Annotated in this window: 53 protein-coding genes and 4 pseudogenes; 11 read left to right on the top strand and 46 right to left on the bottom strand. The window is 37.1% G+C overall.

All coding sequences use genetic code 11. The features are described 5' to 3' along the window. Positions 1 to 71 precede the first annotated feature (71 nt). The 8 genes and pseudogenes from V7024_RS08570 to rpmG form a co-directional block, all read right to left on the bottom strand. On the bottom strand, positions 72 to 236 hold the full coding sequence (locus V7024_RS08570) for a hypothetical protein (RefSeq protein ID WP_438824453.1): 165 nt from the start codon (positions 234 to 236) through the stop codon (positions 72 to 74). 577 nt (positions 237 to 813) lie between these two features. Continuing rightward, on the bottom strand, positions 814 to 1,026 hold the full coding sequence (locus tag V7024_RS08565; RefSeq protein WP_335518306.1) for a hypothetical protein: 213 nt from the start codon (positions 1,024 to 1,026) through the stop codon (positions 814 to 816). A 98-nt stretch (positions 1,027 to 1,124) separates the two neighbouring features. Further along, a pseudogene (locus tag V7024_RS08560) lies at positions 1,125 to 1,217 on the bottom strand (HNH endonuclease); the annotation flags it as partial. 244 nt (positions 1,218 to 1,461) lie between these two features. After that, positions 1,462 to 1,563 (bottom strand): annotated as a pseudogene (locus V7024_RS08555) (ArpU family phage packaging/lysis transcriptional regulator); the annotation flags it as partial. Positions 1,564 to 2,651: 1,088 nt separating this feature from the next. After that, positions 2,652 to 2,729 (bottom strand): annotated as a pseudogene (locus V7024_RS08550) (sporulation sigma factor-processing peptidase); the annotation flags it as partial. Positions 2,730 to 2,872: 143 nt separating this feature from the next. Then, complete coding sequence (sigK, locus tag V7024_RS08545) at positions 2,873 to 3,586, bottom strand: RNA polymerase sporulation sigma factor SigK (protein ID WP_098915032.1); 714 nt, start codon at positions 3,584 to 3,586, stop codon at positions 2,873 to 2,875. 118 nt (positions 3,587 to 3,704) lie between these two features. Continuing rightward, positions 3,705 to 5,186 carry a YcdB/YcdC domain-containing protein gene (locus V7024_RS08540; protein ID WP_335518304.1) on the bottom strand — a complete coding sequence of 494 codons (1,482 nt, stop codon included), beginning with the start codon at positions 5,184 to 5,186 and terminating at the stop codon, positions 3,705 to 3,707. 160 nt (positions 5,187 to 5,346) lie between these two features. Beyond that, entirely contained in the window at positions 5,347 to 5,496 is a 150-nt protein-coding gene (gene rpmG / locus V7024_RS08535) for a 50S ribosomal protein L33 (protein WP_001265619.1), read from the bottom strand. A gap of 438 nt (positions 5,497 to 5,934) precedes the next feature. Here rpmG and V7024_RS08530 point away from each other — a divergent pair, with 438 nt between their 5' ends. Continuing rightward, a complete protein-coding gene (locus V7024_RS08530) occupies positions 5,935 to 6,585 on the top strand; it encodes a GTP pyrophosphokinase (protein WP_335518301.1) in 651 nt (216 codons plus the stop codon). 79 nt (positions 6,586 to 6,664) lie between these two features. Here V7024_RS08530 and V7024_RS08525 read toward each other — a convergent pair whose 3' ends face one another. Then, a complete protein-coding gene (locus V7024_RS08525) occupies positions 6,665 to 7,144 on the bottom strand; it encodes a hypothetical protein (RefSeq protein ID WP_335518299.1) in 480 nt (159 codons plus the stop codon). Between the two features lie 62 nt (positions 7,145 to 7,206). Then, a complete protein-coding gene (locus tag V7024_RS08520) occupies positions 7,207 to 8,592 on the bottom strand; it encodes an alkaline phosphatase (protein WP_335518296.1) in 1,386 nt (461 codons plus the stop codon). Positions 8,593 to 8,828: 236 nt separating this feature from the next. Between V7024_RS08520 and V7024_RS08515 the strand changes: the two genes are divergently transcribed. The 3 genes from V7024_RS08515 to V7024_RS08505 all read left to right on the top strand — a co-directional run bounded on the left by V7024_RS08515 (position 8,829) and on the right by V7024_RS08505 (position 11,074). Next, positions 8,829 to 9,668 carry a GNAT family N-acetyltransferase gene (locus tag V7024_RS08515; protein WP_335518293.1) on the top strand — a complete coding sequence of 280 codons (840 nt, stop codon included), beginning with the start codon at positions 8,829 to 8,831 and terminating at the stop codon, positions 9,666 to 9,668. 15 nt (positions 9,669 to 9,683) lie between these two features. Next, complete coding sequence (locus V7024_RS08510; protein WP_335518290.1) at positions 9,684 to 10,562, top strand: alpha/beta fold hydrolase; 879 nt, start codon at positions 9,684 to 9,686, stop codon at positions 10,560 to 10,562. A gap of 65 nt (positions 10,563 to 10,627) precedes the next feature. After that, positions 10,628 to 11,074, top strand: a complete 447-nt coding sequence (locus V7024_RS08505; protein ID WP_335518287.1) for a hypothetical protein — start codon at positions 10,628 to 10,630, stop codon at positions 11,072 to 11,074. 40 nt (positions 11,075 to 11,114) lie between these two features. Here V7024_RS08505 and V7024_RS08500 read toward each other — a convergent pair whose 3' ends face one another. After that, positions 11,115 to 11,690 (bottom strand): histidine phosphatase family protein, encoded by a 576-nt coding sequence (locus V7024_RS08500; RefSeq protein ID WP_335518285.1) that lies wholly within the window; start codon positions 11,688 to 11,690, stop codon positions 11,115 to 11,117. Between the two features lie 215 nt (positions 11,691 to 11,905). On the opposite strand from V7024_RS08500, the gene V7024_RS08495 reads away from it, so the two are divergent. Then, positions 11,906 to 12,400: a GNAT family N-acetyltransferase gene (locus V7024_RS08495; RefSeq protein ID WP_335518282.1), complete on the top strand. Its 495-nt coding sequence runs from the start codon at positions 11,906 to 11,908 to the stop codon at positions 12,398 to 12,400. Between the two features lie 56 nt (positions 12,401 to 12,456). Here the strand turns inward: V7024_RS08495 and V7024_RS08490 are convergent. Beyond that, a pseudogene (locus tag V7024_RS08490) lies at positions 12,457 to 12,849 on the bottom strand (translocation protein TolB); the annotation flags it as partial. 194 nt (positions 12,850 to 13,043) lie between these two features. Here V7024_RS08490 and V7024_RS08485 point away from each other — a divergent pair. Beyond that, a complete protein-coding gene (locus tag V7024_RS08485) occupies positions 13,044 to 14,786 on the top strand; it encodes an aromatic amino acid hydroxylase (protein ID WP_335518276.1) in 1,743 nt (580 codons plus the stop codon). Next, the gene (locus tag V7024_RS08480; RefSeq protein WP_272186996.1) at positions 14,767 to 15,078 is read left to right on the top strand and encodes a 4a-hydroxytetrahydrobiopterin dehydratase; all 312 of its coding nucleotides are present in this window, start codon (positions 14,767 to 14,769) and stop codon (positions 15,076 to 15,078) included. Before V7024_RS08485 ends, V7024_RS08480 begins: the two co-directional genes overlap by 20 nt. A gap of 520 nt (positions 15,079 to 15,598) precedes the next feature. Here V7024_RS08480 and V7024_RS08475 read toward each other — a convergent pair. Continuing rightward, a complete protein-coding gene (locus V7024_RS08475; protein WP_335518273.1) occupies positions 15,599 to 16,003 on the bottom strand; it encodes a DoxX family protein in 405 nt (134 codons plus the stop codon). A gap of 155 nt (positions 16,004 to 16,158) precedes the next feature. Here V7024_RS08475 and V7024_RS08470 point away from each other — a divergent pair, with 155 nt between their 5' ends. Beyond that, the gene (locus V7024_RS08470) at positions 16,159 to 16,704 is read left to right on the top strand and encodes a helix-turn-helix domain-containing protein (RefSeq protein ID WP_335518269.1); all 546 of its coding nucleotides are present in this window, start codon (positions 16,159 to 16,161) and stop codon (positions 16,702 to 16,704) included. Between the two features lie 66 nt (positions 16,705 to 16,770). Here V7024_RS08470 and V7024_RS08465 read toward each other — a convergent pair whose 3' ends face one another. Both V7024_RS08465 and V7024_RS08460 read right to left on the bottom strand, forming a co-directional pair. Continuing rightward, positions 16,771 to 17,280 carry a GNAT family N-acetyltransferase gene (locus V7024_RS08465; RefSeq protein WP_335518267.1) on the bottom strand — a complete coding sequence of 170 codons (510 nt, stop codon included), beginning with the start codon at positions 17,278 to 17,280 and terminating at the stop codon, positions 16,771 to 16,773. Further along, entirely contained in the window at positions 17,249 to 18,304 is a 1,056-nt protein-coding gene (locus V7024_RS08460) for a LacI family DNA-binding transcriptional regulator (RefSeq protein ID WP_335518264.1), read from the bottom strand. Before V7024_RS08460 ends, V7024_RS08465 begins: the two co-directional genes overlap by 32 nt. A gap of 59 nt (positions 18,305 to 18,363) precedes the next feature. On the opposite strand from V7024_RS08460, the gene V7024_RS08455 reads away from it, so the two are divergent. Continuing rightward, positions 18,364 to 19,119, top strand: coding sequence for an HAD family hydrolase (locus V7024_RS08455; protein WP_335518261.1), 756 nt, complete (start codon positions 18,364 to 18,366; stop codon positions 19,117 to 19,119). A 219-nt stretch (positions 19,120 to 19,338) separates the two neighbouring features. Here V7024_RS08455 and V7024_RS08450 read toward each other — a convergent pair whose 3' ends face one another. The 11 genes from V7024_RS08450 to V7024_RS08400 form a co-directional block, all read right to left on the bottom strand. After that, positions 19,339 to 19,662 carry an antibiotic biosynthesis monooxygenase gene (locus V7024_RS08450; protein ID WP_335518258.1) on the bottom strand — a complete coding sequence of 108 codons (324 nt, stop codon included), beginning with the start codon at positions 19,660 to 19,662 and terminating at the stop codon, positions 19,339 to 19,341. A gap of 26 nt (positions 19,663 to 19,688) precedes the next feature. Beyond that, positions 19,689 to 20,087: an ankyrin repeat domain-containing protein gene (locus tag V7024_RS08445; RefSeq protein ID WP_335518255.1), complete on the bottom strand. Its 399-nt coding sequence runs from the start codon at positions 20,085 to 20,087 to the stop codon at positions 19,689 to 19,691. Continuing rightward, on the bottom strand, positions 20,054 to 20,872 hold the full coding sequence (locus V7024_RS08440) for an ABC transporter ATP-binding protein (RefSeq protein WP_335518249.1): 819 nt from the start codon (positions 20,870 to 20,872) through the stop codon (positions 20,054 to 20,056). The genes V7024_RS08445 and V7024_RS08440 overlap by 34 nt, the downstream gene beginning before the upstream one ends. Continuing rightward, positions 20,859 to 21,887 carry a FecCD family ABC transporter permease gene (locus V7024_RS08435; RefSeq protein ID WP_335518311.1) on the bottom strand — a complete coding sequence of 343 codons (1,029 nt, stop codon included), beginning with the start codon at positions 21,885 to 21,887 and terminating at the stop codon, positions 20,859 to 20,861. The genes V7024_RS08440 and V7024_RS08435 overlap by 14 nt, the downstream gene beginning before the upstream one ends. 5 nt (positions 21,888 to 21,892) lie before the next feature. Beyond that, positions 21,893 to 22,834: an ABC transporter substrate-binding protein gene (locus tag V7024_RS08430; protein WP_335518246.1), complete on the bottom strand. Its 942-nt coding sequence runs from the start codon at positions 22,832 to 22,834 to the stop codon at positions 21,893 to 21,895. A gap of 141 nt (positions 22,835 to 22,975) precedes the next feature. Next, entirely contained in the window at positions 22,976 to 23,212 is a 237-nt protein-coding gene (locus tag V7024_RS08425; protein ID WP_098915072.1) for a YrhC family protein, read from the bottom strand. A gap of 301 nt (positions 23,213 to 23,513) precedes the next feature. Beyond that, a complete protein-coding gene (gene adhE, locus V7024_RS08420; RefSeq protein ID WP_335518241.1) occupies positions 23,514 to 26,117 on the bottom strand; it encodes a bifunctional acetaldehyde-CoA/alcohol dehydrogenase in 2,604 nt (867 codons plus the stop codon). A gap of 455 nt (positions 26,118 to 26,572) precedes the next feature. Further along, positions 26,573 to 27,706, bottom strand: coding sequence for a bifunctional cystathionine gamma-lyase/homocysteine desulfhydrase (locus V7024_RS08415; RefSeq protein WP_335518238.1), 1,134 nt, complete (start codon positions 27,704 to 27,706; stop codon positions 26,573 to 26,575). A 1-nt stretch (position 27,707) separates the two neighbouring features. Beyond that, complete coding sequence (locus V7024_RS08410; RefSeq protein WP_335518234.1) at positions 27,708 to 28,631, bottom strand: O-acetylserine dependent cystathionine beta-synthase; 924 nt, start codon at positions 28,629 to 28,631, stop codon at positions 27,708 to 27,710. An 85-nt stretch (positions 28,632 to 28,716) separates the two neighbouring features. Next, a complete protein-coding gene (gene mtnN, locus V7024_RS08405) occupies positions 28,717 to 29,412 on the bottom strand; it encodes a 5'-methylthioadenosine/S-adenosylhomocysteine nucleosidase (RefSeq protein ID WP_020060866.1) in 696 nt (231 codons plus the stop codon). Between the two features lie 14 nt (positions 29,413 to 29,426). Next, positions 29,427 to 30,065 carry a class I SAM-dependent DNA methyltransferase gene (locus V7024_RS08400; protein WP_335518229.1) on the bottom strand — a complete coding sequence of 213 codons (639 nt, stop codon included), beginning with the start codon at positions 30,063 to 30,065 and terminating at the stop codon, positions 29,427 to 29,429. A gap of 137 nt (positions 30,066 to 30,202) precedes the next feature. On the opposite strand from V7024_RS08400, the gene V7024_RS08395 reads away from it, so the two are divergent. Beyond that, positions 30,203 to 30,418 (top strand): YrzA family protein, encoded by a 216-nt coding sequence (locus V7024_RS08395; protein WP_335518226.1) that lies wholly within the window; start codon positions 30,203 to 30,205, stop codon positions 30,416 to 30,418. A 32-nt stretch (positions 30,419 to 30,450) separates the two neighbouring features. Here V7024_RS08395 and V7024_RS08390 read toward each other — a convergent pair whose 3' ends face one another. The 13 genes from V7024_RS08390 to V7024_RS08330 all read right to left on the bottom strand — a co-directional run bounded on the left by V7024_RS08390 (position 30,451) and on the right by V7024_RS08330 (position 44,156). Next, on the bottom strand, positions 30,451 to 31,095 hold the full coding sequence (locus V7024_RS08390; RefSeq protein WP_335518223.1) for a YrrS family protein: 645 nt from the start codon (positions 31,093 to 31,095) through the stop codon (positions 30,451 to 30,453). Positions 31,096 to 31,198: 103 nt separating this feature from the next. Then, positions 31,199 to 32,953, bottom strand: a complete 1,755-nt coding sequence (locus V7024_RS08385) for a peptidoglycan D,D-transpeptidase FtsI family protein (protein WP_335518220.1) — start codon at positions 32,951 to 32,953, stop codon at positions 31,199 to 31,201. A 269-nt stretch (positions 32,954 to 33,222) separates the two neighbouring features. Next, entirely contained in the window at positions 33,223 to 33,699 is a 477-nt protein-coding gene (greA, locus tag V7024_RS08380; RefSeq protein ID WP_335518217.1) for a transcription elongation factor GreA, read from the bottom strand. Positions 33,700 to 33,980: 281 nt separating this feature from the next. Then, the gene (gene udk, locus V7024_RS08375; RefSeq protein WP_335518214.1) at positions 33,981 to 34,619 is read right to left on the bottom strand and encodes a uridine kinase; all 639 of its coding nucleotides are present in this window, start codon (positions 34,617 to 34,619) and stop codon (positions 33,981 to 33,983) included. Between the two features lie 17 nt (positions 34,620 to 34,636). Continuing rightward, the gene (locus V7024_RS08370; RefSeq protein WP_335518212.1) at positions 34,637 to 35,917 is read right to left on the bottom strand and encodes a peptidase U32 family protein; all 1,281 of its coding nucleotides are present in this window, start codon (positions 35,915 to 35,917) and stop codon (positions 34,637 to 34,639) included. A 17-nt stretch (positions 35,918 to 35,934) separates the two neighbouring features. Beyond that, complete coding sequence (locus V7024_RS08365; protein ID WP_335518209.1) at positions 35,935 to 36,864, bottom strand: peptidase U32 family protein; 930 nt, start codon at positions 36,862 to 36,864, stop codon at positions 35,935 to 35,937. Between the two features lie 6 nt (positions 36,865 to 36,870). Then, positions 36,871 to 37,518 (bottom strand): O-methyltransferase, encoded by a 648-nt coding sequence (locus V7024_RS08360; RefSeq protein ID WP_020060857.1) that lies wholly within the window; start codon positions 37,516 to 37,518, stop codon positions 36,871 to 36,873. A gap of 197 nt (positions 37,519 to 37,715) precedes the next feature. Further along, complete coding sequence (gene mltG, locus V7024_RS08355) at positions 37,716 to 38,786, bottom strand: endolytic transglycosylase MltG (RefSeq protein WP_335518206.1); 1,071 nt, start codon at positions 38,784 to 38,786, stop codon at positions 37,716 to 37,718. Positions 38,787 to 39,015: 229 nt separating this feature from the next. Further along, entirely contained in the window at positions 39,016 to 39,300 is a 285-nt protein-coding gene (locus V7024_RS08350; protein ID WP_335518203.1) for a DUF1292 domain-containing protein, read from the bottom strand. A 12-nt stretch (positions 39,301 to 39,312) separates the two neighbouring features. Beyond that, a complete protein-coding gene (ruvX, locus tag V7024_RS08345) occupies positions 39,313 to 39,726 on the bottom strand; it encodes a Holliday junction resolvase RuvX (protein WP_098915104.1) in 414 nt (137 codons plus the stop codon). Positions 39,727 to 39,729: 3 nt separating this feature from the next. Continuing rightward, positions 39,730 to 39,996: an IreB family regulatory phosphoprotein gene (locus tag V7024_RS08340; RefSeq protein WP_035434175.1), complete on the bottom strand. Its 267-nt coding sequence runs from the start codon at positions 39,994 to 39,996 to the stop codon at positions 39,730 to 39,732. A 73-nt stretch (positions 39,997 to 40,069) separates the two neighbouring features. Then, positions 40,070 to 42,712, bottom strand: a complete 2,643-nt coding sequence (alaS, locus tag V7024_RS08335; protein WP_335518198.1) for an alanine--tRNA ligase — start codon at positions 42,710 to 42,712, stop codon at positions 40,070 to 40,072. A 367-nt stretch (positions 42,713 to 43,079) separates the two neighbouring features. Next, positions 43,080 to 44,156 carry an AI-2E family transporter gene (locus V7024_RS08330; RefSeq protein WP_335518309.1) on the bottom strand — a complete coding sequence of 359 codons (1,077 nt, stop codon included), beginning with the start codon at positions 44,154 to 44,156 and terminating at the stop codon, positions 43,080 to 43,082. Between the two features lie 191 nt (positions 44,157 to 44,347). On the opposite strand from V7024_RS08330, the gene V7024_RS08325 reads away from it, so the two are divergent. After that, positions 44,348 to 44,563 (top strand): hypothetical protein, encoded by a 216-nt coding sequence (locus V7024_RS08325; RefSeq protein ID WP_335518195.1) that lies wholly within the window; start codon positions 44,348 to 44,350, stop codon positions 44,561 to 44,563. A gap of 103 nt (positions 44,564 to 44,666) precedes the next feature. Here the strand turns inward: V7024_RS08325 and V7024_RS08320 are convergent, their stop codons facing one another. The 7 genes from V7024_RS08320 to cymR form a co-directional block, all read right to left on the bottom strand. Beyond that, a complete protein-coding gene (locus tag V7024_RS08320; RefSeq protein WP_335518192.1) occupies positions 44,667 to 44,795 on the bottom strand; it encodes a YrzQ family protein in 129 nt (42 codons plus the stop codon). A gap of 17 nt (positions 44,796 to 44,812) precedes the next feature. Continuing rightward, complete coding sequence (locus V7024_RS08315; RefSeq protein WP_020060848.1) at positions 44,813 to 45,001, bottom strand: hypothetical protein; 189 nt, start codon at positions 44,999 to 45,001, stop codon at positions 44,813 to 44,815. A 108-nt stretch (positions 45,002 to 45,109) separates the two neighbouring features. Further along, entirely contained in the window at positions 45,110 to 47,440 is a 2,331-nt protein-coding gene (recD2, locus tag V7024_RS08310) for an SF1B family DNA helicase RecD2 (RefSeq protein WP_335518189.1), read from the bottom strand. Positions 47,441 to 47,458: 18 nt separating this feature from the next. Further along, on the bottom strand, positions 47,459 to 48,115 hold the full coding sequence (locus V7024_RS08305; RefSeq protein ID WP_335518186.1) for a tetratricopeptide repeat protein: 657 nt from the start codon (positions 48,113 to 48,115) through the stop codon (positions 47,459 to 47,461). Positions 48,116 to 48,230: 115 nt separating this feature from the next. Continuing rightward, positions 48,231 to 49,346, bottom strand: coding sequence for a tRNA 2-thiouridine(34) synthase MnmA (gene mnmA / locus V7024_RS08300; protein WP_335518183.1), 1,116 nt, complete (start codon positions 49,344 to 49,346; stop codon positions 48,231 to 48,233). Between the two features lie 4 nt (positions 49,347 to 49,350). Next, positions 49,351 to 50,508, bottom strand: coding sequence for a cysteine desulfurase family protein (locus V7024_RS08295; RefSeq protein ID WP_335518178.1), 1,158 nt, complete (start codon positions 50,506 to 50,508; stop codon positions 49,351 to 49,353). 35 nt (positions 50,509 to 50,543) lie between these two features. Then, positions 50,544 to 50,960 (bottom strand): cysteine metabolism transcriptional regulator CymR, encoded by a 417-nt coding sequence (gene cymR, locus V7024_RS08290; RefSeq protein ID WP_090916825.1) that lies wholly within the window; start codon positions 50,958 to 50,960, stop codon positions 50,544 to 50,546. Positions 50,961 to 51,221 lie beyond the last annotated feature (261 nt).

Genomic DNA, 51,221 nt, shown 5'->3' with positions numbered 1-51,221 from the left:
AGGGCTTTTTGTTAGTTATCTAAGTCAACTTACATAAGACTCATCAAAATACATCCAATCTTCAACGCCTTCTACATAACCTCTTGTTGCGTTGTCAGCATAATACATAAATCACATGCATATACAGTTTTTTTACCATAACGAGTAATCCAAAAGAAATCAGCTTTTACATTTTGCAATCCATAACAATTGTACATACGATGAGATACATAAAAACCTAGTTTTCCAGCATTCACTCACTCTTACCCCCTTCCAACTTATGAACAAAGTAGAGGTCCTTCCCTACATAACGTTGTGTTGTCGTTATGATGTTCAGTACTATGACCTTCTCCGACTCCCTCTTTGCAGTCCACCATTTCGTATTTGCTTATACGTTTCCTCTTTCCTTTCTTCAAAGAAAGGGCAAAGGAGGGTCTCCCCAGTTCCAGACACTGCTTTCTCAACATACCGTCCTCCTTATCCCGAGGGATTCTTCGATGCTGCGTTTCCAAGTTCTTCGCATCTTCCATGGTCTTCGCCTATTATCTCCGGGCTCGACTTCCCTTTGTCCTATTGCTAGGGTGCTCTTGACGAGGCGGCAAGGTTCACTTTATGTTACGGTCTGTTGATTCGCTCGCACTTCTATTAGAAGTTACTTTGTCACAGGGCTTCAACCTTAGGATTTCTTCACCAGCTGCCTGTCAGCTACTAGGCGACTTGGTTCTTACCTAGACCGGACTTTCACCGGTAAGCAGTGCCCAGCTTAGCTGGGCACGCAAATAAAAAATCCTTACTTTTTAGTAGACTTTGGTTTCAACTTCTCATTTTCTTCTCTTAATTTTTGGGTTTTCTACTTCTAACTCGATTACGCGAACCAAATAAATGTTTTTCTCTTATCTGGCTGCGTTTAGTTGTTCTTTCACAACTTTTGCGTACATTTCTGCGTTTGCTGTTATTTTCATTAATAATTACCTTTTCTATTTGATTTAACCTAGCAGCTGTTTTAATTGCATATTCTTTTAATGCAACCATGTTAATAGAAGTCATACCATACAACGCTCTTTGTTTGTTAGTTGATTTGGTGCAACATCTGCTATTACACCGTAATGAACTTCTATATCATTTGTGGTTGGTAATTCTTCGTTTTCTTTACAATTTGCACTCTCGCTGTACTCATTGGTATCAGTGTGAACATGACCATTACGTTTACACTCTTGGCATTCATAATTGTCACGCTTCTATTCTTTTATTTTGTATTCCTTCATCAATTACTACAACCACCTCACAATAAACTCTTGAATATACTCTTCATATATTGTATTATATAAATGTTAATATTTATTAAGCTGGTAAGTTATTACCAATCCTTTTTTTACATCTTTTCAACAAATCTTTTCCTTTGAACCTAGCTTCCCTAGGTTCTTTTTTTATGCAAAATAAAAAGAAGAGCACCTGTTTTCGCAAGCACTCCTCTTTGGGATTTGGATTACCAACTGTATATGTAGGTCCATGCTCGTGAACTTCATAAGACGGAGTGACTTTCATTTCTTTACGAATCATTCCAAATTGTCTATATACGTATACTTTCAGAGAACAGTTAGCTTTTTCTAGCTACTCTTTTTCACTTACATAAATTTACCAATATTATTTTCCAATATTTTATGTTAAATTAGATGGCGTGACTTTATCCATGTCACCATTGCAAATTTTTGCCCCATTAATATATGGGGTCTTTTTTTATTAAAGTTAAATTTTTTATTAATACCTTCTAATTTCTTTCTCAATAACCAAAATGGGATTTAATTACTATTTTGGCAATATAAAGATAACCCTAACGTTTCCATATTTTTCATTAGGACCTGTAGCACATTGCAGGTCCTAATTATTTCCTATTAAAGTAGCATTTTGGTTTAGTTTACAAATACATCATCATCTTTGCTTACTCAACCATATTTCCAACCGGCTTTCTCAATTGTTGTTCGTACAATCAATGTATCTTCGTTCCAACTACATTCGTTCTATACAATGAAGTCTTATCTGATTTTATCCCTATACCACTTCATTTTACTATCACAAGAAATGATTTTAAATTTCTTACTCATAATCTCATTCATCTCAACACCTCCTTCTTCTCTAAAAAAAGCACTTATAAAACGATGCTCCTCTTAATGCAAATTCATAATCCAATAATGTTTTTATAATCCACTTGTTCAATAAATTGTAAAATCCGTCTATAAAGTTAAAACAGGAATATATGTTAAAATTCTTTATAAAAAACACTTATCTATTCAAAATGTACCCTCTAAAAAGCTCTAGCTGTATGAAAGCTAGGGGTTTTCCCTGTTTGCTCTCCAAATACAACTTTCTATTCAAATAGCGCTTTTATATGAAATCCGTACACACTTTTGACACATCCGCTACCGTTATATCCTGAAAATTCGTGATAATATTAATTTGTTGAATATGCCAATTTTCGACATTGCACGACAATAATATCTCCCTTAGTGAATCCCTGTCCCCCAGGGGTTTTTCCTTTTATTCATTACTTTTTATTTCACTAAATTTTCATCCTGAACAACATTGTTATCAAAGTAACTGTGTTTTCCGCTCATCAACACGAGTTACTTTTCCATTTTAACTTTAGCTCTCTTAATATTAAATTCTCGATATCAAAGATTGTTAACTGCTTTGGCTGCTGCAATGCCTTCCTCAGCTTGTTTGATATAGTTCATCAACTGCAAATTAACATCTTAAGTCCATAAAAGTCCTTATTAATATCATAATTTATGCTGGTGTTTGAACTTATAGTTACTTTCGCATCTAAAATTATAAACTTGTAAAATATATAACAAAAAACACAGCTGTGAATCTACCACAGCCGTGCTGCTTATTCTTAATATTTCCCCTTCTTCTCCTTCTCCGCACGAACAAATTCATGAAACATCTTCATTAACGCCCGCTTCTCAATACGTGATACGTAGCTTCTTGATATACCAAGCGCCTTCGCAATCTCACGCTGCGTTTTCTCTTTCTCCATGCCAAGACCAAATCGATTCACAATCACTTCTTTTTCCCGTTCATCTAATATATCGATGTATTCTTTAATTTTCTCAAGCTCCATACTCAATTGAATCGTATCGATTACATCTTCTGACTCTGACTTTAAAATATCGATTAAGGAAATCTCATTCCCTTCCTTGTCCTGCCCAATCGGGTCATGAAGAGAAACATCCTTTTTCGTTTTCTTTAATACACGCAAATGCATTAAGATTTCATTTTCAATGCAACGAGCCGCATATGTTGCTAGTTTCGTTCCTTTTCCTTGCGAATAGCTTTCAATTGCCTTAATTAAGCCAATCGTGCCAATGGAAATTAAATCTTCAGCATCTTCTCCTGTATTTTCAAATTTCTTCACAATATGTGCCACAAGACGTAGATTATGCTCGATGAGGATATTTCTTGCGTGCGCATCACCTTGCTCCATAAGCTCTAAGTATTTCCTTTCCTCATCAGGCGACAACGGCTGTGGAAATGCATTATTTTTGACATACGATACGAAAACAAACATTTCACGAATCATATATCCAATTGCGGCGAACAGACTCAACCTCTTCACCCCCGCAAAAATAGTGGTCTTTACTATATGTATGTGGGCGAGTGGTTGTTTGTGTCTGTACAGCTTTATGGACAAAACGAAAAACATTCATTATTTAAATGCATTCGTTTCAAGCTTTCCACCAAATTGCTTTTCCCGTACTCGCATCTATATAGCGAATTTCTCGTCTATTGCTATAATCCCCATTATATTCTTTATTGTTTTCTGCCGTTGTTTGACTATAGATAAGTCGATACTGTGGAGGCTCTTGTTCACTTTCCTCAAACCACCTTAATTCTGCTCGAAGCGATTGACAATACCGCTCTAACGCTTGCTTTTCACTCACTTTCACTTCCTTGTCATAAGTGAGCAGCTTTTGAATAAGACTTTGCGGCGTACCACTATACGTTCTTATGTGGCCGGTTTCCCCATCTACAACGACGCGCACCAACTCACTTTCTATTCGAACACCATTTACATATACGTAAAAATGAAAGTGTCCTGGATCTTCTTCATCAGGATTATCTTGATTACTCCAAACGCGGAGATATTGTTCGTAATTTGGAAATACCTTTCCTAGAAATTGTAGCGCCTTTTCAAAACATTGTTCACGAGTTAATACAGGGTTTCCTCCGTGGTTTCCTCGTTCATAATATCCAAGCAACTCATTTGTTTCTTTATCCATTTTCACGATAATCGACGTTTCATACTGAAACATATGAAACTGTTTCTTCCAGTACGCATCGAAAGATTTGTCATTTTCTTCTGCATCCTCTTGTTTATCTGGTAACATCGCCCAAACAATTTTCTTCTCTGTTTCCCCTTCTTCTTCACGTACTTTCGTCATGACATTCTTATCAATATTCAATAACCGATTAATATTTTCTTCTAGTTGCGGTTTCTCACTTAAAGCTGGCAATTCTTTTGTTTCAATTACATAATGATTACGATCATGCCAGTCTTCTCCAGTATGTACATCAATAAAAGCGTGTGCAGGAATCGGTTCATATACAAGATAATAACCTTCTTCTATTTCGCCATCCTCCCATTCAAACAACGAATTCGAAAGCTGGATAAAAACAGGCTCCATACTCTGCCTTTGCTTCAACTGCTTTGTCACAACTTCTTTCTCTACAATAGAACTAGGCCACAGTGGTTTTTCTTTTATTCCATCATTTCTAAATTTCATAACATTCCCATCTACATCAACTACTACTACACAACCTGTTCGAGGCAACAAATACCCACTTACCTCCTGCTTATATTCAATAAAAAGACTCTCTTTTCTTTCACTTATATAAGTAGCGGTACATTCTTTATATGTATGCGGTGCATACTGCTGCAAGAATGCATCCGCAATGATTTTTCCTTGCTCTTTACTTATACTTAGCTGCCTTGAGGCACATTCTTTATGTATGGATAATTCTATTAACTCTCCTGTTTCTTTTCGGAAACAAACTTGAATGTATTCTTCAGGATTCTCCTGTTTCTCCCACCATAATAAATGAACATCTTCATTTACGTTTTCATCATCAACAACAAGTGTATAATCATGTGGAATTGCAACGATATGTGCTACTTGTTGCACTCTTTTCCTATCTACTTGATTCATCATATTCCCCCTATGGTAAAAAATACATCTATATCATATCACACAAAATTACCTTTATTTTGTATAAATAGGGTTCGTAGGAATTTATGAAATTGTGGCTGATTCTCTAAAAAGATCGTAATCCCTATCCAACAAAAAAACGACTAGAATCCCTAGTCGTTTACTTCGTTTCACGATGCAATGTTACTCGCTTTAATCGCGGACAATATTTTTTTAGTTCAATACGTTCTGGGTTATTTCGCTTGTTTTTCTTTGTAATATAATTGCGGTCACCGCATTCAGTGCAAGCTAATGTGATATTTACACGCATAAGTATGTGCCTCCTAAAAAATTCATTCTTCAACTTAAAACGTAATCATTACGATTTAAATCATAAACTATATCCTACACTTTGTCAATTCTATTAAAAAAACGAATTCTTTATTTCTTAAATGTTTTCTATATACTTGAATTGTAGTTTTATCACTTTTCCTAATTAGAGAGTAAAAGTACCTCAAAATCAAAGCGTATTGAAAATAATACAAAAAAGACAAAAAACTGAAACAATTAGTTCATACGAAATTCACATCAATCGATTAGTATAAGGAATATACAGAGTTTACATACAATAAATTCCATAAGAAAGGAGGGACATGTAATGAAAACACGTTATCGCTTTATGATCTCATCATTCGCAGCATGTGCGTATATGATTTGGTATTTAGTTTAAACAACCTTATTTTCCAAATAAGAAAAAGGTGTGTAGAAAATGGAGTATAACCAAACAACAGTTAATTACTGGAAAGCATTTGTATTACCTTATACATTTGCTCTTGAAGAACTGAAAACAAAATTCGAAATTATGAACCGGGAAGCTCAGTTTCTAGAAGACTACAACCCGTTTGAACATATAAAAACACGATTAAAACAACCAAAAAGTATTATTAAAAAGCTAGAACGAAAAAACTTAGCACCAACTGTCGAAAACGCCCAACATCAGTTATTCGATATTATCGGTATTCGAATTACATGTTGTTTCGTGGAGGATATTTATTATTTAAAAAAATTGATAGAAAAACGAACAGATATGGAAATCGTAGAAGTTAAAGATTATATTGAAACGCCAAAACCAAACGGCTATAAAAGTCTCCATATGATTATTAAGTATCCATTAGCATTAAATTCAGGAACACAAGATGTTTTTGCAGAAATTCAATTACGTACGTTAGCAATGGATTTCTGGGCAAGTTTAGAACATAAAATGTATTATAAATATGAAGGGAATATCCCTGAGTATTTAAAAAACGAATTACACGATGCTGCCATGAAAGCTGAAGAACTTGACAATAAGATGGCATCAATCCGTCAAGATATCGATGAAATTGAAGCGTGTTCTGAGCGCATTTTATTACCTGTGTAAAAGAAGTTCTCTATTTTAGAGAACTTCTTTTTATCCCTCTATTCATGGGCAGTCCCCCCCCACTGATGGAAGTTTCACTTTATCCCTCCCCAATCACACGCACGTCTTCTATCTTCCATACATCATTTTCTTTCCCTACGGTGTAACGCACTTTCTTTTGAACAGATTCTTCTTTCTCTTTTGTTTCTACAACAGCATACTCTCCTTCAAAATTTTTCACACTAAAATTCAATAGGTCGATTTTTTTATTCTTATTTTGAAATTCTGCTTCCTTTTGAACTTTTGTATCCTCTAATCCTAATGATTTCGTTGAAAATAGTGCCATATGTCCCGCAAAATCTTTCTCATTTATTGTTTGAATATAGGAATCTATTAACTTTTTAATTACTTGTTCTTCTTTCTCCGGTATAGGCTTTGTCATCTTTTTATTTTTCTCTTCTTTATAAACCGTTTCTTCCTTTTTCTTTGTATCTTTTTGCACTTGTTCTTGTGAGCTGCATCCGCATAATTGAAGACTTATGATTCCTACAATCCCCACCGTCTTTAGTATTCGTTTCATATCTCTCTCCTCCAAAATGAAAAAGAAAAAGCAAGGCAAAGAAGCCCCGCTTTTTCTCCATATTAGCGTCTACCTTTATTTGGGTCACCGCCGCCAATAATATCAAATACACGTTTTGCTAAGTTTGTATTTTCTTGAACGCCAGCAAATAAATATTTTCCTGGTCCAAATGCATATACACCAACATCTTCACCAGTGTGACCACCAGTTGTCCAACCTGTGTAAGTGCGTGTATTAAAGATCGCTTCAATTGCATTATCAATTTTTGTCACATCTTTTGACGGTGCAACATCATTTACCGACTTAATTTCTTCTGGTGTTAATTCTAAATCAATATACTTTTTCAATGTTTCTTCAACATTTTCCCCTTTAGCGATTTCAGCCGCCATAAAGTCAGGTGTACGTTTTGCTGCTTTAATTGGCTTTACATCAAAGTTGTACTCCCCTTTTGCTCCAAGAGAGAAACCGCCAGTAGAATGGTCAGCAGTTGCTACAACTAATGTATGTTTATCTTTTTTCGCAAACTCAATTGCTGCCTTAAACGCTCTTTCAAAGTCTTCCATTTCACTCATCGCTGCGACAACGTCATTATCATGACCAGCCCAGTCAATTTGGCTACCTTCTACCATTAAGAAGAAACCATTTTTGTTTTTATTTAAACGATCAATTGCTGCATTTGTCATTTCTTCTAAAGAAGGCGTTTTATCATTACGATCAATCATTTTATCGAAACCGCCTGGTGCAAATAAACCAAGAATTTGGTCACTCTTATCATTTAATAATTGCTGACGATCTGTTACATAGCTATAACCATCTTTTTTAAATTCTTCTGTAAGATTGCGATCTTTTCTTACAAAGTTATTTACACCGCCGCCAAGAAGAACGTCTACTTTATGCTTACCATTAATTTTTTCATCGAAGTAATCATTTCCAATTGCATCCATATTTTTTCGGCTAACATCATGTGCACCGAAAGCTGCTGGCGTTGCATGCGTAATTTCAGAAGTTGCAACTAAACCTGTAGATTTCCCTCGTTCTTTTGCTTGCTCTAGTACTGTCTTCACGTTTGTTTTATCATTATCCACCGCTATAGCTGCATTATATGTTTTAACCCCTGCTGACATTGCAGTAGCTGCAGAAGCTGAGTCTGTAATATTTTGATGCTCATCTTCTGGATATGTAACCTGTGTTCCTACAAGGTGTTTATCAAATTCCGTTTGTTCCATTTCAAATGTTTTTGGATTATCCTTCATATAACGATGCGCTGTCATATAAGAAGGTCCCATTCCATCTCCAATTAAGACAATGACATTTTTAATCTTTGCATCATTCTCTTTTTCATCCGCCTTAATAACATCTGAACGCGTCATATTCCATGTAACAACGGAAGTAAGTGCTAACGATGAAACAACTGCAAATGGCCATGCTTTCTTCATAAATTTTTTCACTTTATAAGTCCCCCTAAATTGTTAATTCAATTCCCTTTACCCAATGTAATGGAAAACTGTTAAGGTAAAATTAGAAAAATGTAAATGTTTTGTTAATTATTGGTGATTATCGTTACAATGTGCATTTCTTTGTCGCTTTATTTATTGAGCTAGCATTATTTTTTCATGTGAAACGGAATGTTTTGAATTCATATGCTAAAATGGATTAGCATATGGAAATTTAAGGGGGATAATATATGAAAGTAAGAATATTAAATAAATCTGATATTTCACAGCTATTATCTCTTTTTGATGCTGTAGGATGGTTACACGATATTTCGTTTATGAAGGAGCAATTCGAGACATTCCTTTCCGTCGGTACTTTATTTGGGCATGATAACGAAGGTCAGCTCGTCTCTTGTATTGCTGTTTTTCCATATAAAACAGGATTTACGTCTATTGGTATGCTTATTGTTCATCCAGATTTTCAGCGAAAAGGATTAGGACGCTCTTTACTAGACATTTGTATAAAAAATGCTCCGCCATTACAACCCGTTACACTCATTGCAACGGATGCTGGTAGGCCTTTATATCATGCATATGGGTTTAACACAGTGTCTTCTATTCATCGATTGGAACGAAATAGAACAACAACAAAACCAGGTTCCTTTGCTACTCGTACAATCACAAGTCAGGATCTTAACACGCTCATTCAATTCGATTACATAGCAAGCGGTGCTCATCGCCCTAACCTGGATTCAATTCTGTTACATAGAGCACACCTTACATTAAAAATAGAAAAAAATGATAGACTTGAAGCTTTCGCGTTATGTATTCGAAAAGGAGATACCCTATGTGTTACTCCCCTTATTGCTAACAATGAAGAGGATGCTTTGCATTTACTGCTATCCATATGTAACCAATGGAACGGAACTGTTCGTATTGATGTTCCACATACACAAAAAAGCTTTAGAGATAAACTGTTATCATTTGAGTTTGAAGAAACGCTGCTTTCTCCTTTCATGATCAAAAACGGAGAAAACCTCCCTGGTAAGCGCAATTTTATATTTGCTATGATGGATGCAGCACTATGCTAGAAAGGGGAAAACACTTTGAAACGATGGAAGCTTTACATGCTCAGCTGCTTTGTTCTCACAACATTAACGAGCTGCAGTACAATTGAAAAACAAACAAAACAAGCAACACAAGTAAAAGAAACAATTGAAACAAAACTAGAAACGAAAGAAAAAATGATTGAAATTGATGGACAAACTATTTACTTCAAACAAATCGGTAAAAATAAACCACCTCTACTTATGCTTCATGGATTTGGAGGTTCATCAAATGGATTTAGTGATATTTATCCCGATCTAGCAAAAAACCATACCGTTATCGCTGTCGATATTTTAGGTTTCGGCCATTCTTCAAAGCCGATGGATTTTCGTTATTCCTTTCCAAACCAAGCAAACTTATATTATAAATTAATGAAAAAATTAGGCTATGATACATTCGCTATATTAGGACACTCTATGGGCGGAGAAATTTCTTTAAATTTAACATACTTATACCCAGATGCAGTAACCCACCTTATTTTAACGGATGCAATAGGAGCAGAAACTTTACAACACGGGAAAGGATCTCCAAAACCAAAATTATCAAATGATTTAAGTACAGTCTCTACTCCGAAAGAATTTCGCGAAGAAGAGGTAAAGAATAATCGGGACGATACAGCACATCATGACGAGTTAGGCAAAATGTGGCCGCGTCGTTTACGCATTAACGTTGATGAAATCCAATTACCAACGTTACTTATTTGGGGAAGACATGATCAAAGCGTTGCCTGGCAAAAAGGCGAAACGTATCACCAATTCTTAAAAAACAGTACATTTCATATTATCGAAGAAGGCGAACATGCACCGTTTCGTCAACAGCCGAAAGAGTTTATGCAGTATGTTGATGAGTTTTTCAAGAAGTATCCTACTAAGCCATAATCTTTACAAAAAATTCCTAACGAAAGAAAGCTTATGATACAATCGGAAAGAAAGGAGGAGATGTATTGCTCAGAGCCAATAAAGATAATTCATATCAAAATGGATTGTATTTAAGCATTTATAACTTATGCTATATGCTTGGATCAGGTGCTCTATTAATTGGACTTGTTTGGATATTTAGTTTCATTGAAATAAAAGGTAGTTTCACTCTTCTATTTGGTCCGATTGTAATACTCTTCTTATTCCTATCAGGGATGGGTTACTTTATATTATGGATTCGATTATTAAGGAAATACCGCCAATATGTTACACAAAAACCAATTTGGAACATGTTTATTATCGGTTTAATTGGCGTAATTCCAAACCTCTTTTTTTTCGGCTACTTTATGAGTCTTCCAAACGATGACTCTTGTTTCGGTGCAGCCTTTTTAGGAACCTCCATTTTCTTTCTATCAGCAATTACAATGGTCATTCTTAGTTTATTTATAGCAAAATCACCACAAACTCGTTAGAAAGGGGTATCTCATGATGAGATACTCTTTTTATTTCCTACTATAATTGAATTTCATACACCCCTGTTTCCTCTAAAAAGTCTTCCCTCGTTAATACTTGTTTCATCACATATTGCCTATATGCCGTAATCGTTCCATCATGAGAAACAATTGTCACACGTGATATTTCTAACGTTTTACACCATTCTATGAAGCTACTAGCAGCTTTACAAAATGCAGACTCTGCAATCGTATTAATCCCATTTCTCCATAACTCTTCATTCCGTTCTTCTGCTAATAAAAATTGCGGAAATAATTGCTGAATGTTCTTTTGACTTAGCATTTTGTCACAAAGCAACGTTCTTGCGTCTTCTCGATATGGAAAAATACGAGGGGAAATATACGGATGAACAACTCTCCTACAAGTAACTTGCGCACTCCATAGCGCAGCTGTCTGTAATGTTCGGACCGTGGGACTTGCAATCAATATATCACTCTCACATAGAGGCAGTTTTTCTCGCAGCGCTAATGCCTGCTCTCTCCCTTTATCCGTAAGGGATGGATGCTCCATTTGCAAACTATCTGACAGATTGTTTGTATGCTCTCCTTCTCCGTGTCTGACAAAAATAAGCTTCATATAAAAACCCTTTCTATTTCATATTAAAATGAACGCTCTTCTTCACTTTATCCTTCTCCTCTTTACAAAAAAATCCTCTCTTTATGTAAAAGAGAGGATCAACGTATATATAAATTTAAGGGGGAAACATAGTAAGATAGTTCCATCCTTACAGGAGTTAAACATCTATACAACGAATGTAATACGTTACATAAAAATAGAAATGAGTGATAACAATGATTCGCGAAATTACAGAAGCAGATGCAGCTCCTTTTTTGAAACTATGTCAAACCATTGATCAAGAAACAGATTTTATGTTATTTGAGCCTAATGAGCGGAACTTTACGATTGAAAAGCAAAAATCTATGATTCAATCTCTTCTCTCTCCTCATAATTCAACACTTCTAGTAGCAGAGAAAGATGAGCAACTTGTTGGATATATAATTGCTCGCGGCGGAGCAGTAAAGCGAAAGCAACATGCTGCATATTTAGTCATTGGCGTACTTCAGCAATATGGCAGTCAAGGAATCGGTAAACAATTACTTCATGAAATTGAACAGTGGGCCCACACACAACAATTACTGCGTCTAGAATTAACAGTCATGTCTCATAATGAAAGAGCGATTGCGTTATATAAAAAGATGGGATTTGTTATGGAAGGTGAAGCAGTACATGGTGTAATTGTTGATGGGCAGCCGAGAAATGAATATTATATGGCGAAAATCTTATAAAAGACTTAGGTGACCTAAAATGAACTCTTTTTTACCGATACAACATGTTCCCAATCTCATTTCTCATAATAGTTTGCTACTTCGTCTATATTGTGAATCCATTTTCTCGCTTGTGAACTGTTTGTATCGGCAATCCACATATCAGCAGAGCATATCCATAGGAATTGATGTGTGTGCATTATAAAGTACGGATAATAATCTCCGTATCCTTTTGATGGGGTTGTTATTTGACGTTGCTTTGGATCATTGGACCACTTTGCTTCCTTTGCTCTGAAAATTGTAATCAAAGTATTATTATTCCAAATAAAATCCCAATCAACATAACCTTTTGGAGTGAAAGTAGTTTGCTTAAAAGTAGGAAGTTCTTTTAAGTTTAAATGTTTATTTTCGACGATAAAACGCCCTTCTCCTTCTATGTATGCAAGAATATTTTTTGACGGGACCCATTTCCCAAGAAACAGTATTACAATTTTTATCATCCCTATCGGATTTCCGATAAGGATTTTTTCTGTTTATGCCAAAAGAAATATTAAACAATTCGGAATCTTATGATAAAATTAAAAGCGCTTACATTATTTTGAAAGGAGTAACGCGTATACAATATGTAACATCTTATTTTTTCATTTAAAAGGAGGATGTATATATGACAAAAAAAACAGAAATTCCATCACATTTAAAACCGTATGTATCAAAGCAGCATTACGATCAATACACACCAGTTGATCATGCTGTATGGCGCTACATTATGAGACAAAATCATAACTTTTTAAAAGACGTTGCACATCCAGCTTATGTAAATGGATTGCAATCTTCCGGGATTAACATAGATGCCATTCCAAAGGTAGAAGAAATGAATGATTGTTTAGCACCGAGCGGTTGGGGCGCTGTGACAATTGACGGATTGATTCCTGGTGTAGCATTCTTTGATTTCCAAGGGCACGGGCTTCTGCCCATTGCGACAGATATTCGCAAAGTGGAAAATATTGAGTATACACCGGCTCCGGATATCGTTCACGAAGCAGCTGGTCACGCCCCTATTTTACTCGACCCTACATATGCAAAGTACGTGAAATTGTTTGGGAAGATTGGAGCAAAAGCTTTCTCTACAAAAGAAGAACACGAATTATTTGAAGCAATTCGCCAATTAACAATTGTAAAAGAAAGCCGCACATCTACACCAGAAGAGATTATGGCAGTGGAAAAAGAAGTAGCAGAAAAACAAAAACATATTTCCGGTCTCTCAGAAGCAGAACAAATTTCACGTCTATTCTGGTGGACAGTAGAATATGGGCTAATTGGCGATCTACAAAATCCGAAAATTTACGGTGCTGGTCTCCTTTCCTCTGTTGGTGAAAGTAAGCATTGTTTAACTGACGCAGTCAAAAAAGTACCTTTCTCTATTGAAGCATGTATTCAAACTACTTACGATGTAACGAAAATGCAGCCACAACTCTTTGTTTGTCAGTCGTTTGAAGAGCTTATTGATTCACTTGAAGCATTCTCAGAAACGATGGCATTCAAACTAGGCGGTACAAAGAGTTTAGATAAAGCGCTCCGCTCTGAAAACACAGCAACAGTCGAGCTAAACAGCGGATTGCAAATTACAGGAACGCTCGCTAAAATCGTAAAAGATGAAAACGGCGAAGCAATTTATATGAAAACAAATAGCCAAACGGCATTAGCAATTCACAATACACAGTTGCAAAATCATTCTACATCTGTACATCAAGACGGCTTCGGTACACCAATTGGCTTATTACAAAATGATATCGCATTAGAATCTTGTACGGATGAAGAATTACGTGCATTAGGAATCGTTATTGGTAATAAGGCTGAGCTTGTGTTTAAAAGTGGTGTACATGTATCTGGAGTAGTAAGCGATATAATTAGAAATAAGGAAAAAGTCGCTGTTATTTCGTTTACAAATTGTACAGTAACGCTGAAAGACCGCTTATTATTCGATACATCATGGGGTACATTTGACATGGCAGTTGGTTCGGCTATTATTTCTGTATTCCCCGGGGCAGCAGATCCAGCAGCATTCTTCCGGGTGGATGACGAAGAAGAAGCAACACCTGCACCGCGTATTCAGTCAGAATTAGAAAACATGTACGAAACAGTTCGTAACATTCGGGGTGACGGTTCACATACAGAACAGCTTGTCGCGATTTATCACGTACTAGAACGATTTTATAAACAAGAGTGGTTACTGCGCCTTGAGATTTTAGAGTTGTTAGTTGAACATAAAGCGGAGATTCCAGAACGTGCAACATTGTTCCAACAACTTTCTTCCTTTACAGATAATGAAGCCGTGCAGCGTTTAATCAATAATGGACTTACATTACTTCCAATAAAGGATGTGAAAAATAATGCAAAGACTAACTAATGAAGAAGTACAAGAAGAGTTAATGAAGTTAGATAAATGGACAATAAAAGACGAAAAATGGATTGAACGCAAATACATGTTCTCCGACTACTTAAAAGGTGTCGAATTTGTTTCTGAAGCGGCCAAACTATCAGAAGAACGCAATCACCATCCATTTATCCTGATCCAGTATAAAGCGGTTATTATTACATTGTCATCATGGAATGCAAAAGGATTAACAACACTCGATTTTGAAATGGCAAAGCAGTTTGATGAGATGTTTTTACAGAACGAAAAAGCGATAGTACGATAATTTACAGTGAACCAGACAGAAACTTTTCTGCTGGTTCCTTTTATGTAGCAAAACATTATAGGAGGCACATCATTGAAAAAACTTATTCTCGGTGCATTTATTGGCTAGCTAATCATTGGTTTCTTCACAGACAATTACAATTCGAGTAACTTATTTCTTTTCATACTAGGTGCAAATGCTGGTTATCAGATTGGAAAGAATAAATAATAATATTTCGTACTTATAACATTGTGTGAAATAGAAAAAAGAAGCCATTATTTAGACTTCCTTTTTCTATTTCACACAAAAGAATAATTGATTTTTCATACGTAACACATATAAAACATTTAAAATCAATGGTTGTCTGTATACACCTATAAACCGCTGCTATGCAGAAAAAACATGACCTGCACTCGCTTTCTTCCTTTGTTTTAGACCCTTACATGTAGCAGGAAAAGGCCCTGATCGCTCCTATGCACGTCCAGATGCTCTCGTTCTCCCATAAGGTTTTATGTCATTTTTTAAATTATATACATATGGATTAACCTTTTTTCAAAATCTTAGTTTTTAAGAAACGATCTACAAACCCTTCTGCTTTTACAACAAATAAATAAAGACCCATTGTTAATAACGCTAAGTCTAATTCATATCCTGGATGTTTTCCATCTCCTAATAAACCAAACGGTCCGTTCACCTTTACGATTGCCCCTACTAAAATAAGTGCAAATAATAATCCTACGTATCTTACACCTAAACCGATAATTAATAACGCACCGCCAACTACCTCTATTGTTGCAACGCCATATGCAAGACCGCCTGGTAAACCAATGCTTGTAAACCAGCCAGCAATGTTATCGATTCCTGCTTGAAATTTCTTTAAACCATGAGCAAAAAATATAATTCCTAATACAACTCGAATACTTAAATTACCAATATATTGATTCATCTTTTTTCTCCTTTTTGTTTTGTTATACAAAACTTTTATTAATACAACAAAACATACACTACTTTTTTTTATTCGTCAATTCATTTTCATTGAGAAAAAATAAAAAAGATTTGCTATGATACAACTATCTGTTAATAAAAAGGAGCACGATTATTATGAACATCGGTTCGACAATACGTGAAATTCGCCAGCGCAGAGGAATTACAATCGCGCAAATTTGTGAAGGAACAGGCCTTTCTAAAGGATTTATGAGCCAAGTAGAAAACAATAAAACATCTCCATCTATTCTTACTCTTGAAACAATCGCTCATTTTTTAAACGTTCCTCTTCCTTATTTATTGTTAGAGCAAAAAGATCGGATGAAAATTGTAAAAAAAGAAGAACGGAAATATAGTATTTACGGAAAAGATCAACAAAAAATTGAACATGTAGCTGAACAAGGCGGACTGCGTTTATCATTAGTAGAAATTCCTGTCGGCTTTCCGAAAGAAAACACACCGAACTCTCATGAAGGTGAAGAATGCCATCTTGTTTTGCGCGGAAAATTAGAAGTACAACACGGAGAAGATATTGCCATCATAGAAGAAGGAGATTCGTTTTCTTGGAACGCATGTGTACCACATATCGTTCGTAATATTGGTGATGAATCTGCACTTCTTCTTATTTCAAGTCATGCTGAAAATAGAAAACATGTATATTGAAGCATTGTGAACAAATTTGTTTGCAGTGCTTTTTTATAAATAAATTGAGACGAGCAGGTTGTTATTTCACTCACCCGCTCGTCTCATTGCATATACGAGAACATCCATATCATGGAATACAACTGTCTTCTCATAAACCATACCTGTCTTTCTTGCTACAAAAATAGAAGCTGGGTGATTCGGATTAATAAGAGAAATAAGTTTCTGAAGCTTTAATACTTGAAAGCCATAATCTCGAAAAGCTGCTGCGGCTTCTTTTGCAAATCCATTTCCCCAGTACTTTGGGAGTAGCCAATAGCCAACTTCAATCTCTTCTTTTCCATCAACGCGTTGCCTAACAAGTCCCGCATGCCCCATTGGTTCTCCCGTTTCCCGATGTAACATTAAAAATAAACCAAGTCCACATTCGTATCCCGATAAGACCCAGCTTTCAAGACTTTTTTTACATTGTTCATACGTTTTTGGAGTCCCTTTCCCGATGTAACGAATGACTTGATCGTTCCCCCATAAAGAAGCGTAAAAATCCAAGTCATCCATTGTATATTTACGAAACTGTAAACGGTCTGTATGAAACATATTCTTCCTCCCTTCTTGTCGATTCTCTTTCTATAACCGAAAGAGGTAATTGTATCTGTTGCACATGTTCACCCTGTGATTGTTTATGCAATAGAATAATGGATTGCTTTGCCATACTTGCAATCGAGGTAGAAATAGTTGTTATATTAGGATTCATCATCATCGAAATTTCCTGATTATCAAATCCGATTACACCAAAATCTTTCGGAATACAAATTCCCATTCGCTGTGCTTCCATAATCATTCCAGCAGCTATTTCGTCACTACCTGTAAAAACTGCATCGGGAGCATTTTTTATGGATTGCATCATTTGTAGCACCCGTTTTCCATCTTTCAATCCATAACAATTTGGAAATATCCATTCCTGTCGCAATGATAGATGATGCTCACATAAAGCTCTTTTATATCCTTTATATCTTTTTCTCTGCGCTCTACTTTTTAATGTATCATAACAAAATCCAATGCGTGTATATCCTTTTTCTAAAAGATGCTTTGTTCCTAGATACCCTGCCCTTTCTTCATCAAATTGAACTGTTGATATCAATTCTGTTTCTACATGCTCATTACATATAACAATCGTACCTAAAGTACTTACACATTCAATCTCCTCTATTGGTAAAGAAAGTGTCGCAAAAATAAGCCCATCTAGCTTCTTCGTTCTTACGTAATGTATAAAGTCTCTTTCTCTCTCTGGAGTATAATTTGATTGTAATACCACAACATCATAACAATCTTCTTTTAAAATATTACTTATTTCTTGAATTAATTTACCAAAAAACGGATGATGTAAATTTGGTACTACTACACCAATTAAATTCGTTTGAAGACGACGTAAATCTTTTGCTACCGCTACAGGGACATAATTTTTTTCATCAATAATCGCTTGCACTCTTTCTCTTAATTCTGTTCGAACATACGGATGATGATTGATTACACGGGAAACGGTCGCTTTCGAAACTCCAGCTAATTTTGCAATCTCTTCAATTGTAGAAATTTTGACTCTCCCCCTTGACCTGTAACGCATTTCAGAATGTACAGTATATAGTAAGTTATATATCTATTATAAATGGAGTGACCTTAAATATGGGAAAAATTCAAATTTCAGGAGAAATTATTAGTGCAAAGGCCGTTGCTTTCGATAAGGACGGTACGTTATTTCAGGCTATCCCGTTTTGGTATGAAATTGATAGACTAAGAAAAGATAAATTTTCACAAATTGTCGGTGATGGATACGAGTCACTTTGGGAAAAAGCAGTTGGTTTCGTCCATCCTGATCACGTTGATTTTAAAGGATTATTAGCAGTGGCCCCTGAAGAGGATGAAATCATTGTTACCGCGAGCTTGTTATATCAAATTACAAAATATCCATGGCATCGCTGTAAAGAACTTGCCGCTGCTATTTTTAAAGAAAGCGATGAAGAGTTATGCATCGAAAACGCTTTTCATCCGATTGAAGGAGCAGCTGATTGTATAAGCTCCTTACAAAGGGAAGGCATTTATACAGGAATTTTAACATCGGACAATAAATTAAGAACAAAAAAGTGTATTGAACTTCTTCGCGTACCACCTTTGCATTTTCTTCTTACCCCAGAAGATGTAACATGCGGAAAGCCGAACCAAGAGATGATTATAAAAACATGTACACAACTTGGCATTGAACCAAAGGAACTCGTTATGATTGGAGATACTGTTGTGGATGTGAAAATGGCCAAAGAGGCAGGGAGTATTGCTGTAGGGATTGCCAATCACGAACATGCAATAGAAGAGTTAACACCGTATGCTGATTTTATCATTACAGCTTACACCGACATTCAAGTGTTAACTAAAAAAACGACATAAACCCCCTCTTTCTTTTTAGGCGAGCGAGAGCATCTGACCATACATAGAAACGGTCAGGGTCTTTTTCTACCACATGCAAAGTTTAAAGGGGAAGAGAGACTGCTTTTTCTCTATTATACTAGTCGGTAAATCTACCACATATGATTGTCAGAGATTTACCAAGCATAAGAATCTATCGCTACAGGAGTTACCTATAGCGATAGATTCTTATTTTATATTCTAGTTCACTTCAACTGCTGCATTTTCTGCAAGCATCACTTCATACATTGATATTTGGTTACCAAGTATATATTCCTTTTTCTCACGTTTTCCACTATGCGCACGGCGAAATGCTTCGCCTTTTGTCCACAATGTAAACACTTCTTTATTTTCCCATGTTGTACATATCCGGTACTCTTCGTACTCTTCTAATCCTTCTGTTCGCAAAATTTCCAGCCTTACAAACCCTGGAGATCGTTCAATCCCTTTTCGCTCTCTAAAGCCTTTTAATAACTCTTCTCCAAATCCAGGTTGTATACGAATTGCATTTGTAACAACGTACATATTCACATCTTCCTTTCTATTATTTTCTACTCATTTACACTAGATAAATATGTTAATACATGCTCAGCTTTCTCTCCGCCCATTCGTGCATGCTGAATAAGTGAAATGCCGTGTGGACCAGAAGCATATTTCGCTTCCGGCTGCACTGTTAAAATAGCCTGCACAATTTCTAATTTCCCAAGCATTGTCGCCGCAAATATGTCCATACGTGCCCCTTTTTCTAATAAATAAAGAGCAATATCTCTGCGACCAACATGCGCAGCTGCACCTAACGCCGTTTCCCAATCATCGCCGCTCCAATTATACGAAGCATGGAGCAAATTTGGATTTTCTATTAAAAGCTCTTGCACTCTCTCTAAATTCCCATGAGCTGCCATTACAAATTCTCTTATTAATTCACTGGCAATACGTCCTTCTGTTTGCATATCTCTTCTCCTTTTTTACAAATTCGCTTCGGGGTAAAAAACGGTTTCTCATTTCCTTGAAAAATATCGACTTCAATTCCGAAAACTCGCTGAAACATTTGATGACATAATACACACTCTGGTGCTCCGTCATATTGAATTTCGCCTTGTTTTAAAACGAGTAAACGATCACTATACCCGGCTGCTTGATTAATATCGTGAAGAACCATAACAATTGTCATGCCAAATTCTTCATTTAAGCGCTTTACTAATTCCATCACTTCTAACTGATGAACAATGTCTAAAAACGTTGTCGGTTCATCTAGCAATAAAATATTGGTACGCTGTGCTAACGTCATCGCAATCCATGCACGCTGCCTTTCTCCCCCCGATAAGGAATGCAAAAGGCGATGTTCATACCCTTCCAATTTTGTTACATTTAGTGCCCATTCCACCATATTTTCATCTTCTTTGTTCAAATGACTATTCCATGATTTATGAGGCTCTCTTCCAAACTCAACTAATTCCCTAACAGTTAAATCTAACTGATGATCGTGCATTTGCGGTAACATCGCTAATTTTTTCGCAACATCTGCACCTTTCATTGTATGTATGCTTTTCCCATCCAAAATGACCTCACCTGTTCTTGGATTAAGTAATCTCGCTATTAAACGTAATAGCGTCGACTTTCCTGAACCGTTTGGACCAATTAAACTAATGATTTCTCCCGCCTCAATCTGTATATTTATATTTTGAATTTGAAAGCGATCTGAATGAGAATAAGACACCTCTTTAACGGAAAGCACTTTGTTTTCCTCCTTTCTGAATTAAGTATAAGAAGAATGGACCTCCTAAAAAGGAGAGTAAAATCCCAACAGGTAGTTCAATTGGATCAAACCAGCTTCTAGCAATTGCATCAGCAAAGACAAGTAAGACACCGCCACCTAAGCAAGATAACGGCAATAAATAGCGGTAATCATTCCCAACTAATAAACGTAATATATGCGGAACAACAAGTCCGACAAAACCAATCAAACCGGAAACACTGACGGCAACCCCAGCTAATAGTGTACTTACTACAATTAAGAAAAATCGGCTTCGTTCTACATTATGACCAAGCAACTTCGCCATCTCATCTCCAAGCATCAGTACACGAATATGTTTAATCCCTATGAAAGCAAGGACAAGCGCAAAGATTGCATAGTAAATAATCATATTGAAATGCGACCAGCTTACACCACCAATTCCGCCTGCTAGCCACGGCAAAACAGATTGTACTTTATCACTATGCAACAACATGAGTGCTGACGTTGCAGCTCCAATTAAAGCGTTAATGGAAACACCGACTAAAACAATCCGAGACGGCGGCGCCCCTTTTTTCCAAGACAAAGCATAAATAACCATTGCTGTTATAAATGCTCCTAAAAATGCGCCAAGGGGCAGAAACGTCATATGCTGTGGAAATAAAATCATAATAACGATGGCAACGAGCCCCGCTCCCGATGAAACACCAATAATTCCGGGATCTGCAAGCGGATTTCTCATAACTCCTTGTAATAAAGCACCCGATGCAGCTAAACACATTCCCACAACAAACCCAACAAGCACACGTGGAATACGTAAATCCCACACGATTCGATGGACAGTTGAATTTTCATCTTGTATACCTAGTGCAATGTCTTGTAATGAAAAAGATAAACTCCCTGCAATGAGTCCATAAAAGAGAACAAGAACCGTCATAGCAAGTAAAGCGACCGTTAATATCCATCTTTTCTTTGCAAAAGGGTGTGACTTTTCTTTTATTACTGCATTACTTTGCATATTCATCATTTCCTTACGTCTTGTAAGCTTTTATACATAAAGTCCATTGCATCTGTTACTTTTGTACCTGGATTTGAACCGAATAAATCCGGTGGTAAAATAACAACTCGATTATGTTTTACAGCTTCTAAATTTTTCCACGCCGCATTTTTCATCATTTCGCCTTCAAATGCTTTTTTTACACCTTCTGGATCACCATGTGTAATTAAGAAAATAATATCTGGATTTGCTTCAATAATGCGCTCTGTGCTTAACTGCGCATATTGCGGATATTCCTTCACCTTTGGAAATTCCGCTGCGATATTTTTCCCGCCTGTTTTTTCTAAAATATCACCAGATAAAGATGTTGGCAGCGCTGCCAAATATGTTCCGGGAGCACCATATACTAAAAGTGCTTTCGCATTACTTTTTTTCTCATATTTCTTCATGTGTTCTGTAATTTTATTGTTTAACTCTTTTGCCTTCTCTTCTTTTTGAAGCACTGTTCCATACATATCAATACTCTTTTGAATATCTTGAACAGAGTTTGCAGACGAGATAATGACTTTTGTGCCTTGTCCTTCTAGCGTTGGAATATTTTTCTCAAATCCGTTATTTGCGACCATAAGCTCTGGTTTTAATCCTGCTATTTGTTCAAAATTCGGCTGGTGCGCATTCCCGATTTCCTTTGCTTTTTTTAGCTCCTCACTAAGAGGCAACTTCGTACTAGGTCGCCCAACAACATTCCCGCCTAACGCATGGAGAATATCCATATCACCAACACTTAATGTTACGATGCTTTGCGGTGACTTTGTAAATGTTACTTTACGATTTGCGAAGTCTGTGATAACAATTTCCTTTTTTTCTTTTGGCGCTGCAGATGTTTTCTCGCTTTCTTTTGCACTGCAGCCGATTAATAAGAAAAAAATAGAAAAGATAGCTGTAAATAATATTATATATTTTTTCATTCTCTCACCTCTAATTGATAACGATAATCATTCGCTACTATTTTAATTTAATTGATAAAGATTATTATTGTCAATAAAAAGTTGTTTTTAACATAAAAAAACGTTACTCAAAGATACACACTCTTTAAGTAACGTTTCTATTTATAGTGGCTGTTCATGTTCGTTCTCCTCTAATTTGTCACGCAGCTCTCTCACGCGGTAGAAAAAATAAAATGAACCTCCTAAAAAAGCAGCAATCACACCCATCATAGCAAACATTTGCACCGCTTCTTTTTGTCCATTTGGGAGTAATAAACCGAGCATTAAAAATGCACTTAGCGCTAACATGACTTGACCGAAACGAATATAATCAGCAATTTTTTGCTGTAATTCTTTCATTCTTCAATCACTCCTCCTTTTCACTGTATCATATTTTCATCGCTTCGTAGGCAAGTAAATACAGCCAATGAGGGAGAAGTTTTCCATGAACACAAATTGAAAAAACGGGATAAAAAACCCTTTTCTTTTTAAGGGGGGCGAGAGTATCTGGCCATGCATAGAAGCGGTCAGATCCTTTTCCTGCCACATGCCATATGAAAACCAAGAGAGAAAGCAAGTAGCGCTCCCTTTTTCTCTGCATAGCAGTGACTTACATGTTGAAAAGTCAAGAAAGAGCCGTAATTGTACGGCTCTTTCTAATTTATACACCTTTATATGCTTGCATATATACTTCTTTTAATTCTGAAATAAGCGGTAATTTTGGATTTGCTGTTGTACATTGGTCTTCAAATGCTCGTTCAGAAAGCACATCAACAACCGCTTCAAATGCTTCTTTTTCAACACCTTGGCCAGCAATGCTCATATTAATATTTAATTCTTTTCCAAGAGTGATAATCGCTTGTACTAATGATTCCACGCCTTCTTCTACTGTACGTGCTGGAAGTCCAAGCATTCTTGCAATATGTGCATAGCGCTCATCTGCAACAAAGTGCTCATATTTAGGGAATAGCGCATGTTTTCTTGGTTTAATTGCATTATAGCGAATAACATGCGGCATTAAAATCGCATTAGCACGTCCGTGCGGAATATGGAACTCCGGTCCAAGTTTATGCGCTAAGCTATGATTAATACCAAGAAATGCATTGGCAAATGCCATTCCGGCCATTGCTGAAGCATTATGCATTTTTTCGCGAGCCTCTTCGTCATTTCCATCTTTATATGAACGTGGTAAATATTTAAAGACAAGATCAATTGCTTTTAAAGCTAATCCATCTGTATAATCGTTTGCCATAATAGATACGTATGCTTCAATCGCATGTGTTAATACGTCCATTCCTGTATCAGCAGTCACATGCGGCGGTACTGTCTTAACAAACTGCGGGTCAACGATTGCAACGTCTGGTGTTAATTCATAATCAGCAAGCGGATATTTGATATTGTTCTTCTTATCTGTAATAACCGCAAATGGCGTTACTTCTGAACCTGTTCCAGATGTTGTAGGAATCGCAACAAACTGCGCCTTATTTCCTAACTTTGGATATTTACATGTGCGTTTTCTTATATCTAAAAACTTTTGTTTGATCCCAAAGAACTCAGTTTCTGGGTGCTCATAAAAGAGCCACATTCCTTTTGCTGCATCCATCGCAGATCCTCCGCCAAGAGCAATAATCACGTCCGGATTGAAGCCTCTCATCATTTCCGCACCTTTAAATACCGTTTCATCTGACGGATCTGGTTCCACTTCAGAGAATATTTCTACCTTTACATCATTTCTATGTTGAGCTAAATAATGCGTTACTACATCAATATATCCATGCTGCACCATTCCAGGATCTGTTACAATGAATGCTCGTGAAATGTTCGGCATACTTGCTAAATATTGCGTAGCATGTTTTTCAAAATAAATTTTTGGTGGCAACTTAAACCATTGCATATTCTTTTTTCTATTTGCAAGTCTCTTTATATTCATTAAATGAGTTGCCGTTACGTTCTGAGAAACAGAGTTCTTTCCGTATGACCCGCATCCAAGTGTAAGCGATGGAATGAACGCATTATATATATCACCAATTCCACCTTGTGATGACGGAGCATTTACAATCAAGCGACATGCTTTCATACGTAAACCAAACTGTTTTTGTACTTCTTTATTTGTAGAATGAATCACTGCAGAATGTCCTAAACCGCCAAGCTCTAACATGTTTTCACAATGCTGCAATCCTTCTTCTAATGAATTTGCTTTTATACAAGCTAATACTGGGCTTAATTTTTCACGGGATAACGGATAATTTGCACCGACCCCTTTAATTTCTGCAACGAGTATTTTTGTGTCTTCTGGTACTGTAATTCCTACTAATCCTGCAATGTAATAAGGGGATTTCCCAACAATATCACTATTTACTGCACATGTATTTTCATTAATTACAAGTTTCTCTAATTTTTTTCGTTCATCTTCTGTCACAAAGTAACAATTATTTGCTATCATTTCTTGTTTCACATCATTATAGATTTCTTTGTCTACAATAATCGCTTGTTCAGACGCACAAATCATACCATTATCAAATGTTTTCGATAAAATTACATCATTCACGGAACGTTTCACGTTTGCTGACTTTTCCATATAGCACGGAACGTTACCTGGTCCTACTCCTAGAGCTGGTTTACCAGTTGAATACGCTGATTTCACCATTCCTGCTCCACCTGTTGCCAGAACAAGCGCTACACCTTCATGATTCATTAATTGTTTTGTTGCTTCAACAGAAGGCTTTTCAATCCATTGAATACAGTTCTTCGGTGCACCAGCTTTCACTGCAGCATCGCGCACTATTTTCGCAGCTGCAATAGAACATTTCTGCGCTGAAGGATGGAATGCGAAAATAATTGGGTTTCTCGTTTTCATCGTAATGATCGCTTTAAACATCGTTGTTGAAGTTGGATTTGTTACCGGTGTTACCCCAGCAACTACACCGACTGGCTCTGCAATTTCTATTACTTCTTCATGCGGATCTTCATGAATAATTCCTACTGTTTTATCATTTTTTATACTATGCCAAATATATTCAGTCGCAAAAATATTTTTAATGCACTTGTCTTCGTAAACACCGCGGCCTGTTTCTTCAACAGCCATTTTCGCAAGCGGCATATGTTGATCTACGCCTGCAAGTGCCATTTCATGTACAATGTTGTCAATTTGTTCTTGTGTAAATCCTTCTAATGCTTGTAAAGCTTTTTGACCGTTCTTTACTAACGTATCAATCATATTTGTTATTTCTTGCATTTCATTTACAGCTTTCTCTTTGACTACCATGTAATTTCCTCCTATTCTACTGTAGGGTCATAATAAGTCCCTAGAGGTCTAAAAATGTCCCTGTTAGCTAAAAAAATAGAACTACCTTTTCTACATGAATCTCATTGTTTGTGAAACATTTCACATAATTATATGTGAAGCATCTCGCTTCATGTGTTTTACTATACACCAGATATTTTTGTATGTGTGTGTCTAATTTGTGAAAAGTTTCACAAATTAAAAATATATAAATCCATTTTGGTTTTTCGACATATAGATTGCTGCTATGCAGAAAAAAGGAAACTGCACTCGCTTGCTCTTTTTGGTTTTAACTGCGCATGTGGCAGAAAAAGGCCCTGACCGCTTCTATGCATGGCCAGATGCTCTCGACAATCTAAAAAGAATGGTTTTATGTTGGTTTTTTAATTTGGATTTATATATAACAAGCACTACTTTATTTCGTAGTGCTTGTTCCCTTATGCTAACGCTCGTGCTAAATCTTCAATTAAATCTTCTCCGTCTTCAATTCCAACTGAAATACGAATTAATGTATCTGTAATTCCTAGTTGTGCACGGCGCTCTGCTGGAATTGAAGCATGTGTCATTTGCGAAGGAATAGAAATCAAGCTTTCTACTGCCCCTAAACTTTCAGCAAGCGTAAAGTATTGTACTTTCTCAAGTACAGTGTTTAATGTTTCTTGACTATCTACATCAAACGAAATAATTGCACCGAAACCATTTGCTTGTTCTGCTGCTAAATCATGATTATGGTGGGTGCTAAGCCCTGGATAATACACTTTATTTACTTTCGGATGATTTTGTAAAAACTCAGCAATTGCACGTGCATTTGCTTCATGTTCTTCCATGCGCACTCCTAATGTTTTTAAACCACGCAGTAATAAAAAGCTATCTTGTGGTCCTAAAATACCACCTGTTGAGTTTTGTACAAAGTGAAGATCCTCTGCTAACTCTGCACTATTTACAGCTACTACACCAGCAACAACATCGCTATGACCGCCTAAATATTTTGTTGCACTATGAAGTACAATATCTGCACCAAGAGAGATTGGTGTTTGCCAATACGGTGTCATAAATGTATTATCAACAATTGTTAATAAGCCTTGTTCTCTAGCAAGTGCTGCAATTTGTTTAATATCCGTAATTTTTAAAAGCGGGTTTGTCGGTGTTTCAACATAAATTGCTTTTGTGTTTGGAAGAATCGCTGCTTTTACTTCTTCTAAGTTTGTTGTATCAACAAATGTATGTTCAATACCAAAGCGATTTAACACTTTTGACATTACGCGGTACGTTCCGCCGTACACATCATCTGTTAAAACGACGTGATCTCCTTTAGAGAAAAGCATCATTACTGCTGTAATTGCTGCCATACCTGATCCGAATGCAAATCCCGCATGACCATTTTCAAGAATAGCAATTGTTTCTTCAAGAGCTGAACGAGTCGGATTTCCTGTACGTGAATATTCATAGCCTTTATGATTTCCTACACCTTCTTGTTTGTACGTACTCGTTTGATAAATCGGTACTGTTACTGCTCCAGTTGAAGATTCTCCGATATGAATACCATGAATTAACTTTGTTTTTGTTCTCATTTTATTCCCATCCTTTGTATATGTGCTTACTCAAATAGCGTTCGCTGCTATCTGGAAAAATGGTTACAATATTTGTTCCTGGCTTTGCTTTCTCAGCTTCTAATAAGCTTGCATGAAGTGCTGCCCCCGAAGAACTGCCAACGAGGAGCCCTTCTTTTTGCGCCAGTTGTTTCACACGTGAAAACGCATCACGATCCGAAATCGTATGAATGACATCAAAATATATTGGATTAAGAAATGATGGTATAAACTCAAGCCCAATTCCTTCTGTCTCATGAGAACCGGCTTCGCCACCATTTAAAATAGAGCCTTCTGGTTCAACAATGACTGTTTGAATTTGTTGATTTTGCTCTTTCAAATATGATGCTGTTCCCATAAATGTTCCACCGGTTCCAGCACCAGCGACAAATATATCAATATGTCCATCTAGTGCCTCCCACAGTTCAGGCCCTAATGTTTTATAGTATGCACGTGGATTTGCTTCATTTGCAAATTGACATGGAGAATACGAATTTGGAATTTCTTTCAGAAGTTCTTCTGCTTTTGCAATAGCACCTGTCATTCCTTGTGACGTAGGTGTATGAACAATTGTTGCACCAAGAGCTTTCATAAGTTCTTGTTTTTCAATACTAAATTTTTCTGGAACGCACACAATAACATGTAAATCATGCTCAAGTGCTGCAAGTGCCAGCCCGATTCCTGTATTGCCAGCTGTCGGTTCAATAATGGTTCCCCCTGGCTTTACAAGCCCTTTGGCGAGAGCATCCTCAATTAATTCTCGACCTAACCGATCTTTCACACTTCCACCTGGATTAAAAAATTCAAGCTTTGCAAAAATCCGAACATCTTTTGGAAGTAAAAAGCGCGTAATTTCAACAAGTGGTGTATGTCCGATGAGGTCATGAACGCTGCGATACACTTTCATCGTATTTCCTCCTTACCTAACCCCTCAAAAGAAAAAGGCAACTGTATGTAATTTCTATATATGAAACAGTTGCCTTTTTGCTACATTACTTTAACTCTTCTAATACTTTTACAATAAAGTTTGTAGAATGAAGAGCTGCTTGATCTAAAAACTGTTCAAACGAAACATCTGATTCTTTACCAGCAATATCAGAAAGTGCACGAATGATAACAAATGGCACTTTATATTGATAACATACTTGTGCAACTGCCGCAGCTTCCATTTCTACTGCATACAGATCAGTGAACTTCTCACGAATAAATGAAACGCGGTTTGGATCGCTCATGAAAGAATCTCCTGTTGCAATCATACCTTTAACAACTTGAATTCCTTCTGCTGTTTGCATACATTTTTCAGCTAATGCAACAAGTTCTTCATCTGCTGGAAATCCTGCTGGCATTCCTGGTACTTGACCGTATTCATAGTTAAATGCTGTTACATCTACGTCATGGTGACGAACTTCTGTTGAAATGACAACATCACCTACGTTTAAAGAATGATGGAACCCACCAGCTGAACCCGTATTAATAATTTTTTCCGGCTGATAACGTTCTAATAAAATCGTTGTAGACATCGCTGCATTTACTTTACCGATACCTGATTTTAACAAGATTACTTCATGCCCTGCTAATGTACCTTTCGTAAATTCACACCCCGCAACTGTTTCTGTTTCTGCTTGTTCTAACTTGTCACGTAAAATACGTACTTCTTCTTCCATTGCTCCAATTACAGCAATTCTCAATCGAATCCCTCTTTCTATTGCTTCGTTGCCTCCATTACCCAAACATAATGATTCATGCGAGTAAATGAGACATGAAAGCCATTGTTTTCAAAAATAGATTGCATAACAGGAATACGCGTATAATATTCCGTTTGTAGATCATTTGCTAACTCATAAAACCCTCGCTGCTGCGCATATTCAATAGTTTTATCATATGCTTCCTGATCTACAAATATCGTGTCAGCAAACACTATTTTACCACCTTTGTTTAGCAATTGACTATACTTCGCAATGGCTACATTTTTTTCCTCATCAAGTAAGTGGTGAAACGCATATGTGCTGACGATTGTATCCACATGCGAAGGAGTGACAAAGTTTAAAAAATCACCTTCTGTAATCGCTACTTCTTTCGGAAGCTTTTGCTTAGCAATCGTACGCATTTCTTTTGATGGCTCTATACCGTAAACAGTTCGACCAGCAGCTAATAATCTATTTGTTAAGTTGCCGGTACCAACACCAAATTCTAAAACATTGCCAAAAGATTTATTTACTACATCCTCTAAAATCTCCTCATAATGGGCGAAAACTTCTTTATATTGTATATCTTCACCCTGTACGAACGAATCGTACGTATGAGCCCATTGATCAAATAGTTCATTAAATTCTGTTCCCATAGAAAATTCCCCTTTTTCTTATCGGATTTATCAGTATAATATGCCTTATTCATCAAAAAGTCAACAAAAATGCACATGGTATTTCTTAGTTTTCTTTGATAAACTAAACTATGAACATGCAGAAAGAGGTGCTCTTCATGTCGTTTACATTTGAAATGATAGAAGATAAAGTTGAGTTTTTTGAGGCAGCTAGCTTAGCATTGCTAGAAAAGAAAATTAATGAACAAATTGATAATAATAAGGCACTGATGTTAGAAGTACATCACATTTCGCATCAAATGATGATGGATCCTGAAAGCAAACGACCATATTATAGCGCTGTTGTTCACTTTAAATTGAAAAAATTGCGCTAAAAAGGAGAGAGGCTTTATCACCTCTCTCCTTTTTAATTCAGGGTTTGAACAAGCGTTGGTTTCCAGCCCTCATTCTCTACCCAATCAATATTTACATTATATTTGTTTCCTGTTTGTTTATCTGTTACTCTGCCGTATGCTTTCTGTTTTCCGTTATTTCCAATACGTTGAATTACCAACTGTTCCACTGGGATATCAATTGCATAAGCAATCGCTTTATTCATCTCATTCCAGTCCACGCTTCCTTTCTGGAATGTCATAGCAGGTGATTGCCCTTGCTCAGTACCAACTGGTTTCCAAGCTGGTTTTGTATATGCTTCTTTCGCTTGTGAAATTGTTTTCTCTGCGGATACTTTTTCGTTCTCTTTTGCTTTCGCTTCTTCTTCCGCTTTCTTCTTAGCTTCTTCTTCTTTTTTCTTTTGTTCCGCTGCTTTTGCTTCTTCTTTCTTCTTAGCAGCATCTTCTTTCTCTTTCTTTTTCGCGGCTTCTTTTTCTTTTTCAGTTTGCTGCGTTACTTTTTTATCACTAGAAGCAGCCTGCTCTGTATTATCAGAAGTAAAGAATAGTTGATATGCTACAATTACTACCGTAAATAACACGATACCAATTGCAATATTCAATATACCGTTTTGGCGACGCCTTTGTTGTTTTTGGTTAAATCTAGTTCCTCCTGCCATTATTCAAACCTCCATGACAATTTTCATACTTGTTATTGTAACATCAAATGCACAAAGGTTGAAGGAGTAGGACCACTTTTTCACAAAATGAAAATATTTCTTATCACTTTTGCAATTGTTCCACCTTAGCAATCGCCTTCACATAATCAGTAAAAATACGTGTTACCACATTGTTTTTCCTATTCGTTTCTAAATCAACGACAACTAACGCATACCGAGGATTTTCATATGGAAAATAACCAGCAAACCAACGATTTTCATAATTCTCTTTCCCTGTTTGTGCAGTTCCTGATTTTCCCGCTATTGTAAATGGTAATGATTGATACGCAGATCCTGTACCATTCGGTGCCGTTACAACACTTCTTAACAATCGCTGCACTTTCTTAATCGTATTTCTTTTAAGTGTTTTTCCTTGTAATACATGATCTTCAAAATGAAATACTTTCGTACCATTTTTATATGTAATGTCCCGAACAGCTTTAACCTCTTTCTTTTCATCGCCCCTTGCAATGGTTGCCATCATATTCGCGACAGCTAGCGGTGATAAGCGAACGTCCTTTTGACCGATTGCTGTTTGCGCAATTGCTTTGCGAACGTTTTTATCTCTTTCATCGCGCCAAATCGTTCCCTCTTTTTCCTCTGTAAGCTGCCGAAATGCAGTCGTATGAAAAACAGTTCCTTCCCATCCAACACTTTTAGACGCTCCTAACGCTTCGACATACTTCTCAATCATCATTTTATCTTTTTGTAACAATTCGCGTCCAAGCTCTGCAAACGTACGATTACAACTACGAGCAAAGCTTTCTGTAAACGATAGCGTTCCCATCAATCGATCGGCTTTCCCTTCTCCATAAAGGTCCATATTGCAATCAAATCTTCGCCTTGCTGTAAGTAGTCCTTCTTCAATAGCAGCTGCTGCAATAACTGTTTTAAAAACAGATCCAGGAAATTGAGGAATAAGCATTTGATTACTTGCCCCCCGCTTATATGCTTCCTTATTATTCGTATGTAACGATGGTTTACTCACCATTGCTAAAATTTCATTCGTTTGAATGTCGAGTAATATGAGACCACCTTTTACAAGTTTGCACTCATCGATCAAGTCTTCTGCTCTCATTTGTAAACTTTTATCCAGTGTCGTCTCTATCCTCAGAGGATAAAAAGGATTAGCAGGATATGTATACTTAACATTTCTGCCGAAAATCGGTTCTCCTTGTCCGTCAACATGATAGAGTATTTTCGCTTCCCCGTCTGATAATAAAAACTCATCAAACGAGCGTTGTAATCCTGAAATACCAACTGGTGTTTTCTTCTTTTCTTTGTCTCCGTATCTTTTTACAAACTGTTCCTCATTTTCTCCAGTAATTCCAATGAAATGCTCTGCTATCATGTTAGTTTGTTTATTTCTTACATGCACGGCTATAACGCCCGGAATCTTTAAATCATTAACTTGCTTCATTTGTTCATTTGTTAATTTCAACGACTGTTCATCTTGCTGAAATACAACAGGCTGTTTTGCTCTTCGTATTTGTTTCTCTATATCTTTCTCTTGCGCTCCAATAATGTGAGCAATCTTTTGCATCGGCCAAGTCGTACTTTGTAGAAATGGAAATAAAATCAGCATTGGCTGATTGTCATCTATTAGCTCTTCTCCATTTCGATCGGTAAAACGGCCGCGCCCATCGTCTACAATCATTGCTTGTGTACGCTGCGCAACACTTTTTTCAATTAAGTTAATATGTTTATCTGTAAACGACTCCGTTTCCACAAGCTGAACTTGTATTAAACGACCAAGTAAAATACATATGATACACATAAAGGCAATTAAAACGATGATGACTCGTTGCTGCATATTCATTACAAACACCTCATCTTTCAGTGTTGACGAGATGTTATTCTTTTTATACAAACACTTTCTTTTACGAACTACATGAATTCATTTTTACTATGCAGAATCAAAATGATCTGCACTCGCTTTCTCCCTTTGTTTAACGGCCCTGATCGTTTATTTGCACGGCCAGACGTTCCCACTTACCTAAAGTGAAACTTCCGTTAGTGGGGGTCTTACTGCCCATGAATAGCGGGATAAACATAAAAAAGGTTCACTCCGAGGAGTGAACCTTTTTATTATTTTACAGAAACGATCTCTACTTGCATTTCTCCACCTGGTGTTTGAATTGCAACTTTTTCACCAATTTGCTTTCCTAGTAAGCTTTTTGCGATTGGAGAATCGTTAGAAATTCTACCTTCAAATGGATCTGCTTCTGCACTACCAACGATTGTATATGCTTCTTCTTCTCCATCTGGTAATTCCTTAAATATTACAGTTTTACCTAACGTTACAACTGTAGATTCTTCACCGTTATCTTCAATAATAACTGCATTACGAATCATGTTTTCAAGTTGTGTAATACGCCCTTCTACAAATGCTTGCTCATCTTTTGCTGCATCGTACTCAGAGTTCTCAGAAAGATCACCAAAACTGCGCGCAATTTTAATACGTTCTACAACTTCTTTACGTCTTACTGTTTTTAATTGTTCAATCTCATGTTCTAATTTTTGTTTTCCCTCAAGTGTCATAGGGTATGTTTTTTCTGTTGCCATGTTTTCCACTCCTTTTATATACCGATCCCCCGAAAAAAGAGGAGTTCCATATGAAAACTCCTCCGCCTTATAAAGTAGCGGAGGTTTCTAGTACACGCAGCACTAGCGGAGTTGTCACATACAACCCCGTATTTCCTTAATTCTTCCTTATATCAAAAAGATATGTATGGAAAGCTAATATAAATATGCCCTCACCTAGATATGGGTGAGGTTTGCATGTTTCATTGTATTCGATAAAAAGGGAGAAAATCCCTTCCTATCGAATATCTTTTACTATGCTATTACAAATTCACTTTTTCTTCAAGAATTGTTGCAATTTTTGTGACCATAATATCGATTGCAACATGATTTTGTCCACCTTCTGGGATAATAATATCCGCAAATTTCTTAGAAGGCTCAATAAATTGATTGTGCATTGGACGCACAACATTTACATATTGTTCAATAACTGAGTCCATCGTACGACCGCGTTCTTTAATGTCGCGCTGCATACGACGTAAGATGCGAAGGTCAGCATCTGTATCAACAAATACTTTAATGTCCATTATATCGCAAAGACGCGGGTCTTCTAAAATAAGAATTCCCTCTAAAATAATTACATCTTTCGGTGCAACTGGAATAATTTCTTCCGAACGTGTATGCAATGTATAATCATATACTGGCTTCTCAATTGACTTATACTCCAGCAACTGCTGCAAGTGCTCAATTAACAAGTTATTATCAAATGCTAATGGATGATCATAATTTGTTTTTAAACGCTCTTCCATCGGCAGATGACTTTGATCTCTATAATAATAATCTTGCTCTAAGATTAAAATCGAATGACCTTGAAATTGATCAAAAATTGCTTTTGTTACACTTGTTTTACCTGATCCTGAACCACCAGCAATTCCAATTACAACAGGCTTGTTCGTCCCCATTCAACTACCACTCTTTCTTATTGAAGTATGCTTTTTCGCATCATGTTGTTCACATACACTGGTTGATCCACTTTGAATTTCACGATTTGCAGCGGATGTCTCGCTGCGTCTAATTCGTTTCCATCCTCATCCCAAATTTTTTCCACCGTTTGTGTAAAGTTTTCAATTTCTGGTCCAAAGAACTCAACTTCCTGACCTGGCTTGAAGTAGTTACGCTGCTCTATTGTCGCAATGCCCGTTTCTTCATTATAATCTAACACTAAACCAGCAAAATCATACGTTGTTTTCTTACTATGATTTCCATACATTTGTTCTAAGTGCCCTGGAACTCCTTCAAAGAATGCAGGAGCTGTATCACGATTTGCGCATTTATCAAGCTCTTCTAACCATTCTTGTTTAAACTCGAAGTTGTCTGGATCCCCGCAATACGTATCAATTACTTTGCGGTATACAGTTGCCACAGTTGCAATATAGTGAATAGATTTCATGCGGCCTTCAACTTTCAAGCTGTCAATTCCGATTTCAATCATCTTCGGAATTGATAAAATAAGATTTAAGTCTTTTGGACTCATTGCAAACGGAGCATCCTCTTCCTGGAATAGAGGAAGTTCTTGTACTTCTTTATGTTGCGATACTGTTTGAATTAAATCATAATCCCAGCGACAAGACTGACAGCAACCACCGCGGTTTGAGTCACGCGCTGTCATATGATTACTTAATGTACATCTTCCAGAGTAAGCAATGCACATCGCACCATGAATAAATGCTTCAATTTCAATATCCACTTTTTCTTTAATTTCTTTCATTTCCTCATAGCTTACTTCACGAGCAAGTACAAGGCGGTGTAATCCTTCTTCTTTCCAATACTGGGACGCTTTCCAGTTTGATAATGATTGCTGTGTACTTAAATGAATTTCCACAGAAGGAGCTACGCGCTTACATGTTTCGATGATAAGAGGGTCTGCAACGATTATACCTGTTACACCTGCTTTTTCAATCCCTCTTAAATATTCTTCTAGCCCATCCATGTTTTCATTATGAGCAAAGATATTTGTTGTAACATATATTTTTGCTCCGTACTTCTTTGCAAATTCAACGCCTTCAGCCATGTCTTCTAACGTGAAGTTCCCTGCATTCGAACGAAGACCAAATTCTTGTCCTCCTAAAAATACAGCATCTGCGCCGTAATGAATAGCTATTTTTAATTTTTCTAGGTTTCCTGCGGGCATTAATAGCTCAGGTTTTTTTACAATAACACGCTTTCCGTTAATGACGCGTGAAATTTCTTGAAAACTCATGTGCGTTACCTCCTATTTTAATAAACCGTTTCTTTAAAGAAGAACCCTGTATCTAACGGACGATTTACTGGTTGTAATTCCTCAATCTCTTTATATAAGTTGTCTTTCACATCGTAATATGCGTCGCGATTTTCTACACATAAATCAATCGCCTTACGATATTTCTTTGTCACTTCAATGATATACTCAGAGCTTTTTAATACACCCTCAATTTTTAAACTATCAATTTCTGCATCAATTAACTCTTCTAGCTCGTCGATGAAGCAAATGTCATTTGGACTCATAATGTGCGTACCGTTTTCATCTTCATAAATTGGGTACTTATTGTTACGCTCTGCATCATGCAAGAACATGTTTTCTTCGTATTTCTTCTTCTCGATTTCCATTTCACGACCTTGATATTCGAAGTAGTTTCCTACTAAAGAACGCTTCGACTGGAACATACATGTCATACCGTGAATTTGTACTTCTATTTCTACTTCTGCATGTTCTTTTAGCTCAACAATTGCATCTAAGCTTAATTCACGAGCTAACACAGCGCGCTTTGCACCTTTTTGTCCCCAGTAATTACATGTAAACCAGTTCGTTGCTGTTGTTTCTGTATTCCAGTGCATTTTCATATTTGGTGCAACTTCACGCACCGTCATTAATACAGCTGGATCTCCAAATACAACTGCATCTACATTTACTTCTTGTAAAAATGCAACGTAATCTTGTAAAGCTTCTACTTTATCATTGTGGAACATCGCATTCATTGCGACATATACTTTCATATTATTTTCATGTGCAATCGCTACCGCTTCTTTTACATCCTCGCGAGAAAATTCGCCGGCTAAACGTAAGCCAAACTCTTGTTCACCAATCATCACTGCATCAGCACCTGCTTTTGCAAGTGGTTCGATATCCGCTACTGTTTTTGGCGTTACTAACAACTCAGGTTTTTTCATTGCCTGTCACCCTTTCTTTTTACTCACTGCTACTCCGTCACCAATTGGGAAAATGGTTGTATCATATCCTTCATGATTCATGAGCCACTCGTTATACGTTTTAATTCGTCTAATTAAACCGCGTGTACGTCTATTTTCAATGTGTTCCTTTGTCGTCACAAGACCGTGATATAGTACATTATCTGAAATAATGACACCGCCAGGATTTAATAACGGCTCATATATATCAAAAAAGCGACGATATTGTCCTTTTGCTGCATCAATAAAAATAACATCAAATGTGCCATGTTCTTTTACTTGCTCCCCTGTTTCTAAAGCATCTCCAAAAATAACAGAAATGCGCTCTTTTACTAGGGAACGATTTATATATTCAAGTGCTTTTTCATATCGATCTGCGTTTCGCTCTACTGTCACAATGCTTGAATTTGGAATAGCTTGCATCATGCGAATGCTAGAATATCCAATTGCTGTACCAAGTTCTAATATGCTCTTTGGCCCAATTAAACGCAAAAATTGTAACATAAATTCCATGCCAAGGCGATCCATAATTGGTACATGTTGCTCACGTGCATACTGTTCCATTTCAAGAATAAGCTCATCTTTTGGATCGATAAAAGACAGCAAATATTCACAAACTACATCTTGTTGCTCCATAGATAGTCCTCCTTATCGCATGGAGAAGTAAAAAAGAATATTGTCTCTATGTGGAAAGAAAAATACAAGCCCGCTCTATCCTTAGCTTGTACGTCCCGTTTCTATATTAAAAACGATTCTTCTACCAGTTTTTAACCCGGTATATTTTATCATAAAAAAGAGGGATATGCGAATTTTTCTCGCTTCCCTCAAAAAATTTACGATTGCTTTTGTGTAATATATTTTTGTTTTAACGCGTTATGTTCTTCTAATGTCTTCGCGTAGTACACTTGACCGTCTGGTGCCGCCAAGAAATAATAATAATCTGTTTTTTCAGGTTCAAGTGCTGCCTGTAATGATTTTACACTAGAATTCGAAATTGGTCCAACTGGTAACCCTTTTATAACGTATGTATTATACGGAGAGTTTACTTTTAAATCATCATATAACACACGCTCTTTATGCTTACCTAATGCGTATAACACTGTTGGATCTGTTTGCAAAGGCATTCCTTTCGCTAAACGATTATAGAACACGCTTGCAATTTTTTGACGATCTGTATAACCTGTTGCTTCTTCTTCAATAAGTGAAGATAAAGTTAATAATTGATGAACATCCCAATTTTTCGCTTTCATTTTCTGTTCATTTTCGACAATGAGCTTGTTTGTTTTCTCTAACATTGGAATAATAATTTCTTCTAATGTTAGGTCCTTTTTATAAAAAGGATACGTTGCTGGATATAAATATCCTTCCAATGGATATTTAATATTTGCATCAAAAATTTTATCTGTTAATAAAACAGGGTATTTTTTCTGTAATTTTTGTACAAATGCTTTATCGTTTAATTGGCGAACAACATCTTCTTTATTCCACTTCAATTCCTTTGCAATTGTATCTGCAATTTCAACAACTTGTGCGCCTTCTTTAACTGTCACTTTATAAACAACTGGACGATGCACATTACCTGATGACATTTGTCCCATTATTTCCTCTGTATTCATCGATGGGTTTAACAAATATGTGCCAGCTTGTAAATTTTTAGATTTCATTTTTGCATAAAAACTAAATATAGTCCCGTTTTTCACAATTCCTTTGTCTTCCAAAATCTCTCCAATCTTACTTGTAGAAGAACCTTTTGGAATTTCCACTTCAATTTCCTGTTTACTTGTTGTATTTAGTGGTTGTAAAGCTGATGTAACATACGCATACGTACCGCCGCATACAACAAGCAATGCGATGAAAATGACCGCAATCACTTGTCTTAATTTTTTTATTTTACTTTGATTCACTACCGTACTTCCTCCTTACTCCCCATTATAGACTGCACGGGTCTCCCCTATACAAAATCTACGCAATATGAAAAAACATGTCTACTGTTAGACATGTTTTTTCTTTTTTCTACAATCTGTACTATTATACTACAAAGATCGGTATGCTTTCGATAAAAAATCTTTCATGCACCTTATAAATCAAACAAACTGATTTCAATATGAAATCAGTTTGTTTTCACTTACCATATTACTCTTGTTCGCCTTCTTCTTCAGCAAGAGTGTTAAACATTTCTTGTACCATTTCCCACTCTTCTTCTGATTCGATCGGAAGTAATGTGCCACCAGACTCATCTTCGTTTTGCTCGAAAGCCATTGCATCATAAATTGGTTCGCCATCTTCGTCAACTTCACCGATTGGTGAGAATACTACGTAAGATTTTTTTCCAAATTTTTCAGCATCAAACGTGAAAATAATTTCACATAGATGTTCGTTACCTTTTTCGTCAACAATTGTAATTTGATTTTCTTCCATTATGGTCACCTCTTATTTACTATCTAAATATCCTTGTAAAATTACGACAGCCGCCATCTTATCGATGACTTGCTTTCGTTTCTTTCGACTTACATCTGCCGAAATGAGCAGGCGCTCTGCTGCCATTGTTGACAAACGTTCGTCCCACAGTACAACTTCTAATTGCACGAGTTCATGCAAGTTTTTCGCAAATTGCTGGCAAGCCTCGCCGCGCGGACCGATTGTACCATTCATGTTCTTTGGCAATCCTACTACTATCTTGTCCACATTGTACTGTTTTACTAATTCAGAAATACGATTAAAACCAAATTCGCCTCTTTCTTCGTTAATTTTAATCGTTTCTAAACCTTGTGCTGTCCAGCCCATCTCATCGCTTATCGCAACGCCGACTGTTTTTGTACCAACATCTAAACCTAATATACGCATAAACTACTCCTCACGATGATGTTTCAAGTAAGACTTAACAAGCTCCTCAATCAATTCATCACGTTCTAGCTTACGAATAATATTGCGAGCATCTTTATGACGAGGTATGTATGCCGGATCGCCGCTTAATAAATAACCGACGATTTGATTAATCGGATTATATCCTTTTTCTTGAAGTGCATCATACACAGTTAATAGTACGTCATTGACATGGACATTTTGTTTTTCTTCTTGGAAGTTAAACTTCATCGTTTTATCGAATCCGTCCATTTTAAGCACCTCACTTTACTAGGTATAGGGAGAAAGATATCCCTTCTCCCTACTATTGTACACTACTATCTCTTTATTTTGAAACAGATTTAACGTACTCTTCTACAAATGCAAGTGCATCCTCTACTTGTGCTGGGTTTTTACCACCAGCTTGCGCCATATCAGGACGACCGCCGCCGCCACCGCCGCAGCGAGATGCCACTTCTTTCACAAGCTTACCAGCGTGGTATCCTTGCTCAATTAAATCTTTCGTTACGCCAGCAAGAATGTTAACTTTATCATCATTTACAGCTGTAAGCACGATAACTGCAGATTGTAATTTATTCTTTAAATCATCCATCATCGTACGTAAGTTGTTCATATCTGCAACGTTTACTTTCGTCGCAAGTACATTTACACCATCAATTGTACGTACTGCATCTGTTAAGTTACCAGCTTCAATGTTGCTTAGTTTTGCTGCAAGAGATTCATTTTCTTTTTGCAGTTGCTTTACTTCTGCAAACAAGCCATCTACTCTTGTTAAAATGTCTTTCGGGTTTGTTTTCATTTTATTTGCTGCTTCTTTTAATAAACCTACTTGTTCGTTCATTAGTTCATATGCAGCTTTTCCTGTTACTGCTTCAATACGGCGCGTTCCTGCTCCGATACCAGATTCAGCAACAATTTTGAAAATACCGATAGATGCTGTATTATCTACGTGACAACCACCGCAAAGCTCTAAGCTATAACCGCCTACTTGTACAACGCGTACTACATCGCCGTATTTTTCCCCGAATAGTGCCATTGCACCCATCGCTTTTGCTTCTTCAATTGCTTTTTGAGAAATGTCTACTGTGATACTTTCCCAAATTTTCTCGTTTACAATACGCTCAATTTTTTCAAGTTCATCCGCTTTTACTTGACCGAAATGAGAGAAGTCAAAACGTAAACGCTCTGATGTTACAAGAGATCCAGCTTGGTTTACGTGTCCGCCAAGGATATCTTTTAATGCTTGGTGCAGAAGATGAGTTGCTGTATGGTTCTTCACGATTGCTGCGCGGTTTTTCGTATCAACCACCGCTTTTACTACTGCATCTTTCGTTAATGTTCCTTCTTCTACAACTACTTTGTGTAAGTTTTGACCATTTGGCGCTTTTTGTACATCTTTTACAAGCACTTTTACGCCATCAGCAAGAAGGTAACCACGGTCAGCAATTTGACCACCGCTCTCAGCGTAGAATGGTGTTACATCTAACATTAATTGTCCTTCTTCACCAGCTTGTAAGCTATCTGTAAACTCACCATTTTTCACAAGTGCAACAACGTTACTTTCTGTAGCTACCGTACCATAACCAACAAATTCGCTCGCTACTTTAATTTCACCAAGAACGCCGCCTTGTACTTGCATAGAATCAACGTCTTGACGAGCTGCACGTGCACGCTCACGTTGTTTTTCCATCTCTGCTTCAAAGCCTTCATGATCAACTGTCATGCCAGCTTCTTCTGCATATTCTTCTGTTAACTCAATTGGGAATCCGTATGTGTCATATAGACGGAATGCGTCTTCTCCAGAAATAACCGTTGATTTTGCTTCTTTTGCCTTACCGATTACTTCAGCTAAAATTGCTTCTCCATCATGAAGTGTCTCATGGAAACGCTCTTCTTCATTTTTCACAACGCGTGCAATGAAATCTTTCTTTTCTAGAACTTCTGGATAGAAATCTTTCATTACTTCCCCAACTACTGGTACTAATTCGTACATAAATGGACGGTTAATGTTTAGTTTCTTCGCATAACGCACAGCGCGGCGTAATAAACGACGTAATACATAACCGCGGCCTTCGTTAGAAGGAAGAGCTCCATCTCCAACAGCAAACGTTACTGTACGAATATGGTCAGCAATTACTTTAAATGCTGTGTCTTGTTCTTGATTACCAGCACGATATTTTTCACCAGAAATTGCTTCTGTCGCGCTAATAATTGGCATAAATAAGTCAGTGTCAAAGTTCGTTGGCACGTTTTGTACAACAGACGCCATACGCTCAAGACCCATCCCTGTATCAATATTTTTCTTTGGAAGCGGCGTATACGTACCATCAGGGTTATGGTTAAATTGTGAGAATACAAGGTTCCACACTTCTAAATAACGCTCGTTTTCTCCGCCTGGATATAATTCTGGGTCACTAAAATCACTGCCATAAGCTTCTCCGCGGTCGTAGAAAATTTCTGTATTTGGTCCACTTGGGCCTTCACCAATATCCCAGAAGTTTTCTTCTAAACGAATAATGCGCTCTTTTGGCACGCCCATTTTTTCATGCCAAATCGTAAATGCTTCTTCGTCTTCTGGATGAATCGTAACAGATAGTAATTCTTTATCGAATCCAATCCACTTGTCACTTGTTAAAAACTCCCAAGCCCATGTAATTGCTTCTTCTTTGAAGTAATCACCAATTGAGAAGTTCCCTAACATTTCAAAGAATGTATGGTGACGAGCTGTTTTTCCTACGTTTTCAATATCGTTTGTACGAATTGATTTTTGCGCATTTGTAATGCGTGGATTTTGCGGAATTACGCGGCCATCAAAATATTTTTTCAGCGTTGCAACACCGCTGTTAATCCATAAAAGAGATGCATCTTCGTGCGGAACTAATGATGCACTTGGTTCTACTGCATGTCCTTTTTCCTGGAAAAAATCTAAAAACATTTGACGAATTTGTGCGCCTGTTAAGTGGTTCATATGTATTTCCTCCTTCATTAAAATCGATTAGAAAACAAAAAACTCCCGTCCCCTATAACAGGGACGAGAGTTGACTCGCGTTACCACCCTGATTATGAAATAAAAAGCAGAAGTGTCTCACTTTTAGACACGACAGCTAGGTTGCATATCGTAATCATATGCATATATTTCATCACCTCAAGTTGCCGTAACGTGGCAAGACGGCAGGGATTAGCTGCTCTCAGGAATAGCGTTCTGTTACCCTTCATCTGAAGCTTCTTACAGCCTAAGGAAGCCTCTCTCTGCAAAATGGACTGTAACATACTCGTTCCGTCATCAATTTATCATATACTATATGCCAAAATTGTAGCGAATCCATTTCCATTTGTCAATGTTTCCAATACGGCTTAGTGTGTACAATAATCGTACGAAGAATTGCTAACAGCGGCACGGATAATAAAAGTCCGACAATGCCACCAATTTCTCCGCCAACAAGCAGCGCAAGCATAATAACAACTGGGTGCATCCGCAGCGACCTTCCTACAATATATGGAGATAGTATATTACTCTCAACAAATTGTAAAATCGCAAGCGCAATACCAACTTTAATAACTAAATTCGTCGATACTGTTGCAGCAATCATTAATGTTGGGATCGCCCCTAAAATAGGGCCGAAATACGGGATAATATCAGTAACCCCAACAATAATTCCTAACAGCAATGGATATTTCATCCCGATAAACCAAAAGGCTAGCGCAGAAACACCGCCTAAAATTAAACAAACAAATAATTGGCCGCGAATGTAATTTCCAAGAGACTTATCAATTTCTTTTGCTAACTGTTGCCCATCCTTCCGCCATTTAGATGGTATAACCTTCCAAAAAATATGATAAAACTCTCCGTAGTCTTTTAATATATAAAATACGATAAATGGAATTAAGAAAATGATAAGAAGGGAATCAAGTATTCCTCTTGCTGTACTCATTACTTTATTTAAAAGCGCTTGTATCTTCCCTTCAACTCCTGCAAATATTTGCTTCACTTTCTCATTCACAAACTCAGGAAAATTTTCAGTTTGCTCTCTTACTCCATCCGTCCACGTTTCATACATATTTACAAATTGCGGGAATTGTTCGTTCATTTCTTGGAGCTGCGCAACAACGGCTGGTGTTCCTTTATACACACCGTATCCAATACCACCAAAGAAAAGAATATAAATGAGTAAAATGGCAAGTGTGCGCGGCATACCTTTTTCATGTAATTTTTCAATAAGCGGATGCAGCAAATAAGCAATAAAGCAAGCAAGTAAGAATGGTGTAATGGCAACCTTAAGCATAAATAAAATCGGTGCCCATAACGGCTTAATTTTCAAAAAGACAAGCAAACATAAAAAAATCAGCAACAATAAACCTAACCGATAAATCCAAATAATTTTAAGATTCTTCAACAGAAAAACCTCCTCTATTTCTTAGTTTGAAAAGAAATAAAGAAGGTTATGTGTAAAAAATAAAAAACATTGCCGTGCCATAATATTTTTGTAGGTATTCTTACTGTTTTGTAGAAAAATACTTAACATAACAAATACATTTTCATAAAGTATTGCACATAAATAAACAGTAATATCCCAATTTGTTCCACAAAGTTAGGGGGAATACAATGGTTTGGTTAATGTTAGGTCTTTCCACACTTTGTATGCTATTGGAATGGGTATGCATTGGCTTTGGCATTTGGAAGGGATTTTTCATTCCCTCTTCCAATCAAGAACGCGCCAGGCATCTCTGGTACTATGGCGTTTTAGGATTGGGCTGCTATGGACTTTCTCATCTTTTCTCCCAGATTGGACTATTTTATCTCTATACAAGTACATATTGAACTACCCCCACCTACCGTTTCGCACTTGAGGCGGGGGATGAATCGCCAGATATAATAAAAGCTCCCAAAAATTAGGGAGCCTTTTTCACATACATAATGTAAATTATAAGTAAGACCTCAGCATTTTACGTGCTCTTTTCATATTTCGTCTTGAAAATACATCTTGCTTACGTGCATATTGATATGCCGCTGCTCCTACACCTAATGCGATTAATGATGAGCGCAATTTCAAAGTTAACACTCTCCTTATTAGCCGATTGTCCGTTCATTCTCATCAAATAAATCATCTAAAGAACTTAATGAGCCGTCTTCTTCGACTTGATGTGTATGAATTTTCCCCTTTGAAATCGATAATTCAATAAAGCAGTTCCAGCAATAATATTGATTCACACCGATTTTCCCGATATCTTTTCCTTTACAGTTTGGACAACTGAACATATGGCGTTCATCTCCTTACAATCTCCCGTATTCTATTACGCCATTATGTCCAAACTGTATATGTTTATACATGAGAAGAACTGCATTACACTATATAATTTCACCTCGCTACATAAAATCATACGGTGAAATGTTTTCCACATCGAGGCCTTCCTCACTTATCACCTCAGTCGCTTCGGTCTTTCCTTGCAGGCGATTGCATAATGTAGTTTGACGGAGCGCATCATCAAGGCGATTTACACCAGATTGAAACGCTGATTCTTCGCCGCAAATAATTAAAAACTTTTTACTGCGTGTAATCCCTGTGTAAATTAAATTGCGGCGCAGCATACGATAATAACTTTTCACAATAGGCATAATTACAATTGGAAATTCGCTTCCTTGTGATTTATGGATTGAACAACAATACGCATGTGTAATTTGATTTAAATCTGCCTTTGTATAGGTCACTTCGATACCGTCAAAAGAAACAACAACCATATCTTGTTGTTCCACATTTTCTTTCGCATAAAACACCGACACAATCTCACCGATATCACCGTTAAACACTTGACTTTCCGGTTGATTGACAAGTTGAAGCACCTTATCTCCAGTCCTGTATACAACTTCGCCATATGCGATTTCTTTTCTTTTTTCTTTTTTCGGATTAAATACTTCTTGCAGCGCTTCATTTAATGTATTAATACCTGCTGGCCCTTTGTACATCGGAGCTAGCACTTGTACGTCACGCGCACTAAACCCTTTTGTTTGTGCGTTTTCACACACTTTCTTCACAACATCAACAATTTGCGTACCTGTGCAAGCAATAAACGAACGCTCTTTCTTGTTTTGCGTTACATCAGAAGGTAATACACCTTTTTTAATCGCATGAGCAAGCTGAATGACAGATGAACCTTCTGCTTGTCTATAAATTTCCGTAAGCTTTACTGTCGGAATAACGCCCGATTCTAATAAATCTTTCAACACTTGTCCGGGACCAACAGATGGCAATTGATCTTCATCTCCAACGATGATGACTTGAATCGTAGTTGGCAACGACTTGAACAATTGATTCGCAAGCCAAATATCAACCATAGAAAATTCATCAATAATAAGTAACTTCCCTTTAACAGGATCGTGCTCATTACGTTGAAACGATCCTTCTGGTGTCCATCCAAGCAGACGATGGATCGTACAAGCAGGCAATCCTGTTGACTCACTCATACGCTTTGCCGCTCTTCCTGTCGGTGCTGTTAATAAAATAGGGAACGGATTGTCATCACTATAATCCTTCGGGTCTAATGATAAACCATGAAGAGAAGCATACATTTCAACAATCCCTTTAATAACAGTCGTCTTTCCTGTACCAGGTCCACCTGTTAAAATCATCATTGGCTTATGAAGAGCTGTTTGAATACCTTCTTGCTGAAGCGGTGCGTATTGCACGCCGAACTGCTCTTCAATTTTTCCGATTGTTAACAACAGCTCCGATTCAGGAAAGGAAGGAAGTTCTTCTTGGCCAAGTAAACGATTGATGGAGGCTACAACACCTTTTTCAGAATAATACAAGGAGGCTAAATATACACGCTCATCTTCTATAATAATTTTGCCTTCTCCTTGCATCATTTCCGTACATTGTAAAACATCTTCTTCTGTAACAGCCGTTTCTTGGTTATTTAATAACTCCATCGTTTGTTGCACTAACTGCTCTCTTTTCATATACACATGACCTTCTTGCAGCGAAACGTGCTCTAATGTATAGAAGCAACCTGCTCGTACTCGATCAGCATGATTACCAGAGATACCAAGCGCTCGGCCAATATCATCCGCTCGGCCAAATCCAATACCATCTACCTCTTCAATCAGTTGATACGGATTTTTGCGGATGACTTCAAGTGTCATTTCTTTATACTGTTGATAAATTTTAATAGAGAGCTTCGTTCCAAACCCATAACCGTTTAGAAAGCTCATCACTTTTTCAAGGCCTTGATGTTCAATAATCGTCTCGTATATTTCCTGTGCTTTTTGCTTATTTACAATCCCGTCCAAAGCTGCGGGATCATCCATAATTTTCGAAATAGCATGTTCACCAAGATGATCAACAATCTTTTCAGCTGTTCGTTTCCCAATTCCTTTAAATAAATCGCTCGCTAAATATTGCACCATTCCGGTTTTGGTTTGCGGCAATTCTTTTTTAAACGTTTCAATATGATATTGTTTCCCGTACTTTGGATGATCTTTAAAATGACCCGTTAGTGTAAACACTTCATCTTCATGCATGCGGGGAAAGTAACCTGTTATCATGACCTTTTTTTCGTCATACGTTTCATTCGTTTCAATAATTTTCATACTGACAACGGAATAGAGGTTTTCTTCGTTGTGGAAAATGGTATGAAGAACTTGTGCTTTTATAAACTTTTGCTCTTCCTCAAACAAATCCATTGCATGTTGATTTCCCATTTTGCCCCTCCTCCCATTTTATGCGTCTTGCTCTAATAAACGAATACCATTACCAGCTAAAAAATGATCTGGCTGAATCGCTACAGCCTTCTTAAACATCGCAAGCGCCTTCTCACGATTTTCTTCAAACGCATATGCAACACCTAAGTTGTAATATGCATCTGCATGTTCTTCATCAAGTGCTACAACTTTTTCAAAATAAGGTTTTGCTTCTTTTACATGTTCTAGACGCGCCAAGCATAATCCGCATTGGAAAATGGCTTCAACGTCATTTTCATCTAATTCAGTGGTACGTTGTAAAAACGGTAGTGCTAAACGGTCATTTCCAAGCTGCACATATGTAATGCCAAGCATAAACGACACATCTCCTGTCTGCAGTCCCGCTTGCATTGCCTTCTCAAATGCTTCTTTCGCCTCTGCAAAAAGTTCTTGCTGATAATATATATTTCCTAATCCATAGTATGCCGTAGCAGATTGCTCATCTAATTCAATCGCACGTTTATAAAAGGCAATAGCACGTTCACTATCTCCTAAGACATCTAGTAAATTTGCAAAGTTAATATAACCGAGTGCATCTTTTGGATTTTCCTCAATCGCCTCAGTAAAATTTTTTGCGGCTTCTTCCCAGTTTCCTTCTTGCATATATTGAATGCCTGTTTCAAGCTTATTTGACATGTATCCTTCACCTCTACAACAAATTATAACAAAGAATCTATTTTCCGAGCGAACGAAAATTCGTTTTTATCTAAAAAGAAACCTCTGACCGATACAAGGCAGAGGTTCTTCTTTCTTATCCTAAATAATCAAGTTTCTTACCATTACGGTATACGTCATCAATTGTCGCACCGCCTAAGCACTCATCTCCATCATAGAAAACAACTGCTTGTCCTGGCGTTATTGCACGAATTGGTTCATCACAAAGAATACGAATTGTATTCTCATCAACGATTTGAACCTTTACACCGTTATCCGCTTGACGATAGCGGAATTTCGCTGTGCATGCAAATTCTTTTTCTTTCGGCTTATCGCTAACCCAACTTACATTTGTAGCAAATACTTCGTCGCCATATAACAGTTCATTATGGAATCCTTGTTCTACATATAAAATGTTTTCTTTCAAGTTCTTTCCAACAGCGAACCATGGATCTCCATTGCCGCCAATGCCAAGGCCGTGACGTTGTCCAATTGTATAATACATTAAACCGTCATGTTTCCCCTTCACTTCACCAGATAATGTTTGCATCTTACCTGGCTGTGCCGGCAAGTAGTTGCTTAAAAAGTCTTTAAAGTTACGTTCGCCGATAAAACAAATACCTGTGCTATCTTTTTTCGCCGCTGTTGCTAAACCAGCTTCTTTCGCCATTTCACGAATTTGTGGCTTCTTTAACTCACCAAGCGGGAACAGTGTTTTTGATAATTGGTCTTGTCCAAGTTGATTTAAGAAATATGTTTGGTCTTTATTATCATCAACGCCGCGCAGCATTTTATATTCCCCGTCTATATACGCTACACGTGCATAGTGTCCTGTCGCCACATAATCTGCACCAAGTGCCATCGCATGTTCTAAAAATGCTTTAAATTTAATTTCTTTATTACACATTACATCTGGGTTTGGTGTACGCCCAGCGCGATACTCGTCTAAGAAATACGTAAATACTTTATCCCAATATTGCTTTTCAAAATTGACTGCATAATACGGGATTCCAATTTGGTTACACACTTCAATGACATCGTTATAATCTTCTGTTGCTGTACATACACCGTTTTCGTCCGTATCATCCCAGTTTTTCATAAAGATTCCGATTACATCATAGCCTTGTTTCTTTAATAACATTGCTGCTACAGATGAATCGACGCCACCAGACATCCCGATGACAACGCGCGATTCGTGAGGTAGTTTGTTCATCATGTCACCCCCTATATTCATTTTGTGTTAATCGCTTCACGATTTCCACTGTTTCGTACGTTGCTTTTTCGACCTGTTCTTTCGTATTTCCTAAACCGAAGCTAAAGCGTACGGATGAACGTATTTTATCGGATTCTTTTCCGAACATCGCTACGAGTACATGTGACGGATCAATGGAGCCTGCTGTACAAGCAGATCCACTTGAAACCGCAACTCCCGCTAAGTCTAAATTCATAAGAAACGACTCAATATTCATTCCTGTAAAACTTATATTTAACACATGTGGTAAGCTATGTTCGAAGTTTCCGTTTACCTCGAAAGTAATGTCTTCTTGTTTAAAGACAGATATCATTATATCTTTAAATTCCTTGTATTGGGCATTTTTTTGCTCACGCGTTTGTTCTGCTAACAAAATAGCTTGCCAAAGTCCAACAATTCCCGGAACATTTTCTGTACCAGCACGGCGCTTTCGCTCTTGCTCTCCGCCTGTTAACAGCGGTTCAAACTTTACATGCTGCCCTGCATATAAAAAGCCTACACCTTTTGGACCATTAATTTTATGTCCTGAAATTGACAAGAGATCAATGCCAAGCTCTTTCACATCAATTGTCGTTAAACCGTATGCTTGTACTGCGTCTGTATGAAAGTAAGCGCTACGTTCTTTTAATAGAGCACCAATTTCTGCTACCGGCTGCACTGTACCAACTTCATTATTCCCAAACATAATCGAGACAAGAATCGTTTGCTCTGTTAATGCCGCTTGCAAATCTGAAATGCGAATACGACCTGTTTCATCAACAGGTAAGTACGTCACTTCAAACCCTTCTCGCTCTAACACATTACACGTATGCAAAATCGCATGATGCTCAATTGCTGTCGTAATAATATGATTTCCTTTCTTACGATTCGCACGAGCTACGCCAAGAAGGGCTAAATTATCAGCCTCCGTACCGCCGCTTGTAAAAATAATTTCATTTGGATTTGCATGAATGCTGCGCGCGCACGCACGTCTTGCTTCATCCACTACATGACGGCCTTGGCGTCCAAAGAAATGGATGCTTGACGGGTTACCAAATACTTCTGTCATATATGGAATCATCTTTTCGACTACTTCTGGGTGAGCCGGAGATGTCGCAGCATGATCTAAGTAAATGCGTTCCATAATATCTCCTTCTTTCCAAATCGTTACACACGGAATTAGATATAAAACATATAACCGCCGTTGTTTTCTTCTTCATAGCGTACTAAATCCTCTAACGTTGTACTATCAAGAACTTCTTGCACTGCATCACGAACACGTATCCAAAGCTGACGTTGTGCTGGTTCTTCTTCATCCAACATTTCTACTACGTTAATCGGTCCTTCTAATACGCGGATTACATCACCTGCTGTAATGTTAATCGGTTGATCTGATAACACATAACCACCATATGCACCGCGTGTACTTTTCACAAGACGCGCATTACGAAGCGGAGAAATTAATTGCTCTAAATAATGCTCTGATAAATCGTGCGCCTGCGCAATCGATTTTAACGAAATCGGTCCTTCTCCAAACTTTTTCGCAAGATCAATCATAATTGTTAAACCGTAACGGCCTTTTGTTGAGATTTTCATATATGTAGCACCTCTTTTCAAGTCTTTTGCTTCTACTTCGTTCGTTATTCGTTTATTTAATAGGAAAAACACTCTCTGAAATCAAAATCCTTTGAAATTATAGCATAATATAGTATGATAAGGAATTTCAACTTTTCTAACAGAAATGATAACATATAAGTATACCAAATCACTCGGAATTTATAACATAAAGTGAAACTTTAATCAGTGGGGGTTTTCTTTATCCCCCCACTGATTATTAGTTGAACCAATCGGGCTTTT

The organism is Bacillus sp. JJ864, assembly GCF_036963045.1.
Lineage (GTDB): Bacteria > Bacillota > Bacilli > Bacillales > Bacillaceae_G > Bacillus_A > Bacillus_A pseudomycoides_C.
This window is presented reverse-complemented; position numbering and strand designations above follow the sequence as displayed.

Bases quoted from the DNA above. Each gene is read 5' to 3' on its own strand.
- V7024_RS08350 (WP_335518203.1), bottom strand. From the start codon at position 39,300: ATGGAAGAAAATCAAATTACAATTGTTGACGAAAAAGGTAACGAACAT.
- V7024_RS08445 (WP_335518255.1), bottom strand. From the start codon at position 20,087: ATGCAAACAGAAGGACGTATTGCCAGTGAATTAATAAGAGAATTTGTA.
- V7024_RS08515 (WP_335518293.1), top strand. From the start codon at position 8,829: ATGAAAGTAAGAATATTAAATAAATCTGATATTTCACAGCTATTATCT.
- V7024_RS08465 (WP_335518267.1), bottom strand. From the start codon at position 17,280: ATGTTTCATACAGACCGTTTACAGTTTCGTAAATATACAATGGATGAC.
- V7024_RS08415 (WP_335518238.1), bottom strand. From the start codon at position 27,706: ATGAGAACAAAAACAAAGTTAATTCATGGTATTCATATCGGAGAATCT.
- udk (WP_335518214.1), bottom strand. From the start codon at position 34,619: ATGGGGACGAACAAGCCTGTTGTAATTGGAATTGCTGGTGGTTCAGGA.
- adhE (WP_335518241.1), bottom strand. From the start codon at position 26,117: ATGGTAGTCAAAGAGAAAGCTGTAAATGAAATGCAAGAAATAACAAAT.
- V7024_RS08295 (WP_335518178.1), bottom strand. From the start codon at position 50,508: ATGGAACGCATTTACTTAGATCATGCTGCGACATCTCCGGCTCACCCA.
- V7024_RS08430 (WP_335518246.1), bottom strand. From the start codon at position 22,834: ATGAAAAAATATATAATATTATTTACAGCTATCTTTTCTATTTTTTTC.
- V7024_RS08475 (WP_335518273.1), bottom strand. From the start codon at position 16,003: ATGAATCAATATATTGGTAATTTAAGTATTCGAGTTGTATTAGGAATT.
- ruvX (WP_098915104.1), bottom strand. From the start codon at position 39,726: ATGCGTATATTAGGTTTAGATGTTGGTACAAAAACAGTCGGCGTTGCG.
- V7024_RS08410 (WP_335518234.1), bottom strand. From the start codon at position 28,631: ATGAAAGTGTATCGCAGCGTTCATGACCTCATCGGACATACACCACTT.
- alaS (WP_335518198.1), bottom strand. From the start codon at position 42,712: ATGAACCACTTAACAGGCGCACAAATTCGTCAAATGTTTTTAGATTTT.
- V7024_RS08485 (WP_335518276.1), top strand. From the start codon at position 13,044: ATGACAAAAAAAACAGAAATTCCATCACATTTAAAACCGTATGTATCA.
- V7024_RS08495 (WP_335518282.1), top strand. From the start codon at position 11,906: ATGATTCGCGAAATTACAGAAGCAGATGCAGCTCCTTTTTTGAAACTA.
- V7024_RS08370 (WP_335518212.1), bottom strand. From the start codon at position 35,917: ATGAGTTTTCAAGAAATTTCACGCGTCATTAACGGAAAGCGTGTTATT.
- V7024_RS08530 (WP_335518301.1), top strand. From the start codon at position 5,935: ATGGAGTATAACCAAACAACAGTTAATTACTGGAAAGCATTTGTATTA.
- recD2 (WP_335518189.1), bottom strand. From the start codon at position 47,440: ATGGGAAATCAACATGCAATGGATTTGTTTGAGGAAGAGCAAAAGTTT.
- V7024_RS08525 (WP_335518299.1), bottom strand. From the start codon at position 7,144: ATGAAACGAATACTAAAGACGGTGGGGATTGTAGGAATCATAAGTCTT.
- greA (WP_335518217.1), bottom strand. From the start codon at position 33,699: ATGGCAACAGAAAAAACATACCCTATGACACTTGAGGGAAAACAAAAA.
- V7024_RS08450 (WP_335518258.1), bottom strand. From the start codon at position 19,662: ATGTACGTTGTTACAAATGCAATTCGTATACAACCTGGATTTGGAGAA.
- V7024_RS08460 (WP_335518264.1), bottom strand. From the start codon at position 18,304: ATGCGTTACAGGTCAAGGGGGAGAGTCAAAATTTCTACAATTGAAGAG.
- V7024_RS08455 (WP_335518261.1), top strand. From the start codon at position 18,364: ATGGGAAAAATTCAAATTTCAGGAGAAATTATTAGTGCAAAGGCCGTT.
- V7024_RS08565 (WP_335518306.1), bottom strand. From the start codon at position 1,026: ATGACTTCTATTAACATGGTTGCATTAAAAGAATATGCAATTAAAACA.
- V7024_RS08340 (WP_035434175.1), bottom strand. From the start codon at position 39,996: ATGGACGGATTCGATAAAACGATGAAGTTTAACTTCCAAGAAGAAAAA.
- V7024_RS08385 (WP_335518220.1), bottom strand. From the start codon at position 32,953: ATGAATATGCAGCAACGAGTCATCATCGTTTTAATTGCCTTTATGTGT.
- V7024_RS08315 (WP_020060848.1), bottom strand. From the start codon at position 45,001: ATGTTCAGTTGTCCAAACTGTAAAGGAAAAGATATCGGGAAAATCGGT.
- V7024_RS08435 (WP_335518311.1), bottom strand. From the start codon at position 21,887: ATGCAAAGTAATGCAGTAATAAAAGAAAAGTCACACCCTTTTGCAAAG.
- V7024_RS08540 (WP_335518304.1), bottom strand. From the start codon at position 5,186: ATGAATCAAGTAGATAGGAAAAGAGTGCAACAAGTAGCACATATCGTT.
- V7024_RS08425 (WP_098915072.1), bottom strand. From the start codon at position 23,212: ATGAAAGAATTACAGCAAAAAATTGCTGATTATATTCGTTTCGGTCAA.
- V7024_RS08400 (WP_335518229.1), bottom strand. From the start codon at position 30,065: ATGGGAACAGAATTTAATGAACTATTTGATCAATGGGCTCATACGTAC.
- V7024_RS08305 (WP_335518186.1), bottom strand. From the start codon at position 48,115: ATGTCAAATAAGCTTGAAACAGGCATTCAATATATGCAAGAAGGAAAC.
- V7024_RS08360 (WP_020060857.1), bottom strand. From the start codon at position 37,518: ATGGAGCAACAAGATGTAGTTTGTGAATATTTGCTGTCTTTTATCGAT.
- V7024_RS08470 (WP_335518269.1), top strand. From the start codon at position 16,159: ATGAACATCGGTTCGACAATACGTGAAATTCGCCAGCGCAGAGGAATT.
- V7024_RS08500 (WP_335518285.1), bottom strand. From the start codon at position 11,690: ATGAAGCTTATTTTTGTCAGACACGGAGAAGGAGAGCATACAAACAAT.
- V7024_RS08365 (WP_335518209.1), bottom strand. From the start codon at position 36,864: ATGAAAAAACCTGAGTTGTTAGTAACGCCAAAAACAGTAGCGGATATC.
- cymR (WP_090916825.1), bottom strand. From the start codon at position 50,960: ATGAAAATCTCAACAAAAGGCCGTTACGGTTTAACAATTATGATTGAT.
- V7024_RS08395 (WP_335518226.1), top strand. From the start codon at position 30,203: ATGTCGTTTACATTTGAAATGATAGAAGATAAAGTTGAGTTTTTTGAG.
- mnmA (WP_335518183.1), bottom strand. From the start codon at position 49,346: ATGAACAAACTACCTCACGAATCGCGCGTTGTCATCGGGATGTCTGGT.
- V7024_RS08390 (WP_335518223.1), bottom strand. From the start codon at position 31,095: ATGGCAGGAGGAACTAGATTTAACCAAAAACAACAAAGGCGTCGCCAA.
- V7024_RS08325 (WP_335518195.1), top strand. From the start codon at position 44,348: ATGGTTTGGTTAATGTTAGGTCTTTCCACACTTTGTATGCTATTGGAA.
- rpmG (WP_001265619.1), bottom strand. From the start codon at position 5,496: ATGCGTGTAAATATCACATTAGCTTGCACTGAATGCGGTGACCGCAAT.